This is a genomic window from Alteromonas sp. PRIM-21 (genome assembly GCF_027563165.1).
Classification (GTDB): Bacteria; Pseudomonadota; Gammaproteobacteria; order Enterobacterales; family Alteromonadaceae; genus Alteromonas; species Alteromonas macleodii_A.
The window spans coordinates 115,343-173,013 of the sequence record NZ_JADOEK010000003.1 but is presented as its reverse complement, the minus strand read 5'-3'; the positions used below and the strand labels follow the sequence as shown (position 1 = coordinate 173,013).

The following is a 57,671-nucleotide window of genomic DNA, read 5'->3' as shown; positions in this document are numbered from 1 at the left end:
TATGAGCTTCAACACCAATATTGGTACTACGGCTCTTGCGGGTGAATTTGCTTATCGTGTGGATGAGCCACTTCAAATAGACGATGTAGAGTTGCTTTACATGGGTATGCCTGAACAGTTAGCTAACGCAGGCTTACGTCCAGACCTTGAAGGAATCTCACAGCTAAATAACATTGGTAGAGCGGTTGGCCCAGGTGAAACCGCAGAAGGTTTCCTTTTCTCTGATACATGGCAAATGCAATTTACCGCGTCACATGTATTCGGCCCTAAATTTGGCTCTGACAACTTCGTACTTCTAGGCGAAGTAGGTTATGTAAACGTTGTTGACATGCCAGACCCAGACGTAATTCGCTTAAATGCACCGGGTACTGCTCGTACACCGTCGCTTGAACCAATTAACGGTAACGCTCGTGAAGGTCTACACCAAGGCCTTTCAGACGGTCCTGAGACTAACCCGTTTGCAACTGACGATGCGTGGGGCTATCGCTTATTGGCGGTTGCTGACTACAACTCAATATTCGCTGGTATGAACCTTCGAGTTCGCGGTACTTTCTCTCATGACGTTGAGGGTACTACGCCAGATCCATTATTCCTTTTCACAGAAGATGTTAAGTCTGCTGCACTTTCTTTCACGTTCGATTATTTAAGTAAATGGTCTGCAACGGCGTCTTACAGTGCATTCTGGGGCGGCATTGGTACAACTAATGCGCTATCTGACAGAGACTTCATTTCATTTAACATCAAATACGCAATCTAAGAGTGGTTTTTATGATTAGAAAAGTAGGAATTATTGCAGCCGCCTTGTCACTGGCTTTATCTGGTGCAAGCGTTATGGCTAAAGTGTCTGATGCAGATGCAAACAAGTTGGGTAATGAACTAACGCCGCTCGGCGCTGAAAAAGCGGGTAATGCTGATGGCAGTATTCCTGCCTGGACTGGCGGTATCACGTCTGCGCCTGCAGGGTACAGTGTGGGTGACCACCACCCAGACCCTTACCCAGAAGACAAGGTGTTGTTCGAGATAACAGCACAGAACTATAAAGAGTATGCGGAATTTTTATCTGAAGGCCAGAAAAAGCTTTTCGAGGCTTACCCAGAAACGTTCCGTATGCCGGTTTACCCAACACGCCGCTCTGCGTCAAACCCTCAGGCTATTTATGATGCGACTAAGGTAAACGCAACTCGCGCTGAGCTTCTTGACGATGGCAATGGAATTAAAGGTGCAGTTTTGGGTATCCCATTTCCAATACCACAAAACGGTCTTGAAGCAATTTGGAACCATATTCTTCGTTATCGCGGAGCAGCGGTTCAGCGTAACGGTGGACAAGCAGCGGTTACTACCGGTGGTGATTACAACGTAATCGGTTTTGATGAGCAGTTGCTAATTAAATATGCTGAAGAAGGTGCTACTCCTGAAAAGCTAACAGATGAAAATATACTGTTTATGTTTAAGCAAAAAGTAACTAAGCCAGCCCGTCTAGCAGGTACGGCGTTACTTGTTCACGAGACCGTAGATCAGGTTAAAGAGCCGCGTAAAGCTTGGACGTATAATACTGGTCAGCGTCGTGTTCGCTTAGCCCCTAACATCGCTTACGATACGCCGGGAACAGCGGCAGACGGCCTGCGCACTACTGATGATTTCGACATGTTCAACGGTTCTCCTAATCGTTACAACTGGAAGCTTGTTGGTAAGCAGGAAATGTTTGTCGCATACAACAACTATGCACTACATTCAGACAGTGCTTCATACGATGACATCTTGAAGCCAAATCACGTTAATCCAGACCTAACCCGTTGGGAAAAGCACCGTGTTTGGGTAGTTGAAGCAACGTTGAAAGAAGGTTTCCGTCACATTTATCAAAAGCGCGTATTCTTCATTGATGAAGATAGCTGGCAAATTCAAGTAGCTGATATGTATGATAATCGTGGCGAACTCTACCGCGTTGGTGTAGCTTATGGTGTTAACTACTATGAAGTTCCTACGCAGTGGTCGACGCTTGATGCGTACTACGACTTAAACTCTCGTCGTTATTTGGCCATCGGCCTAGACAACGAAGAGCAAATGTACGACTTCACCGTACGCCCTCGAGATGTGGAATTCACGCCTCAGGCGTTACGACGAGAAGGTAAGCGCTAATCACCTTACACAACAAACGGTTGGCAATTGCCAGCCGTTTTTGTATACAGACAATTATAAATAGGGGGAATGGTTAATTATGAAAAAAACCATTGCAGCGTGCATTGCCGCCACATTCGCAGCTAATTATTCTACAGCTGCACTTGCCGAAGAAGCATTCATGGCACCTTTGGTTGAGCAATCTGTTCTTTTGGACATAGACGCTGATTCATTTGTCGTTATTGTCGGTGAACGCGGTCACGTATTAGTGTCGGAAGATGGCAAAACTTTCAATCAAAAAGCGGTGCCAACTCAATCAACGCTTACCGCTACCACGGTTGTGGGCGAAAAAATATGGGCAGTAGGTCACGATGCTGTCATTCTTCACTCTTCAGATAGGGGCGAAACATGGGAGATACAAAATTATCAACCCGAACTTCAACGCCCATTTTTAGATGTATTGTTCTTCAATGACCAACAAGGCATTGCTACAGGCGCTTACGGTCTGTTTTATCGTACGACAGACGGTGGGAATACGTGGACTGCCGAGCGTCACGCGAGCTTGTTAGACCCTCTTGATCAAGAGTACCTTGAAGAAGTCCGCAAGGAAGATGAAGCATTCTATCAACAAGAACTAGAATCTATTCTGCCTCACTTAAATCGTGTAACCCTTGATGGTGATACGCTTTACCTAGCGGGTGAAGCGGGACTTTTAGCCAAGAGTGTTGATAAAGGTGAGTCTTGGGAACGTTATTACGTCGACTACACAGGCTCTTTCTTCGATATCAAGCCGCTGGATGAAAACACGGTACTTGCAGTAGGTCTTCGTGGGAATATTTTCGTAAACAGAGATCAAGGGGAATGGGAATATGTACAAACCTGTTCAACGAGCACACTTAATTCAATCTTAATTGAATCAGAATCACAGGTTTATGCTTTGGGTAACAACGGCATGATGGTAAGTGCACAACGTCCGCTTCCTACCAGTACGCGAGACCCTTATGCTAATCCATCTAATTGCCAAAGTGATGACGGCATTTCCGTGTCACAAATAAAAGATAAAGCGGCGATTTTAAACGCCACCGAGTTTAACGGTACCAGCATTGCTGTTACTGCAAATGGCATTAAAACGTTGAATTTAAAATAGGGCAGTATAAAAACAATGACCCATTTTCTTGAAAAATTAGTGTTTGGTAACCGCAAAGTTGTGGTGGCACTGTTTGCCATTGCAACGGTTTTTCTAGGTTACCAAGCCTCACAGATGCGTCTAGACGCAGGTTTCGAAAAGAATATTCCGCTTAATCACGAGTACATGAAAACGTATATTGAGCACCGCCAAGATTTTGGTGGGGCCAACAACATCCTAGTTTCAGTATGTGATAAAAACGATAATATTTATAATAAAAATTTTTTCGATACGTTAAAGAACGTTCACGACCAGCTTTTCTTCATTAATGGCGTAAACCGTTCGTTAGTAATTTCACTTTTCTCTCCCTCTACACGCTTCACTGAAATCGTAGAAGGTGGTTTCGCGGGCGGCCCTGTCATACCAGCAGACTTCGACTCATCAAGGCCAGAGGCTCTGGAGCTTGTGGCTGCGAACGTGGAAAAAGCGAACATCGTTGGTAGACAAGTTTCGAGTGACTACAGTTGCGCAATGGTAACTGCACAGTTGCTGGACATTGACCCTCAAACTGGCGAGCCCCTTGATACCCTTGCGTTAGCTGCAGAGCTTGAAGAACAACTGCGCGGTCAGTACGAAAACGAAAATACCTCAATCCATATTATTGGATTTGCGAAAATGATTGGCGACGTAGCCGATGGCGCTAAAGATGTACTACTGTTTTTCGCTATTGCTATCGCGATTACAGCCGTTATGGTGTACTTCTTTTCACGAAGCCTCATGCTTACCGTGTTGCCATTGGTATGTTCAATTATCGCCGTTATCTGGCAGCTTGGGCTTTTGACTTCCATTGGTTTCGGCATGGACCCTATGTCAATTTTAGTGCCGTTCCTTGTATTCGCTATCGGTGTAAGCCACGGCGTTCAAATGATTAACGCGGTAGAAAAGCAAGCGGTGACGGGTATTGGCGCGAAACGAGCTTCAATGGCGGCATTTAGAAACCTTCTAGTACCTGGCGGAATCGCCTTGCTATCTGATACTGTAGGCTTCATGACGCTACTGGTTATTGATATTGGTATCATTCGCGAGCTAGCCATAACAGCAAGTATGGGTGTTGCGGTAATTATCCTTACCAATCTTTTATTACTTCCTGTCCTTATGAGTTTCTTGAAGCTAGACCAGAAGTATGTAGAGAAATTTGCTGGTAAAGAAAACGCAAATTCTAAATTCTGGGAAGTAATCGCAGCGTGTTCACGTAAAAAGCCAGCTGCGTTTATTTTAATTGTCACCGCTATTTTATTCGTGCTCGGTCATTTCCAAGCGCAGAATATGAAAATAGGGGACTTACACGCCGGTGCGCCAGCGCTACATGAAACTTCTCGCTACAATGAAGACACTTTTTTGATCACTGACAAATACGAAGTAACGGTGGATTATATCTCTATACTTGTAGAGACGACCCCGGAAGCTTGTACCTCGCACAGTGTGATGAAAGCCATGGATGACTTCCAGTGGAAAATGGAAAACGTTCAGGGCGTGCAGTCTGCGGTGTCACTTGCGTCAGTCGCCAAAATTGTAAATGCCGGTTACAACGAAGGGAACGTAAAATGGCAGGTACTACCTCGTAATCAGCAGACGTTAGTACAGGCTATTTCTCGCGTGCCAACATCATCGGGTTTACTTAACGGTGATTGCTCTGTTATGCCAATTATCCTCTTTATGGAAGACCATAAAGCGGAAACCATCTCTCGCGTTGTTGATGCAGTTAAGTCGTACCGTGATGCGTACCAAACTGACGATATGAAGTTTAGCCTTGCTTCTGGCCCTGTCGGCGTAATGGCTGCAACTAATGAAGCAGTGAGCGCGGCGCAAGATCCAATGATGCTTTATGTATTTGGAGCTGTTATCGCGCTCTGCTTAATTAGCTTCCGGTCAATACGTGCCACGTTAGTCGTCGTAATACCGCTATATGTAGTGTCTGTGTTGGCTCAAGCGCTAATGACATACCTTCAAATTGGCCTCACCGTTTCTACATTACCAGTTATCGCACTTGGCGTGGGAATCGGAGTGGACTATGGTATTTATATTCTTTCTACCAAAAGCTTAATGCTGAAGAAAGGTGCTACCGTCCAAGAAGCTTATTTCGCAGCTTTGAAAGAGCGCGGAAGTGCAGTGTTGTTTACCGGCATAACGCTAGCTATAGGCGTAAGTACCTGGGTATTCTCTTCACTTAAGTTCCAAATGGATATGGGTATTTTGCTAACATTTATGTTCGTTGTGAACATGCTTGGGGCAATAATTGTACTGCCCGCCTTGGCTAGGTTCCTGTGGTGGAATAAGAACGACCCTGATGCATAAATTATTTTTGCATAGCTACGCATAAAAAAGGGCCTTTAGGCCCTTTTTTTTGGGTGTTTTCTGCATAGTTATCTATGCTGTTAATATAAGGTTAAAAATGGGCTTTCATTAGCGTCATTTATTAGAGAAAATAGTTAGGTACTCGGCACTTATACCAAGTTCAATTGGTATTACGACATTCAAAAAAGGTTAACAAATGACAGTCACCTCACAGCGACACTCAGTACTGCTAGACAATGTATTTGCACTTATTGATAAAAAAGTAGATACCAAGCAGAAGTCTCTTGTGCAGCAATTCGGACGTCTGTTGTATAAAAACATATCAAGCGACGACCTAGAAAATCGCAACGACAGCGACCTGTATGGCGCAACACTTAGTTTATGGAATGGTTTAGCAAAATTTGAATACGCTTCTCCTTATGTTCGTGTTTTTAACCCAGAAATAGCTAAACACGGTTGGCACTCAAGTCACACAATAGTAGAGATTATTGTGTCAGACATGCCGTTCTTAGTTGACTCTGTGCGTATGCTACTGAACCGGTTGAACATTACCGCGCATTTATTTCTTCATAGCCCTATTGGCGTTAAACGCGACAAATCGAACAAAGTCGAAACCTTTGCAGAACCAGGTCAAACCATAGAAGGTGCTAAAAAAGAGACTGTCATTTTCATTGAAATCGATAGACAGACGTCGAAAAAAGATATTGATGCTTTAACTAAAGAGCTTTACTCGGTAGTTGATGAAGTTTCTTTAGCTGTTGAAGACTGGCAGGGCATGACCAGCACTTTACAGGACGTTATCAAGAATAACGCGAAATACAATTGGCCTGTTTCCGCAGATGCAAAAAAACAGACTAAGGCATACCTTGAGTGGTTGGGTGACCATAACTTTACCATGATGGGATATCGCTATTATGAAGTTAAAGCAATTGAAGGCGATCATAGATGGATACCGAAAAACGACACCAGCTTAGGTCTTCTTAAAAACTCGATAAATGACCGCGAACGTCTGTTATCAAGACTGCCTGCATCAGCAAGAGCTGAAGCGTTAAGCAAAAACCCGTTGATACTAACCAAAACAAATTCTCGTGCTCGCGTGCACCGGCCAGCCTATATGGACTATGTGGGCGTGAAGGTATTTAACAAAGACGGGCAGGTCGTAGGTGAGCATCGCTTTCTAGGACTTTATTCAGCATCGTTTTATAACAACAGCGTAACCCAGCTACCCATTTTACGGGAGAAGATTAAGCGAATTTGTGAATTATCCGGCTTTGAGCCAGGCACACACGCATACAAAGCTTTTGCGAACATTATAGAAACCTATCCACGTGATGAGTTACTGCAAACACCAGCAGAAGAACTTGCACAAATTGTGATGGGCATTTTTCAAATGCAAGAGCGTGGTATATCTCGCTTGTTTATTCGCAAAGATACATTTGGCCGCTTCTTCTCTTGCATGGTATTCGTACCAAGAGAGCGCTATAACACTCAGTTGCGTAAAGAGACTCAAGAGCTACTTAAAGCGTCATTAGGCGCCACTGAAGAAGTCGAATTTACCACCTTCTTTTCAGAGTCTGTATATGCCCGTACGCATTACATTGCTAGAGTCAACGACAACAACGCGGAATTCGATGTGAAGGAAATAGAGCAAAACATTATTGAGTTGACCAAAACCTGGAACGACAGACTAGCGTCAGCAATTTCAGCGGCTCACGGCGAAGCATCTGGCAAGGCGCTTGAGCGCAAATACAACAATGCGTTTTCTCGTAGCTATATGGAGCATAACCTTCCATCAGCAGCGCTGGTAGATATCGGCAAGCTAGAGATGCTTGACGATAATCACACTTTAGATATGTTGTTCTACCGCCCACAAGAAGAAGACGCTGAAAGCCAAGTGGTTAAGCTTAAGCTTTTCCACCGTGCAGAGCCCATTCACTTGTCTGACGTACTCCCCATGCTGGAGAACTTTGGGTTACGCGTAATCGACGAAAGCCCATATAAAATTACGTGTTCCGAAGGTGAACGAAATTGGGTAATGGACTTCACCATGCTGCACAAAAGCGGCCAGCACTTTGATATGGAAACGGCGCAAACCCTTTTCCAGGACGCTTTTGCGAAGGTGTGGTATAAAACGCTTGAAGATGACGCATTTAATCGCCTTATTCTAGGTGCGAATATGACGGGGCGAAAGGTGACGGTTCTGCGTGCCTACGCTAAATATATGCGTCAAACTGGCAGCTCATTTAGCCGTGACTATATTGCAAATACCCTTTCTAACTATCCAGATATTGCCCGTTTACTGGTAGACTTCTTTGACCAACGCTTTGACCCCAAGAAAAAGCGTAATCAGAAAAAAGAAGACGCAATACTAGAAACTATCAAGGAACAGCTAGACAATGTAAGTAACCTTGATGACGACCGTATTATCCGTCGTTATTTGGATATGATGTCGGCAACTCTACGAACCAACTTCTATCAGCCAGACGATGCAGGCATCGAAAAGTCTTACGTGTCATTTAAGATGATGCCAGAGCTTATTCCAGAAATGCCGCTTCCGTTGCCTAAGTTTGAAATCTTTGTATACAGCCCACGGGTGGAAGGGGTACACCTTCGCGGCGGTAAAGTGGCCCGCGGTGGTCTGCGCTGGTCTGACCGTCAAGAAGATTTCAGAACCGAAGTACTAGGTCTTGTAAAAGCGCAGCAGGTTAAAAATACGGTTATTGTTCCTGTGGGTGCGAAAGGCGGGTTTGTTTGTAAGAACCTACCTGTAGGCGAAGGTCGCGCAGCTATTCAGGCTGAAGGCCAAGCCTGCTACCGGACTTTCATCACCAGCTTGTTAGATATTACTGACAACATTGTAAATGGTGAAATAGTACCGCCGAAAGATGTAGTTCGCCTTGATGATGACGACCCGTATTTGGTTGTTGCTGCAGATAAAGGCACTGCCACATTCTCTGATATCGCAAACGGTATTGCGGAAGAGTTTGGTTTCTGGCTGGGCGATGCATTTGCCTCTGGCGGAAGCATTGGCTACGACCATAAAAAAATGGGCATCACTGCACGGGGCGGCTGGGAGTCTGTGAAACGTCATTTCAGAGAAATTGGCATTGACTGTCAGACTACCGATTTCACCGCTGTGGGCGTGGGCGATATGGCAGGTGATGTATTTGGTAACGGCATGTTGCTGTCAAAGCACACGCGCTTAATTGCGGCATTTAACCATTTACATATTTTCTTCGACCCAAGCCCAGATGCGGCAGCAAGTTACAAAGAGCGCCAACGTTTATTTGAAAACCCAAGCCTTAGCTGGGAAGACTACGATAGCAAACTGATTTCTAAAGGTGGTGGCGTATTCAGCCGTGCCTCTAAGTCAATCAAGCTGACACCTGAGATGAAAAAGTGGTTAGGAACGCGCCAATTAACAATGACGCCTAACGAGCTTATTCACAACATTCTTAAAATGCCGGTTGATTTACTATGGAATGGCGGCATCGGTACTTATATCAAGAGTAAGAAAGAATCTCACTCTGAAGTAGGCGACCGTGCCAACGATGACTTGCGCGTTAATGGCCAAGACGTTCAAGCAAAAATTGTGGGCGAGGGCGGCAACTTAGGCTTAACTCAGCTCGGACGTATTGAATACGCTTCAAACGGAGGGCGCGTTAACACTGACTTTATCGATAACGTTGGTGGTGTAGATTGTTCTGATAACGAAGTTAACATTAAGATTTTGCTTAACAGCTTGGTCAACGATGGCGAGCTAACGCTTAAGCAACGTAATAAGTTGCTGTACGATATGACTGACGACGTTAGCACAATTGTATTGAAAGACTGTTACCGTCAAACCCAGTCAATCTCTATTACTGAGTTAGCGGGTGTGAAGCAACTTAAAGAGCAGCTCCGCTTTATTCACGGCCTAGAACGAGAAGGGCAATTAAATCGTGAGTTAGAGTTCATACCGAGCGATGACGAGATCTCCGATCGCGTAGCAACCGACCAAGGCCTAACTCGCCCTGAACTTAGCGTGTTAATTGCCTACGGTAAAATGGTGCTTAAAGATGCGCTTAATATTCCAGAAATTACTGACAATCCTTACCACGGTAAGCTATTAGTTGAAGCTTTCCCGAAGGTACTTCGCGAAAAGTTTGCATCGCACATGCAGCAGCACCCGCTTAGAAGCGAAATTATCGCCACTAAATTAACCAATAATATGGTTAACGATATGGGGCTTAACTTCGTATTCAGAATGCAGGAAGAAACTGGTGCAAGCGTTAACGAAATTGCAGATGCCTACGCGATTGTGCACGGCATCTTCAACATGGATACGCTGTGGGAGCGCATTGAAGAATTAGACAACGTTATTCCTGCAACACTTCAGCTTAAAATGCTTGATGAAGCGCGCAGAATTATGCGTCGTGCCGCCCGTTGGTACATTCGCCATGGCAATAAAGCGCAGTCTATTGAAGAGGCCATTGCGAGCTATCGCGGCACGTTTGATATATTGTCGAAAAACTTACAGCATTATTTGGTTGAAAGTGAATATGCCCAATTAGAAGCAGCAACGCAGAAATATATTGATGAGGGCGTGCCTCAGGATATTGCTTATCAAGTAGCGAGTTTCTCAAACATGTTCTCAAGCTTTGACTTGGCACAAATTGTAGAAGCCGATAAGCATGATACTGATGTTGTCGCCAAGCTTTACTACCAATTGGGGTCACGTCTAGAACTTCACTGGTTCTTAGACCAGATCAACAATCAGGCGGTAAGCAACCACTGGCAGGCATTGGCTCGCGCTTCATATCGTGAGGAACTTGATTGGCAGCAGCGCTCAATCACAGCAAACCTGTTAGCCTCTCGCGAAGATGTGAGCAACGCTGACCAAATTCTAGATGAGTGGATTGAAAGTAATCAGGCGCTTCTTAAACGTTGGTATCACATGATGTCAGAGTTTAAGACCAGCACAACGCACGAATTTGCGAAATTTTCTGTCGCTTTACGCGAATTGATGCTTTTAAGCGTGAAGTCTAACCATTAGAATACACGCACCTTAATGATTTAAGCCCTGTTTATCAGGGCTTTTTATTGGCCGATTGGTTATTATTAACTAGCCTTACAGCGTTTTTAGTCAGCAGATGATCTGTAAACGCGAGGCGTAGTAACGACCAACAGACCCTTAATAAGCGAGCGTTAAACACAACCATGCAATCTCTAGTGCAAAAATTCTTACTTCAGTGTGAACCTGAAAAAAGTCACGATTTCACCATTAACTGGTTAAACAAGACACAACATACACCGCTGAAATGGATGTACAGCACACCAACGCTTAAAAAGCCCATCACTGTTGCCGGCATGACGTTTGATAATCCGGTAGGGTTAGCCGCAGGTCTCGATAAGAATGGTGACTGTATTGATGCGTTTTCAAGCATGGGCTTTGGCTTTGTAGAAATTGGTACGGTAACGCCGCGTCCGCAACCGGGGAACCCTAAACCTCGCTTATTTAGAATTCCTGAAAAACACGCCATTATTAATCGCATGGGATTCAACAATAAAGGTGTTGATCACCTTGTTGAGCAAGTAAAAAAAGCCCAGTTTAAAGGGCCAATAGGCATTAACATTGGCAAAAACAAAGACACCGAAGAAGCAAACGCACTCGATGATTATCTGATTTGCTTAAATAAGGTTTACCCTTACGCCAGCTATGTCACTATCAATATTTCATCGCCTAACACGCCAGGGCTTAGAAACCTGCAGTACGGTGAAGCACTTGATAAGCTGTTAGTAGGTTTGAAAGCTGCGCAAGAAACGCTCACGCAAACCCACGGAAAGTACGTGCCGTTATTTATTAAGATAGCGCCAGATTTAAGTGATGTTGAAATCGAAAGTATTGCAGCATCGCTAATCAATAGCAAAATGGATGGCGTCATTGCAACAAATACAACGCTGTCACGGGACTCAGTTGCTGGACTAGCGCACGCTGATGAAATGGGTGGCCTAAGCGGCTCTGTTATGACCAATATGAGTTTAGAAGTAACCCGTAAACTAAATAAGGCACTTGACCGCGCTATACCTATTATCGGCGTAGGGGGCATCGACTCTCCTGAAGCGGCGCAAGCGCGCTTAGATGCTGGCGCATCATTAGTGCAAGTCTACTCGGCCTTTATTTATCAAGGCCCATCTCTCGTTAAACGCATCGTAAACGCGTTATAATACAGTCGATATAAAGTACACCCGAAACCAATCTCTCGTGTACGTGCTTTACGGTAAGCGCGTACATCAAAAACAGGTACATGAATGAATACTATTCTGGTTACGACCAGTCGCGGTCTTGACGAACTATTGAAACAAGAGGTGCTAAGCCTTTGCCCTGATGCACAAATTAAACAGGGGCCTGGTACTATTCAGTTTGAAGGGTCAAAAGAAGACGCTTATAAACTTTGCCTATGGTCACGCTTAGCTAATCGCGTAATTTGGGTGCTAGCCTCCGGTAAAGCAGGCGACGCAGATGCGCTTTATAACACGGCGATGGGCATTGACTGGCAAATGCAGATGGATTCGCGTCATACATTATCTGTACAGTTTATCGGAACTAACTTTGCTATCAAAAACACCCAGTTTGGCGCTGTTCGTGTTAAGGACGCCATCGTAGATTCATTCGTAGAACAAGGTTTACCTCGCCCGTCAGTAGAGCGCAAAAGCCCTGATATCTCTGTGTATGCCAGACTGCACCGCGACAATGTAATTTTAGGCATCGACTTAGCTGGCGCCAGCTTACACCAGCGTGCATACCGACAAGAAACGGGTGACGCGCCACTTAAAGAGCATATCGCAAGCGCAATGTTAATGCGCAGCGGCTGGACCGAGAATACCGAGGCGCCTTTGGTAGATTTAATGTGTGGCTCAGGCACTATTGCAATAGAAGCTGCCTACATTGCCCGAAATATCGCACCGGGTATAAAGCGTTCATACTGGGGCTTTACTAAATGGCTTGGCCATGAAGCTAAGGTTTGGGATGATTTAGTTGAGCATGCCATTTCTGTTCAAAAGCCAAGTTGCGGCGGTATTTATGCGGGCGACTTCAGTCGTAAAATGGTGGCAATTGCAAAATCTAACGCTGACTTTGCTGGCGTGTTTAACGATATTTCGTTTTCTCAGCAAGATGCTACCAAGTCATCGCCGCCAGTTAGTACTCCTGGCTACGTGGTCTCTAACCCGCCATATGGAGAGCGTTTAGGTGAACTTACTTCTCTAATCCCGCTATTTAGCGATTGGGGTAAGCGCTTTAAAGAAGCATGGAAAGGCTGGCACGTGTCGCTTTTAAGTAGTAACCGTGACTTACTACGTGTATTAAAGCTTCGCGCCACTAAAGACTACGCCATGAACAATGGTAAATTAGAGTGCCGTTTAGCTAACTATGTGCTTGATGAACAAAACACGGTTCAGTTTAGTGAAGACGCCGGCAATCATGAGTTTGCCAATCGTTTGAAGAAAAACCTCAAGCGCATGAAAGGCTGGCTCAAAAGTGCAAACACGAACTGCTACCGTATTTACGACGCTGATTTACCCGATTACAACGTAGCGGTCGATAGGTATGGCGATTGGCTGGTCGTTCAAGAGTACGCGCCACCAAAGACTGTATCAGAAGATAAAGCCCGTAAACGCCTGCAAGAGGTGTTATTGCATTTACCTGCTGTTACCGGGGTCTCACCTAAGCACATTGCACTCAAAGTGCGTAGCCAGCAAAAAGGCACTAAGCAATACGAAAAAATTAATCAGTCTGGCGAAATGATGGAAGTGTTCGAAAATGACGCTCGCTTTTTGGTAAACCTGACTGATTACTTGGACACGGGTCTTTTCTTAGACCACCGTAATACCCGTCAAAAAGTAAAAACTTTGTCTAAAGACAAAGACGTGTTGAATTTGTTTTCTTACACGGGCAGCGTATCTGTATTTGCAGCTATGGGCGGCGCCAAATCTGTAACCACAGTAGATATGTCGAATACCTACTTGGAATGGGCGAAGAAAAATATAGCGCTTAATAAACTAAGTGGTCCCCATGCCTTTATTCAAGCCGATTGCACCACATGGCTAGGTACGCACAAAGGTAAATATGACCTAATATTTATCGACCCGCCGTCATTTTCAAATTCAAAGCGAATGCAGAACACGTGGGACGTTCAGCGCGACCATGTAAAAATGCTCACCGACGCTAAAGCCTGCTTAAAAGAGCAGGGAACCATCATTTTTTCTAACAACAAACGTGGTTTTAAGTTAGACAAGTCAGCCATCAGCGACCTTGGCTTGGACATTGAAAATATCACCCACGAAACCATACCCGAAGATTTTGCCCGTAAAGGGAAAATACATCAGTGCTGGATTCTACGTTCATGAAAATAATCTTCTACACGGGCCCTCAATGTGGTCTTTGTGATTTAGCCGATGTTGAACTGCAGCAAACGTCTATGTTTTCATCGCTTGTTATTGAGAAAGTCAATATTCGTACAAGTACCGAGCTTTATCACTTGTATGGCGCTCGTATTCCAGTTTTGAAGCGGGCCGATAATGAAAAAGAAATTGGATGGCCTTTTAGTGCCGCCGATTTAGAGGAGTTTCTTCAGTGAGCATTTTGCAGTTAAAAAACATCACTGTTATTTATGGAAATCCGCCGCTTTTAGACGGCGTTGAGCTGGTTGTTCAACCTAAAGAACGCGTATGTTTAGTTGGGCGCAACGGAAGCGGTAAATCCACCCTTATGAAAGTTATCGCAGGCGATATTATTGCCGACGATGGCCAGCGTATCATTGAAAATAATACCGTAATTGCACGTTTAGAGCAGGATCCGCCACAAACGACAGACGTAACATTGTTCGATTACGTTGCCGAAGGCTTATCTGATGTGGGCGAAACGCTGAAAGCGTATTTTCATCAAACCCGCATTGTGGGTGAAGACCCAAGTGAAGCTAACTTAAATAAGCTGCAGCGCTTACAAGAGCAATTAGAGGCCAGAGACGCCTGGCAGTTCGAGCAGCAGATTGAGCAAACGCTTACCATGCTTAAGCTTGACCCTGAAATTTCGTTATCAACATTATCTGGAGGCTGGCGAAGAAAAGCCGCTTTAGCCCGTGCGTTAGTGCGCCAACCAGATTTATTACTGTTAGACGAACCCACTAACCACCTTGATATTGAGATGATCCGCTGGCTTGAATCGAGCTTGAGCAATTATCAGGGTGCTATTGTGTTCGTAAGCCACGACCGTGCCTTTATTCGCGCCATGGCAACACGTATTATAGACCTAGACCGCGGTTCTGTTACCAGTTACCCAGGTAACTACGAAACCTATCTTGAGAAAAAACAGCACGATTTAGACGTTGAGGCGTCGCAAAACGCTGAATTCGATAAAAAGCTAGCGCAAGAAGAAGTGTGGATTCGACAAGGCATTAAAGCTCGCCGTACCCGAAACGAGGGTCGAGTAAGAGCACTTAAAAAGCTCCGTGAAGAGCGCAAAGCGCGCCGAGCGGTGCAGGGCAATGCCGTGGTTAACCAACACCAGGGCGCACGCTCTGGTAAAATGGTGTTTGAGGTAAAAGACTTAAGCTATAGCATTGAAGGAAAGCCAATCATTAAAGGCTTAAACCTAAATGTACTGCGCGGAGATAAACTAGCATTAATTGGGGCTAATGGGTGCGGTAAAAGTACACTTATTAAGTTGCTGTTAGGTCAAATACAGCCGGATACCGGTTATTGTAGGCAGGGTACGAATTTAGAAGTCGCGTATTTCGACCAGCATCGCCACGGTTTAGATTTAGAGCAAACTGTAATTGATGCCGTAGGCGATGGTAAGCGCGACCTTATGGTAAACGGCCACCCGCGCCACGTGATAAGTTATTTGCAAGACTACTTATTTACGCCAGAGCGTGTAAATGCGCCGGTGAAGTCACTATCAGGTGGTGAGAAAAACCGCCTAATGCTTGCCAAACTCATGCTAAAACCAAGCAACGTTTTGGTTCTCGATGAGCCAACCAACGACTTAGACGTTGAAACCTTAGAAATGCTTGAAACCTTACTTAACGAGTATACCGGTACCGTACTTTTAGTAAGCCACGACAGGGAATTTGTGGATAACGTTGCCAACAGCAGCGTAGTTTTCGAAGGTAATGGCCTGCTTCGCGAATTTATTGGGGGTTTCACTGACGTAGAAAACTGGTATAAAGAGCAACAGGAAAAACGTCAGCAAATCGAAAAGGAAGAGAAAGCCAAGGTAAAGAATGAAACTAATTCAGCTTCAGACAGTCCTAGTGCTAAGTCTTCTCCCCGTAAGACGAAAAAGCTATCATACAAAGACCAGCGTGAACTTGAGTCCTTACCGAAAGAACTAGAAACACTTGAGGAAGAACTTGAGGCTATGCAAGAAAAAGTCAACGATCCAGACTTTTTCAAACAAGACAGTGACGTTACTGCCAAGGCGTTAGCCGAATTGGCAGATAAAGAAGAATTACTTTCCCAGAAATATGCGCGCTGGGATGAACTAGAAAGTATGCTGGAAGATAATCAGCAGTAAATAGGATTTTAAATGAAACGAACTCAGCTTGCCGCCGCCGTTCTGTTGGCAACAGGAAGTGTTTCGGCATTTGCCGCGACCTATTCAGTGACGCCTCTTCCTTTACAGGATACCGCTAGAAACAATTTTGCTCGTTCAATCGACAACTCAGGCAAAATGCTGTCTGTTGTGCAGCTTGAATATAACCCACCAGTAGATGTGGAGCAGTTAGAAGAAGATACCACTTTCTTCGATGTTAACGGCGAAGATTTAGAAAACGAGGATGATGCGCGCCAAGGTGTGTTTACTGATTCAGATTACACGACAATTGTTAACTATCTACTCTCGTCTAGTACTGCGACCACAGGTCAGAAACTTGCGCCTTTCAGAACCTTCTTAACTGACACCCAAGATACTTCTTTGGTACCAGGCTTGGACGAAGTGACTGAAAAATTTGATGATTACACCCGCTCGGTAGAAGCGATAGGTAGAGACAGCTTAAACGGTAACTTTGTAGTAGGTGATTCTTCTGGTTTAGTTGTTTTAGACCCATACGAAGATGAAGATGGCGATACCATTAATTACACTTATGCAGAATCGGCGCAGCAAGGTTTTATTCAAGCATCTGGTGTGTCTAAAGCACTACCAGCTGTAGACACAACAGCAGGCGGCTTTTCTTCGGCCCGTGCAATAAATGCAAACTTACAAGTAGCAGGCTTCAGTACGGTCAGTTTTCAAGACCAGGTAGATGAAGCTATTGAAACTTGTGCTGACGATGAGTTACGTGGCGATCAGTCCGAAGGGCGTTGTCTTTTCACCATTTACAATGGTGACTTTGCAGTACCACGCATTTCTAGTTATTTCTTGAATACTTCTACGAACTACCTGCCTGGCTTCGTTTTGTTGTCAGAAGTTAACGCCACCATATGGCAAGTTGACGTTAATGGAGACGTGATTAGCACTGATACTTATCCATTACTGTTCGAGCCGGATGAAGACGATACAGCACACTACTTTACTTACGCTTATGATATTAATGATCAAGGTATTGCGGTGGGTGAAGGGCTAACTGGCGATCGCGTTACGATCACCCGACCTAACCAATCTGGCTTAACTGAAAGTGAGCGCGTTGCAACTGTATTCAGAGACGGCGAGACTATTGAACTTCTTCCTCGCGAAGAAAACCTTATCAGCCAAGCAATTGCTATAAACGATGAAAACTGGGTAACTGGTGCTGTGCTTCGCTCACAAAGCGATATCGCTCGTTCTCGCCTTTTTGTTTACAACTTAGATACTCAAGAACAAAAATACCCTGATGGCTTTTTCGTTAGTGCCGGTGTTACTGCGAACGCAATTAACAATAACAATATCGTGGTGGGTAAGGCAGATGTCGATGCGACAAGCGACACGCTGCGTGAAACCGCTGCATTTATGTATAACATTGATACTGAAGAGTTTTTGGATCTTAATGATTTAGTCTCGTGTGACAACACTTACGAATTAATCGAAGCGGTTGATATCAACGACGACAACGAAATTATTGCTAATGCGCGTATTAAGATAAACAGTAAATACGTAACCGGCGTCGACATCATAAACTCAAGCGGTGAAACGGAACTGGTTGACTCTGTCGTTGCAGTTAAGCTATCTCCGATAGCTAATGGCTCTATCGAAGACTGTGAAGTACCTGAGGACGAACAACCGTTTGAGCGCAGTGGCGCATCTACTGGCTGGCTCGCGTTCTTTGGTTTGTTTGCAGCTGCTTTTGTGCGCAGACGTTTTAAAAATAAATAACCTCCTCATGTAAATTTATGATGAGTTTAATAAAGCCACATTCGTGTGGCTTTTTTTATGCCAAAAAAATGTAAAAACAGACATATTTATGCATAAAAAATGTAATATAAATTTCATCGAAACTTCATTTATTTAACGCTTGTCAAGCGTTTTAATTTTATATTTTTCTTGAACCATTTTGTTAATTGCACTATCAAAGTAGTGTACGCAATCACTTTTCCGGCACTATCAACCGATATGATGTAGAGCGCTCGAGAAAATGATTTGTTGTACGTCCAACAAACAAAAGAGGCTAATCAATGAAAAGACAAAAAAGAGATAAAATGACTCGCGCTCATTCTAAAGGCTATCAAGCTGGTATTAGCGGTCGTTCAAAGGAAAATTGTCCATTTCAGCAAAACGATGCACGTTCACAGTGGTTAGGTGGATGGCGTGAGGCAGTAGAGGATAGGCACTTAGGTTTAAGCGTTAAATAACACTTCTCTTTTATGAACTGATTATGCAAAAAGGAAAGCCCCTGAAAAGGGGCTTTTTTGTGCGGCAGCGCTTTTGAATGCAATTTCGCCTAAAAACAGCGATTAAAAATTTGATGTATCTTGAAACAGACCTACTTTCAAATCTTTCGCGACATAAATTTCACGCCCGTCGACCTCAACCGAACCATCAGCCATCCCCATGAAAAGTTTACGTTTAATTACGCGTTTCATCGTTATTTTATACGTAACTTTTTTTGCTGTTGGTAAAATTTGACCGGTAAACTTCACTTCACCAACACCTAGCGCACGCCCTTTGCCAGGCCCGCCGCTCCAACCAAGGAAAAAGCCAACTAGTTGCCACATTGCGTCTAGACCAAGACAGCCTGGCATGACAGGGTCGCCTGGAAAGTGGCAATCAAAAAACCATAAATCTGGATTAATATCTAACTCAGCGATAATCTCGCCTTTGCCATGTTCACCGCCGTCTTCAGTAATTGACACAACACGGTCCATCATAAGCATATTTGGTGCAGGTAGCTGGCTGTTACCCGGACCAAACATTTCACCACGGCTACACGCCAATAAATCTTCTTTATTAAAACTACTTTTCTTCTCGGACATTCCCAACTCATTGTTGTTATTTAAGTGACGGTGTTAATTTAGCGAACACTTGTACGCCAAACAACTCTGAACAGTCATTTTTCTGAAGAAAAACGCGTGCTACTATACTAACTATAAATTTAATCCGTACAAATATCGCCCTATGCGTGCAATTTATAAACAGCGATTAAACTACGCTCCACAATATAGTATTTGTGTGTGAAAACTATGACAGAACAAACAACAAAAAAAACCAGCAAAAAAAGCCCAGCAGATAGAGCAAAAGCGAACGCTGATAAACAGCGTCGTTTTAGAGAAAGACAAAAAGACGCCGGCAAAAAGCTAGTGAGAGGCTATGTCAGCCCTGAAGCGAAGGCATGCTATGACGAAATACGCGAAAAAACAGGTTGGACCGACAGTGAAGCTATGTCGAACGCTATGCGGCTAATGTATGCGGCCTACAAGTGTGGTCAAATTAAGCTATTAAATGAGTGGTTAAGAAAGAATAACCGTTAGGCTGTTTTTTCAATTTGTGATTTGAGCCACATTCGGCTTGGACTATTTTGCATGGTATGACGCCTGACAATACGCTGCGCTTCTTTTACCACATCATCGCGTTCACGATAGTCCCATAAACGTTTCGCTGTTATACGGTTATTCTCTGCAATATCAATAATGGGCAGCACATAATCTTCTTTAACGTCAAAACCAAGCATTTGCGCTTCTAATGGCGGTAGGTCGTAGGGCGCATGAACGGCTTCATTAGGTAGTTTAGCTAGCTCTGGCACCCACTTCTTAATAAATACGCCATCAGGGTCTAATTTTTGTGACTGTGTTGCCGGGTTGTACAGCCTTACGGTATGGATACCAGTGACACTTGCCTGCATTTGTATTTGGGGGTAGTGGATCCCCGGTTCAAAGTCTAAAAACTGTGTTGCAAGGTAATGTGCGGCTTTCAGCCAGTGCACGTTTAAATGGTGGCATAAAAAACTCGTTACCATTGCCCGCATCCGAAAGTTTATATATCCGGTCTGTCGTAGCGCTCGCATGCAGGCGTCTACCAAAGGGTAGCCTGTACGTCCAAGGGTCCAGAGATAGAAACGTCGCTCAGCTTCCGGCCCGTCTATAAAAGGGAAGTGCACATAAGCACGGTTCATTGGGCGCCACTCTATACTGGCCTCACTCTCAAATTTTTGAATAAAGTGGCAGTGCCAGTGCAGCCTAGATGTTAAAGCGGATAGGGCGCGACGCCACTGTTTGCGCTGTGATGTTGGCAAAGCTTTCTTAGCTTGTTTTTCCAACTGAACGCTTTGATACACCTGCTTGATAGAAATGTTGCCCCATGCGAGATAAGGGCTTAATCGTGAACATGCGCGTCGTGCATACTCAGGTTTTGAAATATGTTGGTGATAATACTGTCCACGAGAACTGAAAAAATCCTTCAAAACCTGCCAAGCACGCTTTTCGCCACCAGGCTGCATCAACGCGATATTAGGTGTAACTTCAATTTCAGTCATTTCGCTCTTGAGTGCGCTACCGTCTATATTACCGCTACAGTAGTTGGGTAAGTTAAGCGATGACCGTTTAAGTTCAGCTATCTCGTTAATAGATTTCGACGCGTTTAAAATGTCTGAATATTCACGCAAGTTAGCCCAATTAGCCGTTTCTATATCAAAATCAAAGGTGGGGATTGCGAAATGGTGCTCCCAGTTTTGCTGCCATTGTGCTCTATGAGGCAGACCACGTATTACCGCACCACACTGATATTCAGCGAGTATAATTGATTTATTTATCAGGTATTTAGAAACGTCAATGTCGCGGTTATGCGTAACCGAAAGGCCGGTTTCTTGGTAACTCCTAACCGCACCAATGTTGTAATTTTGAGCAATAAGTTCAAGTGCATCTATTACTTCACAGTGCAAGGTCAAAACACGTGCATGAGCGGGTAATTGACTGTTAATGTCATCTATACTTTGTTGCATAAATCGCCAATGGCGAATGTCCATATGCGGGTCTGCGATAAGCGAGGGCTCCCAACAAAATAGTGGGAGTATCTTTTCTCCTGCCTCAACAGCGCGATAAAAAGGCTCGTGATCACGTAAGCGAAGGTCTCGCTTTAACCATATAATCGTGACTGTCTCTTTTGAGTTATTTGAGTTTGCCTTTTTAAAGTTATCTGACGCCATACAATTAAAAAACTACAGCCATTTATTACGAAATGCGCCTGCCGGGTCGTAAATTTCAGTCTGTTTTTGAAGGTTGAATTGCCTATGTCCGCGAGGGTCGCTTCCCACGCCGGCAAGGTAGAGCCAATTTCCCCAATTACTTCCCACATCATGATCAACTAACTGATGCTCAAACCATGCCGCACCGTATCGCCAGTCTTGCCGAAGTTCGTGTACAAAGCAGCTAGCAACAAGCTGCCTACCGCGGTTCGACATATAGCCTGTCTCTGCTAATTGTCGCATACACGCGTCTACAATAGGGTAACCAGTATTGCCTTCACACCACTGCGCAAAGGTCTCAGGGCAATGTGAAGTGGAAGGAGTTTTACCTTGAATGCCGCTAAAGCGAAACCATTTAGCGCCATACTTACACTGCAGCCAGTGAAAAAATTCTCGCCACAACAACTCGAAATAAATCCAATAAGTGGAATCATTTTTTTCAACGGTCTCTTCAAAGTTATGTACTTGCCTCATCACTTCGCGCGCAGAAAGTGAACCATTTGCTAACCAGGCAGACAACTTTGTGCTGTCTTTCCATGTATCAAGTGCATTGCGTGTTTCCTTGTAGGATGAGGCAGCATGCCAGTGAAATAGATACGTGTTTAGGTGAGAAAGCGCTGCGGTTTCACCACCAACGAACGAAGATTCAGACGGTTTCGGTAAATCGAGGTCAAGACTGAACAGAAAAGACGCGTCTAATGTTGGTGTGAAGGGGGCAGGTAGGGACTCTGGTGTAGGATGAACCGCTAACGGTTTGCAATGTTTCTCTACTTTGCGTCGGAACGGACTGAAAACATCGGGCATCTCTTCAATACTAAACGGAAATGTTTGTGCGTCAAAAAGACCAAACGTTGAGCGCTCGACAATAGTTAGTGAGTCAAAGAAACGTTTTACTGTGTTTAATTCTGCGGTTTCATCATAACCACAATATTGACTGACTCCAAGGTGAGTGTACTGCCCTGACTTCAACAGCTCAACTAGACACTGAGCGGCACTACCTTTCGCTACAAGTAAATCGTGTCCAAACTTTGCTAATTGGCGTTTTAAATCTAACAATGTTTCAAGCAAAAATGTGCGTCTATGCTCGCCCATTGGATTAAGCCCGAACGCGTTAGGCGTAAAGTTTTTGTCATCTAAAATATAGACGAATGTGACTTGGCTGACCTGTTCACACAACGCTGTAATAGCCGCATTATCATGCAGTCTCAGATCATGCCGGAACCAAAATAGGCCTCGTTTATCAGTAAATTTAGTTTTATCGTTAGAACGTTGATTTATCATACTAATTTTAAGCGTTATTTTTAATATTTAGACGGATCTTGAATCCGCTTTACTACGTAAGACATTAGATACGAATAATATTTAAATTTGGCGCAACGCCTGAGGAAAAAAAGTGACCGTTCCTGTTAGTATCATGTGGTTCAGACAAGACCTACGCGTAAAAGACAATCCGGCATTAAATGCAGCTTGTGATATGGGGAAAATAGTCCCCATCTATATTTATGATGATACAACCCCTGACGGAAGAGTACCTGGAGGAGCCAGTAAATGGTGGCTTCATCATTCTTTAGCTTCTCTGAATCAGCGTCTTAATGGACATCTACAAATTTTCAAAGGCAACCCAAAGGATATCATTTCAACATTAATGACATCCTTTGACGCAAAAGCTATCTTTTGGAACCGGTGCTATGAACCATGGCAGATAAACCGCGACAAAGAGATTAAGCAATTTCTCATTGACAGTGATTACGAAGCGCACAGCTGTAATGGAAGTCTTTTATGGGAGCCAATGAAAGTGCTCAAAAAGGACGGCACGCCTTATCGCGTATTTACTCCTTATTACAAGAAAGGTTGTTTGCAAGTAGAAGAGCCGCGTTATCCTAAAGCGCCACCAGCACGCATAACGTATGCAGATGTAGAAAATGAAGGTATTGAATTAGCATCGCTAAACTTACTGCCCACTATCAATTGGGATGAGACGATTTCGAAAGAATGGTCGCCAGGCGAAGATGGAGCTGCGGACAATTTAGCAGATTTTATCGAAAACTCTGCACGCAAATATAAAGACGGACGAGATATCCCTTCAGCTCGCGGCACATCGCGCTTATCACCCCATTTGCACTTTGGTGAGGTGTCGCCAAACCAAGTGTGGTACGCAATAAAAGACAAATTTGGCAATAGTGAAGACAAAAGCATTGAAACCTATTTGAGCGAATTGGGTTGGCGAGAGTTTAGCTACTATTTACTGTTTCATTTTCCAACTTTGCCAAATAAAAACTTCAACGAAAAATTTAATAAGTTCCCTTGGCGTTCAGATGCTAAGGCGCTTAAAGCTTGGCAAACAGGAAAAACCGGAATACCAATTGTCGATGCGGGTATGAGAGAACTATGGCAAACCGGATACATGCACAACCGTGTACGCATGATTGCGGGGTCATTTCTGGTGAAAAACTTACTGCTTAGCTGGCATGAAGGTGAGCGGTGGTTTTGGGATACACTGTTAGATGCAGACCTTGCCAGTAACAGTGCCGGTTGGCAGTGGGTAGCAGGTTCTGGTGCCGACGCTTCGCCATACTTTCGCATTTTTAACCCTATATTACAGGGCGAAAAGTTCGATAAAAAAGGCAGCTATGTTCGCAAGTATTGTCCAGAATTGAATAAGCTATCTGATAAGTACATACACAAGCCTTGGGAAGCACCTAGTGCAATACTAAAAGATGCAGGGATTGAACTTGGTAAAGAATATCCCAAGCCACTCGTTGATTTAAAAGCATCACGGCAGCGTGCTTTAGACGCATTTCAGCAAATAAAAGAGTAGGGTATGGCAGCACTTATTTTAGTTTTAGGCGACCAGCTTACCGAAACCTTACCGGCTATTACCAATGCTGTAAAAAGCAAAGATACCATTCTAATGGCGGAGGTTCGTGAAGAAGCGACGTACGTAAAGCACCATAAAAAGAAAATAGCGTTTTTATTTAGCGCTATGCGCCACTTTGCTAAACGTTTGCGTAATGAAAACTATAACGTTAACTATGTTCACTACACCGATAGCGCTAACAAAGGCGACTTACTCGCTCAAGTTAAGCACACATTAAGCGAAAAGGATTTTGCTGAAGTAAAAGTGACCATGCCTGGTGAGTACCGCTTGTTGAAAAGTATAGAGCAGTGGGAAAATGTGCTTGGCATACCCGTTACTATTTGCGAAGACAATCGTTTCTTATCCACACCCCAAGAGTTTACCGACTGGGCGGAAGGTAAAAAGCAGCTTCGAATGGAGTTTTTTTACCGTGAAATGCGCCGGAAGCACAACGTACTTATGGAGGGGAAAAACCCCATTGGTGGTAAGTGGAATTACGATGCCCAAAATCGTGAATCTATGCCTGAAACTCACAAAGTGCCTAAGCACACCACATTCGACATTGACGACATTACTTCGAATGTAATTGAACTAGTAAAAAACGAATTCAGCGATCATTTTGGAGATATTGATAACTTTCACTTTGCGGTCACGCGGGAAGACGCCCTTACCGTTTTAAACACCTTCATAGAACAAAGGCTACCGAATTTCGGTCAGTATCAAGACGCCATGGTCGAGGGGAAGCCTTGGCTTTATCATTCCCATATCGCGTTCTACCTAAACTGCGGGTTATTAACCCCCAAAGAAGCCATTCACGCCGCCGAGCAAGCGTACCATGCTGGCCAAGTACCTCTTAATTCAGCCGAAGGGTTCATTCGACAGATACTGGGCTGGCGTGAATATGTGAGAGGTTTTTACTGGCACTTTATGCCGAATTTGAAAACCGACAATTATTTCAATAACAATCGTTCGTTGCCTTCGTTCTTTTGGGATGCGCAAACCAATATGAACTGTATGCGCCAATGTATAAAAGAGACCCAACAAAACGCGTATGCGCACCACATACAGCGGCTGATGGTGATTGGTAACTTCAGCCTGTTAACCGAACTGAGCCCTGAAGAGGTACAAGCGTGGTATTTGCTTGTTTATGCCGATGCTTATGAATGGGTTGAGCTGCCCAATGTCGCGGGAATGATCTTGTACAGCGATGGTGGAAACTTAGCGAGCAAACCCTACGTCGCTAGCGGTAGCTATATCAACAAAATGAGTAACTACTGCAAAAACTGTGGCTATCAGGTTTCAAAGAAAACGGGACCAAAAGCTTGCCCCTTTAACTACCTCTACTGGCATTTCATTGATAAGCACAAAGAGAAGTTAAGTAACAATCACCGTATGGCTATGATTTATAAGACCTATGGGCGGATGAAAGAAGAAAATATAGAAACCATGAAACAGGACGCCACGATATTTTTATCAAAGCTAACCAAAAATGAAGAAGTCTGATTTACCTACTAAAATGTGCCCGGTCTGTGAAAGGCCGTTTGCATGGCGCAAAAAGTGGGAGAAAAACTGGGAAAACGTGCGCTACTGCTCAAAGCGCTGTTCTTCAACAAAAAAGAAAGTTAGATAAACTTTAGCTAGTGAAGGCAACTAAACTGGCAAATTATGGCTAATGCAGATAATAGCGCTTCTTAATTTGCCGTTGTTATATCAAAGCACGAGTTCTCCGCTACCACCCACGGTATAAGATCAGCCTAATTGCTTTCTCGGCAATTAGGCCTTTTAACAGCTCTCGTTGTTCTCTACTTGCGTATGCCCGCAACAATGTCCCTGCAACATACTATTAACATATGTGTCAAATGTAACCTTCATTGAATGGACCGCTGAACGAACTTAGGATGACGTCAAACCAAGTTCGAGAAGTAGTAATGGCACTGTCTACAAAAGCTGCAATTTTAAACAACCCTTTATTAAGCACTTTTTTCAAACAATCGTTTTTATCACTTATTGGCCTTACTGCATTAACAACCGCTAGTTTAGTTGATGGTATCTTTGTAGGCCAATACGTCGGCCCTCAAGGATTAGCAGCAGTAGCGTTACTTTTACCCTACATTACGTTTCTCGTAGCGCTCTCCTTAATGCTCGCAATAGGCGGAAGCGTTACTATCGGCACTTTTATGGGGAAGGGTGACACCCATTCCGGCAGCGCTTTGTTTACGCAAATATTAATAGTTACCGTAACACTTAATGTAATATTGGCAGTATTAAGCTACGTCGCCGAACCAGCTTTGTTTTGGCTACTTCATGTTCCGTCTGACATCGCGCCACTGACAAAACAATATTTTTCCGTGCTTAGATGGGTATTCATTCTTCAGTTCTCAGGTATGGTGCTCTACTACCTTGTCCGGGCAGATGGGTACACGAAACTTGCTACCACTGCATTACTTGTAGGTGCATTGACTAATATAGCGTTAGATGCACTATTTGTAGGGCATTGGGGTTATGGGATTGAGGGCGCAGCTTATGCGACAGGCGTAGCACAAACGCTTCAGCTCTTTGTACTAGCCACTTTTTTTGCAGATAAAAACCGAGGCGTAACACTTTCAACGTTTAATAAACCCTGGCGCAGGCTATTCAGCGTTTTAAAAAACGGTATTTCAGAATTTACTAACGAAATTTCAGTGGGTGTACTTTTCTTAGCCATCAATGCACTACTGGTTATTAAAACTGGCAGCGATGGGGTAGCGGCCTACAGTGCGGTTAATTACTTTATATTCCTGAGCATCATGCTTAGTTATGGTATCGCAGACGCACTTCATCTACTTGTTAGCTACAACCGGGGGGCCTCACAACCCAAAAGAGTCAATGCTTTCCTGTTAATAGCACTAGCGACAGTATTTACTGTTGGGCTAATGATGACGGCATGTTTGCTTTGGTTTAAACCTTTCTTCATTGGCCTCTTTCTTGCCCCAACACAACATCAAGTTTCCACCTACGCGTATAGCATCATTCTATATATTTGGCCGCTTTTCCTTGTTAACGGCTGTAACGTACTGCTTAGTGTCTTTTTAACTGCCATTGAAAGGCCATTTCAATCTGCTGTTATTGCATTAAGCAGAAGTATACTGTTTCCAGTTGGCCTTCTATTTTTATTGTCCTACTTCACGTCTTCAACATCAGAAAACAAGAACCCTGACTTTTCGTTTCTTATAGCACTCCCCGTTGCAGAGTGGATGACACTCTGCTGCGCCGTCTTTTTTGTTTGCAAGCCCTATTTTCTAAAAAGAGAAACCAAAAAAGAGAAGCCTAAAAAGAGAAACCTAAGAAAAAACCTTAAAAAAAGCTCTTAAAAATAAATGCCTAAGAAATAACACTCAAAAAATAACCACATGTAACAAATGTAAAAGTCTTTGCTAATGAGAACTATTCTCACTAAATTGTCGCGGTAATTTGCTCATCTTAAAAGGGTCTAACCATGACTTCAGTAGCTAAGAAACAAGCTAATAACGCGTCATTTCAAGCATTTATGAATGCTTATATCAAAGAAATTGATACGGGGGTTTGGCACACTAAAGCAGATTGGGCCATTCGAACAGGCATTCAGCTACATCAAAATGATAAATATGCTGTTGAGATTTATCTAACCGCAAACAATACTCGGCTTTCAGTATCCTCGTCTTATCGCTCTACGGTAGGGCGACATGTATTCAATTCCGTTTACAAACAACTTCCCAATAGTCTTCAGTGGGAAGAAATTTCCTTCATGAGCGCTATTCTATTGCTTATCGACGAAATCTACAGTGAGGGCGAATCTGGTAAGCAATCAACAGACACAATAGCAGAGCAAAGCTTAGAACTTTATGCCAGGACGATAGAAAGTCACCAAATTATGGCGATGTATTTAGAAAATCGCGCTGGTGATCCCGCCCTCGAAAGTAATCAATTTATAGATTCGGAACAAGCCATCCTTTTTGGCCATTGGTTACATCCAACGCCAAAATCAAGGCAAGGTATGCACCGTTGGCAACATGAGCTTTTCACGCCAGAGCTAAAAGGGAATTTCAAACTGCATTATTTTGCAGCCAAGCAATCCATCACCTTTTCCAATAGTGCAGAGACAGCGTCTGCTTTTGAAATACTAGAAAATATAGCGTTATGCGATGGTGATCCTTCGACCAAAGCGCTTATTGAGGAACTACATAGTAAGAATTTAAAATTGTTGGCGGTACATCCGCTCCAAGCTGACTGGCTGTGTGCTCAAGCTCATATACAAACATTGCTTGAAGAGGGTGAATTGCTTCACTTAGGAGAGTTAGGGCCTTTATTTACGCCCACGTCTTCAGTGAGAACTCTGTATAACGCAGAGTTAGATTATATGGTGAAGGTATCTATACCTGTGAAGGTAACCAATTCTTTAAGAAAGAATATGCACCATGAATTAGAGGCTGGGGTAACCCTTTGCCGCTTATTAAAACGGTGTGGTTTTTCTAAACTCTACCCTGAATTTAAATTTATCGATGACCCAGCATACGTTTCCCTTAACGCGGGGAATGCGAAAGAAAGCGGGTTTGAATTGATATTAAGAAAGAACCCTTTTAATAAAGCAAATCAAATCGATGGCCTTGGCGGAACACAGTCTATAGCTGCCCTTGTTCAAGACCCTCTTGTTCCCGGTGGGCAATCTCGACTTGCTAATATCATTCATTCACTAGCACAAAAAGAGGGTATTGATAGTAGTGTGGTGGCCACAAAGTGGTTTGATCGTTATTTGAATTGTGCAATCGAGCCGGCAATAAGGCTTTTTGACCAATGTGGTATTGCCTTAGAAGCGCATCAACAAAACTCACTATTAGAAATAGCAGACGGTTACCCGATAGCTTATTATTATCGTGATAATCAAGGTTTTTATTTGTCTAAAGAAAGACAACAAATACTTGAAACCATGGAGCCTCAACTCGTTCACTGCAAAGACCTGTTTTACAGTGAACAGATGATAATTAATCGATTCACATACTATCTTTTTTTCAATCAATTATTTGCTGTTATTAATCGCCTCGGTAGCGACCAACTTGCGCTTGAGCCTACATTACTACACAAAATCCACTGTAGATTAAAAACCATGCTTCCTAGCTTAGGCTCATTGGGCTCGGCATTCGTCTCCTCTGTGTTAGAGCGAGAAAAGCTTCCTTTTAAAGCCAACCTTCTTACTCGGGTAGAGGATGTTGATGAGCTAGAAGCACAAGATGAACTTGCGGTGTATGTATGGGTTAATAACCCATTTAAAGGTATTGAGAAGCTCAGTGAAACTTCGTTGCAAGTTAACGAACCTCAAGAAAAAAGTGCAGATAAGGTAGTGGCCAATGCTTGCTAACCTCATTTTAGAAAAAACCGAAGCACCAGAGGTTGCATTGCAAGAAGCAAGCGCTCTAGCGATGTGTGAAAACGAAAAGCGCGTTGTTCGCCAGTTGTTTGAAGCTTTGCTTTACGAAAACATAATCGAATACTGTTTTGAAGGCGGAAAGTTTACGTTAAATATTGGCAAGACACTGATAACAGCCCAGGGCCAAACAACACATTTCAGTAGAGTTCGTTTAGATCCTAACTCAATTAAACGAGATGGTGTGCCCTTAACACTGTCCTGCGCTATCAAGTTGATTAATTCGTTACCTTATGCTGAAGAAAAGCGAAATAAACTCGCCGATGAGTTAAAACACACGCTATTACTTTGTCGCTGGAATCAAAAGAACCTGGTTCAAATGCCGAGCAGGCGCGCGCTTAGTTATAACCGCCTAGAATCTGCACTTATAGAAGGGCACCCGTACCACCCATGTTTTAAATCAAGAAGCGGTTTTAGTGTTGCAGATCACCAGCAATACGGCCCTGAAACCGGCAGAACGTTTAACCTTCAGTGGCTTGCGATAAAGCGTGAATTTTTAAGTGCAAATTTTAACGGCGAGGCCGAACAAAGCTTTTGGAAAAGAGAACTGGGCCACTCTACCTACAATTATTTGACTGACATCTTGCGCCGGCAGGGTGGAAATCACCAAGATTATGGCCTAGTACCCGTACATCCCTGGCAGTACAAAACAATCAGGCCTCTTCTGGAGCAACCTTTAGCAGACAGTGACGTTTACTCTCTTGGGCTAGCTGGAGATGACTATCAAGCCAGCACGTCTTTAAGAACCCTGCTTAATACAAGCAATGTAAATAAGGCCAGTGTAAAGCTACCACTTAATGTGGTGAACACGTCGTCTTTGCGCACTATCGAGCCTCACTCAGTGTGTACAGCACCCCATATATCTAATTGGTTAGCCAACGTAATTTCTAATGATGAGTGGCTACAAAGCCAAAACGTTCTTTCTATTCAAAAAGAATACGCCGGCATTGCTTTAAAGAATCCCGAAGCTGATAACGAAAACGATAGTTGGATTAACGCATTGTCACCGAGTCTCAGCGCTATTTTTCGTGACGCTAGCGTGTTAAACGAGCCCAACGCTAAAACCGTACCGTTTGCCATCCTTGCAAGTACTGAACAAGACGGCAAACCATTTGTTGCCCATTGGATTGAAAAACACGGCGTAGAAAAATGGTTAGACGCACTTATCAATACTGCAGTGCTTCCCGTATGGCACCTATTGGTTAATCACGGTATTGCAGTAGAAGCACATGCGCAAAACATGTCTTTAATATTGAACGACGGTTTACCGAAGAAAGTCGTGTTACGTGATTTTCACGAGAGTTTAGAGTACGTACCCGAATTTATTGCGAACGCATGCATTGTGCCTGAGTTCGAAAAGATAAACCCTGAGTACGTAAACGCCCCCTCAAACCACTATTACTGGATGGACGATATCGGCGCATTGCGAGAGCTATTCGTAGATACGGTATTTGTCTATAACTTGACGGAGTTGTCCTTTCTTTTCTCTAAACACAGTTATTGTAGCGAGGGTTTCTTTTGGTCGAAAGTAGCTCGTGCTTTACGCGCGTACAACGATAGCGGAGTTACAGACTATTCCCGTATTAATCGTATGAGCCTATCTGAACCTCGCATTATTACTGAATCCCTTTTAAAGAAAAAACTCTATGCAAGCAGTGCACATGAAGAGTTTCATCACACCATTGAAAACCCATTAGCCAAATTTTTCAAAGATACTTGTGGAGAGTCACATGCTTAGTATCGACGATAAAGTCATCTCAGCCCAAGATATAAGCTCAAAATTTAAGGTATTTTCGAATACCCCTTACCTAAAAGCACAGAAAGGCAGTGTTGCTGTATGCATTGAAAGCGTTACTGATTGGCTTTCACTGTGTTTTTACGCAAAAGAAACCGGGCTTACTGTTATGCCTATTCATGCTAGTACTCCAGAAGCATTGGCCAAAAAATACGCCGATAGAGCCGGGTGCTATGCACTTATTTACCAAACACTCGACAATGTGATTTTATTTCCGCATAACGAAATGCCTGACACAGCGCCGGGGTTGATCCAAATGAGTTCAGGGACCACTGGTGAACCCAAAAGTATAAAACGGTCTTGGCGCAGCATTGACCAAGAGGTATCTGCCTACGTTACACATTTTAGTGCGCCAAACACGATGACACCGGTTATTGCTTGCCCAGTTACTCACTCATACGGGCTTATATGCGGGATATTAGTTGGATTAGCGCGAGGGAAACACCCTAGAGTCTTTACGAGTATTAACCCTAAGCATTTGCTTAAAGCACTGCTTAAACTTGAGCAACCGCTATTGTATTCGTCACCATTAATGATAGATACAATATGTATGCTTTGGCCCAACAACAGTAAGCTTCACGCTGTTATGACCTCTGGCACCTTGATGTCAGGCCCCGTGTTTGAGCGAACCAGATCCAAAATTAAACATTTTTATCAGCAATACGGATGTTCTGAAGCTGGATGTGTTGCAATAAGCAAAACCTTTGACCGCGCTAATGTAATAGGTGAAGTACTTCCTCATGTTACCGTTAATGCTGGTGATAACTTGAATGCACCGAGTGAAATTGTAATAAAGGTAAAGCAACCACTCGATGGTCAAGTTCCAGAGATCTATACCAGCGACCTCGGTTATTTCGAAACCATTGATAGCAAGAGCCAGCTATGCTTTGTTGCGCGCCAAGATGACACCATCATTGTTTCGGGTCTTAACGTTTACCCCAAAGATGTTGAAGACATTGTATTAACTCATCCCGACATTAAAGATGCGGTTTTATTTAAAGTAAAAGACCACAGCACAGGCTATCGGGCGTACCTACAATTTTGTGCGCCTCGTCGATATACCAATGAAGATAAAGCCGCGTTAAAACGCTGGTGTCATCAGCATTTAGCAACCTACCAAGTCCCTTTTGATTTCGTTCAAGTTGACGCTATTAACCGTTTGCCCAATGGCAAGGTAAATAGAAAAGCGATAGCAAAAAGCTATCAATTACAAACAGAAACTCAAGCAGCTACAGCCTAGAGCCCTTTATGAATTTAGAGACCTTAATAGCAACAATTGAGCATGTACTAACACACGACATGAAATCGCAACATGCCCGCAATTTTTCACCCACAGCCCGCTTGAATGAAGATCTTTACATAGATTCAGTGCTGCTAATGCAAATGCTAATTCAACTAGAATTGTCTTATGACATTGAAGTGCCAGAAAGTGCAATATCTCAAGATGACGTGAAAACGGTAGAGAGTCTTGCGCGTTTTATTTTATCTCATCAAGGTGCAAATCAAGACGAAGACAATACCCACGTTCAAGAAGTGCCCTTTGAAGATATAAAAGTTCACTGTTTTGTAAGCTGCTTGTGTGAAAGTATCAAAGCTTCGCCAGAAGTCGACCACCGACCTTTTTACTTCGGAGTGTGGGATGCTGATGTTGTCGTAACGAAGGAATATACACTTGCCTATCATGATGAGTCTGTTAGTCACGACTTTTTTATTCAGTGGTATAAACGTATTTATGGTGTAGAGGTTACGCCTTGGTATGACAACACGAAAACTAAGGCACAGAATATAGCCAAATTAGAAAGCTTACTCGACAATGCCACTGCTTCGCAAAACATCATGGTAATGCTAGACATGTACTTGCTACCTGAGCGGGAGAATAAGTTTAACCAGAACCCGTTTCCTCATTATGTGATGTTGAAGAAAACAGACAACCAGCAACGTTGGTTTATGTATGATCCAGACTTTAGGTGGGAAGGAGAGGTTGAACGCACAGATGTTATCAATGCCATCAAATCACCACATGTTGCAGGTGGGTATCTATTTGACAGCAATGATATCGTGCCTTCGTCACTTGAAACTATTACCGAATACTTTGAAGCAACTTTTTTACCCGAGCATAACGTTCTTACAGATGCCATAAGGAAAATAGTCGTTGCCCATCGTGGCAACCCTAACGGCAAGGGGGCTTATCTAGGCGAAGCCTTAAAGCAAATACCCGTTCTTTCCATTAGAAAGTATGCATATGAACACGGGTTCGCTTATTTCTGGCGTGACATTGGGTTTCCAGAAGTTACTTTCGAACTGTGGTGCGATGAAATAGAAAAACTTGTATCGACGTATAAAGCAATACAATACCGTGCTATCAAACTTTCAGAATTGGCGAAAGAAAGCAAAGAGACTGCACCGCTTTTCGAAGAAATTTTAAGGTTACTTGATGAACAAGATAGTACTGAAAAACAAATAAAGTCAAAGCTTAACGATGTGTACTTTGAATGGTTGGCGTTTCACCAACTTCATACTAAAGCAGAGCCCAGTATAACGAGTGCTTGTGAACTGGAGGCTGCCCTATGAACCTTTCAGTATGCACCATATCGTTCAGACACCAGCTTATATCAATAGCTGAAATCGCAAAGTGGTCTGTGGCAAATAGCTTCCAAGGTATTGAGCTGTGGGGAGCGCATGCGACCAATTTAGAAGATCAGCCTTTATACGGTAAAGAGTGGCTTTCAAGTTATTCATTGAGAGCCACGATGCTGAGCGACTACTTGCCTCTTTTTGAGGAGAGGGACACATTATATTTCAAAGTCCATCGTCTCTGCCGCTTAGCTAAGCATTGGGGGGCCACTAAGATTCGTACGTTTGCCAGCAATGAAGCGAGTAGCGTTATAACCGACGACAAGAAGCATTTACTTTTTGAACGCCTGAAGCTCGTTTGTGATTGGCTGAGTGACTATAACCTTAATTTAGTGATAGAAACACATCCGAATACCTATGCCGACTCTGTCGCGTCTACTATCGAGCTTTTTGAGGAAGTGAACAAAGCGAATCTGCAGCTTAACTACGACGTGTTACATGTGTGGGAGTCTGGCGCAGATGTTATCGCATCTTGCGAACTACTGGCTCCATACATTAACCATTTTCATTTTAAAAATATAAGTAGCAGTAAGCATTTGAGCGTATTCGCACCAGACAATGTTTATGCGGCTGCAGGCTCTCGAGAAGGGATGGTACCCATTTTTGATGGTGCGGTAGATTATCAAGGGTTCATCGAATATCTGTATGCTAAGCCACAGCTACGCAACATAGATTCGTCATTGGAGTGGTTTGGTAACAACTGTAAAAATGTTCTTAGCCAAGACAGATATAAACTTCAAAAGATGAGTCAGGCGGCCAATACAGCTGTAGCCATTTAAACAACATGGTGAAATAAGCAAAAGGATTTGAATCTATATGTTTTTAATTACAAATATACTCGCATTACAAACATTATGGGGTGGGTGCGCAGCACTTTACTTTTCTTCTACACATCAAAGAACTGGCGCACCAACGATATCGAGGGTTTTAAGCAGTATTCTGTTCGTCACTGCATTGATAGTGGCAGCTTTTCTCTTAAAAGAGCAGTACAACATTTGGGCGGTAGTGTTTTCCATCATCACTATGATAATGATGAATTTTATCTTAATTACCCTTGTTGGCGCTCACGAAAATCGCGCATTAAGACTTATTGCGTACGGCACCTTGATTAACTTCGCACTGTCTTTAATCGGAGGGGTTTATGTGGGGTAAAACACTGCTTTCATTTTTTATTGGTCTAGTGCTCAGCGTAAGCATTACTTTAAATATTAACCACTTTTTACCCATTGATGTAGACATCAAATTACTCGCGGGTTACATACTCAGCTTTTTGCTTTGGGCTGGATTAATCACCTATTTTTTCTGTTTTGAAACCATAAGAAAGCCGTTACTTCGATGCTTGAGCGCGCTGTTTATTTCACTTGTACTAAATGTGCTGATTAAGATGGGAGTTGTCGCATGAAAGCCAGTACTATTCGTTCTGCGTTAGAAGGCCACGGTTGGATAGGGCTCTTCATTTCAATTCCTCTATTTATCGTGTTTTGGGCTGGCTCCCTTACTTTGTTCTATCCAGAGTTAAAGGCGTGGTCGGTCTTACCCCATACTTTACCACACACAGAATTCCGTTCAGTGTCAGACAATTTACCGTTAAGTGAAGTAGTAGATACGGCACTTTCAGAATATGACGTGGACACGCAAGAAAGAATGTTCGTGGTACTTCCCACTGGCACGCTGCCACTGTATGAACTCTATCTTCCAGTGAAGCATAATGAAGCAGATCACACCGAACTAACTTCTCTATATGTAGACCCGGCAAATGGCAAAGTTGTAGCGCCTATCGACAGTTTCCACTTAGCCGATTTCTTTTATGGCTTGCATATCGATTTAAATTTGCCAATGGGCGACCACATTGTTGGAATAATTACCTTATTCTTCACTGTGGTCATTTTCACCGGATTAATTGTTCAATTTAAAAAGCTGATCACACACTTTTTTTACTATAGAGGTTCAAAAGCTACACAACGCTATCAACTTACAGACATGCACAATGTAGTAGGGGTAATGAGCTTACCCTATACATTTATGTATGCGCTTACCGGCTTAATGTTTAATCTTGGCTTAATATCACAAATCGTCACGCTTTTATTTGTCTATGATGGCGATAGAACTGCGCTACTCAATGACTCAGGGTTCCCAAAAATAACAGAGTCGTACGCTGGTATTGAACGAGAAATGCCTGACTTAGACGCACTGGTCGCATCGTGGGAAGAAGAGCAACACGCAAAGGCTCATTCGTTAAGGCTGACAAATTATGGTGACGATAACGCGTTAATTCGCATCATAGGTCAACATGAAACAAACTTCTCACAGCGTATAGATATGACTTACCGCGTACGTGAAAATGCATTTTCTACAGAACTAAACCCCAGTGAGAGAAACGCTTTTGCCGATGGAACACGCTTTCTTTATGCGCTACATTTTGGCCACTTTGCGGGCCTTGATGTCAGGGTTGTTTTTTTCATTCTGGGCCTTGCCGTATGCGGTCTAATAATTGTTGGCAACATGTTGTGGCTTAACAAATTTCAGAATAATCGCAGTATCTCACAACGGTTTAAACGTAATATCTCCGCGCTTACATTAGGAGGTTGTGCGGGTATTATTCCGGCCACCGCGACAGCATTCCTGCTCGAAAGAACGTTAGCTGCCAGTTTGGATGACAGGGCATTAATGGTCGAAGCTGCTTTCTTCTTAGTTTACGGCCTTTCGGTAGTCGCCGCATTTTTTACAAAAAATAGACTTAAAATGATAAGTGTTATGGTTTTAGTTAGCGGGCTCATTCTTGCACTTTTGACGTTCGTTGACATGCTTTTCCATAGCCAAGCCATAATGCAATATTTCAACGCTGGTTATAAAAACCTCTTTTCTGTGTCTTTCATTTGTTTGAGTTTTTCCTGCCTGCTTCTCTGGTTAGGTGTGAGCTTATTAAAGAAGGGTGAACTGACGCGCAGTACTGTTACTAACCACTAATAATAAAAAGCGAAACTCATGACACTATTCTATTTACCCAAGAACTTGGCCACGCCCAGCGTTAATAGACAACTGACTTTTGACGTAGCAAAAGGTCTAGCAGTGTTGCTAATGATAATGATTCATGTGCTAGATTTTTATGGTTTGGACGAGGTTAGGTTCAGCACATTTGGTAATACCATCAAGTTTGCTTTGGGTTGGCCTGCAGCATCAATGTTTGTTTTTATTATGGGAATTTTTGTAGGCTTCTCGACGTCGTCAACACCCCGCGAGGAAATCAAACGCGCATTGTCGCTATTTGCACTTGGCTACATACTCAACCTTTTGCGCGGAACAATACCCATGTGGCTGTCGATTGAGTTAGGCCTAGTGACATATAAGGACGTTGCCCCTCACACGCCTTTAAGTGAACTGCTAATAGGAGATGTATTCCAGTTCGCTGGCATTTCTCTATTAATATGTTCCGCCTTGAAACATGCGACCAATAAAATCTATATTTGGATATGCGCGGCTACCGCCATCGCTTTTTTATCGCACAAGGTTTGGGATAAATATACGTCACTATCTATTTTCAATGAGTTACTGAAGTTATTTGTTGGAAACGAAGAAGTAGGCGCGATATTTCCTATTTTCCCCTGGGCTGCTTATCCCATTGCGGGAATGGCGTTTGGACGCTTTTTGAAACGCAAAAATGATTGCGACGCTATTAACTTCACTTGGTGTCTTAAGCTAGGCGCTGTTTGCTCAATATTGGGCGCTGCGCTTACCTTAAGCAACCCTGACTATCACATCGTTACAAACCTTCGAAGTGGCCCAGGTGTAGTACTACTCATGACTGGCATTGTTATGCTATTTATCTTTGCAATTCATTTATTTGTAGTGAGGTTCAAAGCAACCTATGTGGTTTCGCTATTTGCCTTTTGGGGTAAAAATGTTACCGCACTATATGTCTTACAATGGGTATGTATAGGTTGGGGACTTATGCTAGTTGGACTACAGCAGCTATCGATGTTGAGCACCTTAGCAGCCATGCTTATCGTTTTATTCACCTGTCACTACTTGGTATTGCCTTGGGATAACTATAAAAGCAGTACAAAAAGCGCCCCGCCTAAACCTCGCGCTTCAATTAAGGTCAAGGCGCCAGTTTAGCGCCTGAACCGGAGATGGTTTTTTACATGCTTTATCTAATGTACAGGTCTATATCGTTAGAAATAAACGCGCAATAGGCCTTTGTTTTTATAGTTTTGCGTATAGATTTACGTATAGCTTTTACGTACTGCTCTCATCTTATAAAAGTAAGATAAATCAGAAATCTAATAACTTTCGTACATATTAGTGAAAAGTTAACTAAAAAGAGAGCAACGTGGAAGCCCCAATAACTGTAGATAGACTCAGATTCCTTGTTTATAGCCTAAAAGAAAAGCTTTGGGTGAAACCTCTCGGGTTTTGCCTTCTTTCTATTTTTGCCGTATTTCTAGCCAAAGTGGCCGATGGCACTTCACTAGCTGAGCATATCCCTGAAATTAAACCGGAATCTGTAGAAACACTGCTTTCAATAATGGCATCTAGCATGATGGTTATTGCCACATTCTCAGCAGGGACTATGGTTAACGCTTATGCATCAGCAAGTCAATCATCTACGCCTCGTTCATTAAGCCTTATTATTTCTGACGATGTCTCGCAAAATGCATTATCCGTCTTTATTGGTGCATTTATTTATAGTGCCGTAGCGCTTACTGCAATGACCCAGGCTTTTTTTAATGAAGCCGGTCTTTTCATTTTATTTTGCTTAACCTGCTTAGCCTTTGTGATAGTTATTCTAACTTTTATTCGATGGGTAGATAGCGTTGCCCGTTTAGGCCGTGTGGGACCTACGCTTTTAAAAGTGGAAGCTGCCACTACACGGGCGGTAAAAAACAGAATAGACAGCCCATGTTTAGGCGCAGTACCCCAAGAGCAAATAAAAGAGCAGGGGAGTTACGCTATCTTCACTGAGAAAGTAGGGTACATACAGCTAATTGATATCGCAAAGCTTCAAGCCTTAGCAAAAAGCGAAGACTGCTTTATCAATGTCACCTTACTACCTGGTGAATTTGTTACTCCAGAGCGCCCGTTGGCGTATACAAACAAGGGTATCAATAAAGATGAGATTGTCGGCGCTTTTACTATAGGCGAAGCGCGATCGTTTGAAGCTGACCCAAGGTTTGGGTTTATTGTTCTAGCTGAGATTGCATCGCGAGCATTGTCACCATCTGTTAACGACCATGGTACAGCGATAAATGCCATCAGTAGTATCACCAGACTAATGTTACTGTGGCACACCCCCGTGCAAAGTGAGCATAGTGGTAAGAATAACAATGACGAGCCTAGCGCTAGCCATAATTCTCAGCAAGTTGGTAAAAACGAAAACAAGCAGAATCAGACTAAAAGCAACATCAAGTATGATCGGGTTTCTTTACCTAAGATAAGTGTGGATGATTTATTCGATGACGCTTATGCAAGCATTGCTAGAGATGGTGCAGCTAATATAGAAGTGGCGATACGAATTCAAAAATCTCTTAACACTATAAAAGCCTGTTTCGATAACAGCGACATAGAGCTAGATAAAGACTTTAAAAATGCAGCGCACAAATTAGCTAAACAGAGTTATGAGCGCGCAAAACTAGCACTAAACTATGCTGAAGATATAAAGCGAATTGAACAAACTTATAAAGACTGAGCTTAAACGAGTATTTAAGCTTATAACTCAAAGCTAACGCGGGATTCTTTGAATTTATTGTTTAGTATTAGCTATATGAAAACAACAAACTAGGTACTTGGAAAAGCACGGTAAAACGATAAATCTTTAGTGAGATTGGTTTGACGCTTTTTAATTACGTCTTCTTTTTATGTATTCAGCACTTCTAGACATGCAAACTCTGAGTAGAAAACAATTTAGCTTTTAAAGTAATCCTAATTGTTTAATTAATAGTGGATCTCAGGCTAATTCACTAAAAATCTTAACGTAACGCTACGTGAATTAAATTATATTTTGTAAGGTGTAGTGCACCAGATTTCACGTAGCGCACGATTTATTTTCACGACTCAATTCATCGTTCCAAATCAAAACATCTCAGTAGTTTAAAATTAAAAGTACTCGCGTAAGTGAGATGTTCACGCACAAGCCTAAAGCCAAGTACTGGACCAACACAGCAACCACGCAAATAAGTCTGTAAGTAATCACAGCCAACAAAGCAGCCGAATAGAGCGACATTATCGCCCGAAATGTCCATACACCTAATTACGCATAATGTATATTATGTTAAATAGAGTATGGAATTAGAAGTAATATGAACGAACGAAACTTAACGCTGTCCCAATGAACTAACCTTCTACGTGTAATTCATTTGTGCCGCATTTAAAGAGAATTATTACTAGGAATTTGAGCATTAATAACCATAGCGATATTCACATGTGTCGGCTCTATAACTGCGAGCCATTTATAAGCTTTAAGAGACTGTGTATTTAATTTGCGCACTTTTTTATTTATTATTTAGGGCTGTTTAAATCTATTCGTTCAACAGAACTCTTTTAAAGGATTAATATGCTTTATGCGTATTTAAGCTCTCTACGTGAAAACTAATGCTGGTAATAGATGTCTGTGGTTTTTAATCTACTAATAAGTGCTGGGCAGCTAGAATGCTTTTCCATATTTTCGCGTATTCATCGATATAGTTATTCGGTGATTAAGAAACTTATGCAGGTCGTTTCGAATAATATAATTAAACTAAGCAAAGCGTATCTATATAAGATTAGAGCTAGTGTTAGGTGCTCGAAAGTTTTCAATTAGTGATTGCTGATGTTCGCGACTAAAAATAACGTTCGTAGAAGTTAGGCCCAATTAGCACTACAAATATAAGTATTTAGTTTAGCTGCCACGTTAATTTTAAGCACAAAGGTAGCAAAAACTATCGCCTATTCCTTTTCGAAAGAGTGAAAAATCAGGCACCCTTGATCAAAGCAGTTGCTACGATCGTCTTCTAGTACGAACACTTCATCAGGCATAATTTCCCCAGGTGAAATATAGACTGGGAATACAGATTTCCAAGCTATATATTGACGCATTTTAGCGCTCAATATTTAGGCGTCGCTACGTAAAATCTGAAACAACATTAGGGGTATTGCCTTACAGATTTCACGTAGCGCACGATTTATGATTGTGGGTAAATTGAACAATTTTGGCTTATAAACGCCGTTGAAGCACTATAGCGACAGAGTTTTTGCGTTGTCGCTTACACATACTGCAGTTAAGACTGTCTGTATATACAGTAGTGTGATAGAGTGTCACACATTGATTGACAAAGGTAGGGTTAAGCAAGTTATGCGTTTCAGTGAAACAGGCCCTTATGTTCACGCATGATAATTACAGTTATCATGCGTGAATTATCATAAATATCAGTACTTTACAGTATTTCTAACAATCTAGCATAATACACACATATCGTGGCTATCGGGTTATTTAATGTCTTCAAAACCAAAAAATTTGCACTTATCTGGGCGCAGAATGACTAAAGGCGTTACTAATAATTCTTCGATGAAAGTTACAGAGAACACCGATAAAGCAAGTTATCCCTCAAACTCAACTGTAGTTGCTAATACTGCCGATAGTTATGTTACCAAGTCCGAACCTAAGGTACAGTTTTCAAGTAGTGCTAGTGAGACTCAAGAAACATCATCCCTCCAGGTAACGTCTAATGACAAGAGTTTCGAAAATTACTACCAGCAATACTATCAGGACATTTTTACCAAACTTCCTTATAACACACAGCGTGCCTATATAAGTGACTATAACGAATTTGCAATTTTTTGCAGGCAGCATGGCTTTGATGGTTTCAAAAACGATTTTGAACACAATGAAATCTGCATAAAAAATTATGTAGAAGAGTTGTGTCGTTCTCCCCTAGCCTATAGAACTATAAAGCGTCGCCTATCCGCACTTAGTAAATTTCTTGGCGTCGCCAAGTTACCTAATCCCATTATTAGGTCAGCGTACTTAAGAGACTTTATTCGACTGTCACTAATTGAAAATAGAAAGTATAGGCTCTCACATAAACAAGCGGTTCCTCTTACTATCGATATGGTCGAACAGATTAACAATGCGATAATTCCAGATTCATTGCTGGAACTACGCGACCTCGCTATTATTAATTTGATGTTCGATGCCTTGCTACGCGCCGATGAGCTAGTGCGAGTTTGTGTTGAGGATATTTCTGCTCGAAATAACACGCTTCTCGTTGTTTCATCTAAAAGCGATCAAACTGGCCAGGGCCAATATCGTTACGTTTCGTCTAGTACCATTTCTATGGTTCAAGAATATATCAACGAAGCAAATATAGACCCAAAGACCAAAACTCAAAGACTACCTTCTGATTTGCGCGGCTTGCACAAAGGCATTTTGTTTCGGCGACTTACGAATCATAAAACTGCACTTTTACCTTTTGACGAAAACATACCAAGCCATAAGGCTAACGTACTTAACTATTCGAGCGTATACAGAATTTGGCAACGCATTGCTTATCGTGCTGGTATTAGTGAAAACATTACACCACATAGTGGTCGTGTCGGAGGTGCGGTTTCTCTTGCAGAAGATGGGGCGTCTCTGCCTGAGCTTCAACTAGCTGGGGGCTGGCAATCACCAGAAATGCCCGGCCATTATACAAAACAAGCCAACGTAAAACGTGGTGGAATGGCAAAATTATCGGCGAAACGAAAAAGATAAATATCATTAAAACAACAAGATACAACAACAAAATGTTACGCGTAACCAATTTTAGTATTTATATTCTCACTCAACTACTCTCTTTATCAACATACCAATCTGAATTGCCATAACGCGCGTACTTATAGTGCATGGTTAAATTGTTTTCTACAGTTTGTGGCACTAACTCAACAACTAGTTAGTTAAAAAATAGTAGAACGCACAAAATAAAGGAGTTATATATGAGTAGTGGTATTGATACTAAGCATGGAAAATTACTCGCGGAGTTGGTTGTCCCTTCTTCCTCATGGAAAGTCCAGCCAGAGAAACAAGACCCCTTTAAATCGCAAGAGGCTGCAATTGATTATTTAAAATCTAACAACGAGCCGTTATATCTTCATGTTCCCCTTGCGCAGTCTGACGATTTTGTTCGTATTTGTGTTACATCTCGCGGTGATGATGCCGTATTCACAATCAAAGACATCAATAAAGGGGGTGAGACGTCTGTGCATTATTCACATATAAAAAATCTAGAAAGTACCATTAGAAGTCTAGTCTTAGAATGTTGCGATAAAAAAATCAAAGCCCTTTAAACAGGGCTTTTTTATCTATTAATCGTAGTATCAAGTTATACTTTCACAGCTAGTACGTCGGTTTTCACGCCATGTAAAACCGCATTAGCTGTGGAGCCTAGCAGTAACCTTAACCCGCTTTGGCCATGGGTTCCTACAACAATCAGGTCTGCATTAATTTTCTCAGCCATGTGATGAATTTCATCCGCCGGCGAACCTATCTCGACGTTTATATGGCTGTAAGGAATATCGTGTTTTGCGGCGACATCCTTTAACTGCCTTTGTGCCTGCTCCCTTACCTCTTCGGAAAAGTCTCTTTCTAAGAATAATCCATAAGGCTCAACATTAGTTTGTGGATAAGCAACATACAACAAATGAATCTTATGGCTGTTACCGGCTATAGCAATTGCTTTTTCCACTACAAGTTCATAATCAGAATATATATCAATGGGTACTAGTATGGTTTCATAGCTTTGCACTTTTACTCTCCTCAGCCTTGTATTGTTAAGATTTTCGAGGCAACTGTTGTTTAGTACTTCACATAATAGAGCCTTACAAATAAATGTTCTTTGCGCTAGGTCAATGTTTAGATTGCAAACTCGTTCATACTTAATTCTATGCACATCGCTTTTTACAAACGTTAAACGTGTGAGGGGAACGATATGAAAACAACAATAATAGTTTTAGCAACACTTTTACTTTTTGCTTGCGACCAGGGACCTAAGTCGCCTCGCGGTTTTAGCTTACCGGAAGGTAACATGGAGCAAGGTTATCAGGTATTTAAGAAATATCAGTGCCAAGACTGCCATAGAATAGCTGGGGATAAAGAGCCGGAGGACGCTCAGTATTTGGTGGCAAAGCCTATTCCACTAGGTGGAAGTAGCGGTCGAATTAAGACATATGCAGAGTTAGTAACGAGTATTATTAACCCTTCACACAAGCTTACGCCTCGTCAGCCTGCCAGCTTTACCAGTGAAGATGGAGTTTCATTAATGCGGGTAGTCAATGACGAATTGACGGTTTCTGAACTTATTGATTTAGTTGCATATCTTCAGCCTAAATATAAAGTAACGCCTTATAGAACCAGTGACTATCGCTTGTATCAATTGCGTATTCCCGAAAAGTCCTATGAGTAGCGGCAGCATATCTAGTTGCTAATAACCACTAAGCCAAGCCTGCGAATTTCTATTTAATTGAAAACCTGGCTTAGTGGTGTTTTGTCTTGCCCGTTATAGGTTGCGCTGTCTTTTTGGTTAACTAACAAGGTTACCGGCTTAGCGAAATAATTCTGAGCACAGTACTTTTATCCTGCAAACCGGTCATGTGCTTAATTATAAGCAAATACTATGATACGTCCTTCGTTTCTTTTTCTATTTCAGCTAACAAACTACAGGGCATAAAGCTTTGGGCGTTCGCTTCTTTTAAATGAAGTTTAAACCTGTCGGGTACATCGTCAGTTAGAAAGCTGCCCGTTTTAACCAGTGGGAAAATTTCGTCATAACGAGCAACATTGCATTGATCAACCCGTCTAAAAATATGGGTACGATTCAGTTCACTGGTTTTAACATGGCCGGTTGACGACAAGATATCCATCAATGCATGAATAGTCTTTTTATGAAAGCGGTACACACGTTCATACTTATCTTCAACGTTTAAACCTTTTGCTAGCTTAGGGTCTTGAGTAGCAACGCCGGTCGGGCATTTATTGGTATTGCAGGATAACGACTGTACACAACCAAGTGCCAGCATCATCCCCCTGGCGCTGTTACAGATATCCGCTCCTAAGCTCAGATTTTTGGCTAACTGAAAGGCGGTAATGATCTTGCCCGATGCAATTATTTTTATTTTGTCACGCAGCCCAAAACCTGTAAGGCAGTCATCCACAAAAGCGAGTGCTTCACGTAGCGGAAAGCCAATAGAATTAGTATATTCAAGTGGCGCAGCTCCTGTACCGCCTTCGCCGCCATCAACCGTAATAAAGTCCGGTGTAACACCTTTTTCTACCATCGCTTTGCACATAGCAATAAATTCGCTTTTTCTGCCAAGGGCGAGTTTGATTCCCACCGGTTTATAACCACTTAACTCTCTAAGCTGGCTAATGAAATCAACCATTTCTAACGGCGTCGAAAAAGCTTTGTGTCTAGGTGGAGAATCGACTTGGGTACCAGGCTCAACGCCTCTTATCTCAGCTATTTCTGGGGTGTTTTTATAAGCAGGAAGAATACCGCCGTGCCCGGGCTTAGCCCCTTGGCTCAGCTTTATTTCTATCATTTTCACATTATCGAGATTGGATTTTTCTTCGAACAAATCAGGGTCGAAACCGCCATCCTTGGTTCGACATCCAAAGTAGCCCGTACCGATTTGCCACACAATATCGCCGCCGTTTTCAAGGTGATACGGCGTCAACCCGCCCTCGCCTGTGTTGTGGTAAAACTTACCCTTCGCTGCACCTTTATTGAGCGCTAAAATAGCATTTCTCGATAAACTACCAAAACTCATGGCACTGATATTAAGCACACTAGCGCGATACGGTTTTTTACAATGGGGACCTCCTACCAAAACGCGAGGGTCCTCATCCATATCCTCTACTTCTCTGGCGGATAGAGAGTGACCAATCCATTCATAACCATCTTTATAAGTATCTAGTTGGGTGCCGAAAGGTACCGTTTCTCTACTATTTTTTGCTCGTTGATAGACAATAGAACGAAACATGCGGGAAATAGGCGTACCGCCGGTGTCTGTTTCTATAATGTATTGCTGGATGTAGGGTCTTAAACCTTCTACCGTCCAGCGCACTCTGCCTATTAGTGGGAAGTTTTTCAAGATGGCATGTTTAGTTTGGAAGGCGTCGTAAAGACCAAAAATCAATAGCGTGACAGATAAAAGCAAAAACCACCAGACTGGCGCCCAGAGTAAGCCAATTACTACATTAAATGCGACCAGCAAGATGAGTATGGTTAAAATAGTTAAACGCATTAAGAATCCTTCTTTAATTCGGCCATATTTAAACTAGATAATATGCCTATAACCCTGTTCAATACACCTCAAACCAAAAACTAGATTCACTTTAAAGCTAAATGATTGATTTAAAGTTTTAATTTATACAACCAGCTCTAAAAAAGCACAGGTTACGCGTTACCTTTTTATTGCTATACGATAGTTTTTTAGCTGCGAAAACAAGTCATTACATGCTAGTCTACAAGCATTAAATTAGTGTGTTTACCTACTATCTGTAAATAGTGGGTTATAGATAACATGACCTGTTAAGGGTAACGGATTTTACGTTCAACATTTTGAAAGGTAATTCATGGAGTATGCATTTCTTCTTTTCGCATTTATATGTGGCTTATCAGTAAAACTAATTGGCATTCCTCCTCTTGTCGGCTATTTGGTTGCAGGTTTTTTATTAAACTTTGCAGGTTACACACTCACTGATGGTTTAACCCAAATAGCCAATTTGGGTATTACCATTATGCTCTTCACCATCGGCTTGAAACTCAACATCCGTGATCTAAGTCGTCGGGAAGTTTGGGCGGGAAGTGTTTCACATACCTTAATATGGGTGGGCGTTATTACCTGTTGTGTTTATGCAATAGGTGCGGTTGCCGCCAATTTCGTTGACGGACTTACTTGGAAAAGCGCTGCGCTTATCGCTTTTGCACTTAGTTTCAGCAGTACGGTCTGTGTAGTTAAAGTGTTAGAAGAAAGTGGCGAAAGTAAAACCCGCCACGGCCGCCTTGCCATAGGCATTTTAGTTATGCAGGATGTTTTTGCTGTCATCTTTCTTGTTGCAGCAACCGGAAAGCTTCCTTCAGTGTGGGCGCTCGCCTTGTTAGCCTTATTCCCAGCAATGCCAATCATCAATAAAATGATTAATAAATCTGGGCACGGTGAATTGCTTCCACTTACTGGCTTTATTCTCGCGCTCGGTGGCTATCACTTGTTTGAGTTAGTTAACATCAAAGGCGATTTAGGCGCACTTATCTTCGGTATCATGCTGGCGCAACACGAAAAAGCGTCAGAACTTGCTAAGTCACTTCTTAGTTTCAAAGACCTATTCCTCATTGGTTTTTTCCTTACCATAGGCCTTACTGCCCTACCCGATCTGAGCATGGTTCTTCTCGCTATTGTGTTCTGCTTGTTTATACCGTTAAAAGCTGCACTGTTTTTTGGCTTATTTACTTCTCTGCGCCTTCGGGGGCGAACTGCGTATTTAAGCAGTTTAGTGCTTTCAAACTACAGCGAGTTTGGGCTTATTGTCGGTGCACTGGCAGTTTCCCTAGGGCTGTTAGAAAACACCTGGCTAGTGGTTATTGCTTTGGCCGTTTCCATCTCATTTGTAATTACCAGCGTGCTTTATCGTAATTCACATTCTCGATATCACAAGCATAAGCACACCATTAAGCGTTTCGAGAAAGAAGAGCGTTTAAAAGAAGATATTTATCCGACACTTCATAATGCAGAATTCTTAGTGTTAGGCATGGGACGTGTTGGACGCGGTGCTTTTAATGCACTATCCAAATTAACCGGTGTTAACGTGTGGGGAATGGATGCCGATCGCGTAAAAGTAAAAGAAATGGCAGATGAAGGCTTTAATGTAATTTGCGGCGACGGTGAAGACGTAGATTTATGGGATAATCTAGATATCAAGCAAGTAGAGCTTGTCCTTCTTGCTTTACCTTCTATTCAAGATTCAATCAACATTACGCGACAACTCAAAAACGCAGGTTACACTGGCAAAGTTGCTGCAATTGCGCGCTATGAAGATGAAGTATCTCATCTTTTAGAAAACGGCGTTGATAAAGTGTTTAACTTCTTTACTGAAGCAGGGCTTGGTTTCGCAGAAGAAAGTCTTGCTTACGCCCACGCGCAACGGTAATGCTGTTCTAAATGCGAACAATGGATGAATTGAGAAACGTTATCGTTTGTAAACAACTGTTTTAAAAAGACTTTTTTGACAATCTCACTCATCTAGACTAAACTTCACGCAAATACGTTAATAGGGTTTACACAATGCAAGGTGATAAACAAGTTGTTGCGAAATTGAACGAAGTACTGACAAGTGAACTTACTTCGATAAATCAATACTTTCTGCACGCTCGTATGTTCAAAAACTGGGGTTTTTCTGAACTTAACGAAAAGAATTATAAGAAGTCTATCAAAGACATGAAACAGGCGGACGATCTCATTGAGCGCATTTTATTTCTTGAAGGCCTTCCTAATCTTCAAGCGTTAGGCAAGCTATATATCGGTGAAGATACCGTTGAAATGCTGTCATGTGATGCGCGTTTTCAAAAAGAGCAGCTTCCACTACTTCGCGAAGCCATCGCGTTGTGCGAAGAGAAACAAGATTACGTTTCTCGTGATCTTCTTGAAGACCTTCTTGAATACGAAGAAGAGCACCTGGACTGGATTGAAACGCAAGAATACCAAATTGATGCAATGGGTATTGAAAATTACCTACAAGCGCAAGTAATGGGAGATGACTAATGAAAGGTAACCAAGCAATTATCAATGGCTTAAATGAACTACTCTCTTACGAGCTAGCCGCCATGGATCAGTATTTCATTCACTCTCAGATGTATCTTGATTGGGGTTTGAATAAACTTTATGAACGCATTGATCATGAATTTGACGATGAACGCGGTCACGCCACTAAGCTAATTGAACGCATGCTGTTTTTAGAAGGTACGCCTGATATGACAAAGCGTACAGGCTTTAAAGTAGGTAAAGACGTACCTGAAATGCTTGAGAGCGATTTGCGTGTGGAATATGAAGTTGACGCAAAGCTGCGCGAAGTTATCGCACTTTGCGAAACTGAGAAAGACTATGTGACCCGGGACATGCTTATTGTTTTATTAGACGATACAGAGATGGACCATGCACACTGGCTAGAACAGCAGCTGGGTCTTATCAAGCGTTTAGGGCTTCAAAACTATTTGCAGTCGCAAATGTAAAGTATATGCCTAACGCTTCGGCGATCAGTTGACATTTAATAAATAGGCCGCCTAATCTTCGAATTAGGCGGCCTTTTTTATATTAGTCTTATAACACGCTATTAGCTTCACAGCTTTGGTTGCGGACTTTCGGTTTATATAAGTGACAATTTTTTAATTACTGTTGGGTGACAAAATACAGGTAGCTGGGACTGTCCATACCTTCTACATTCAGTCGCAACTGCCATTTCATCACGGGTTCACTACAGCTACCCAACATAAACCAGCCAGACCACTTTCCTTTACCGTCACTATCTAACAGCACTGGAATTTTGCCCATATACATATTTACGCCTTCAATCCACGCGCTTTCAATATTCTTCCCTTCGGGAATTATAAGTTTGACTGTTACTGATTCTTCGGGTTCTGGCATGGTTGAAAAGGATGCTATCGCAAGCTTTTCATCAATTAAGAATTCGCAAGTTTCATTGACAAAGTTACAGCTATTTCCTATTCCATTAACAACGCCCGTGTCTTTTAATGCCGATGACTGGAATTTATGTGCAAGGTATACACACACAGCTACAATAATAATAGCCACTAGCGGCAGCTGCGAATGTAAAATTTTTGATCGTTTATTGTTATCGTTATTTAGCATTTCTTAAATTTTGTGTATTTCTTCATTGATGGAGATCAAGCTTAGGTAGTTTATGGTATCTTTTTGTAATTAAAAACCTTATCATCCGCGTACCAACTGGCTTGGAGACAATAATTATTACTCTTTCCGAGCTCGGTGTGAAGCGTTATTCCTTAGCTGATACACGTCTCGACCGTACTATTCCGGCAGTTGGAGACCATAGTTCATTTGAAGTGGAAGATTCATTAAAATGAGTGAAATAAGCCAAGCACAACCTGACTACAATTATAAAGTAGTTAGGCAATTTACCATCATGACCATAGTCTGGGGTATCATTGGTATGGGCCTAGGGGTATTCATTGCCGCGCAATTATTTGCACCTATGCTTAACTTTGACACACCATGGCTAACATTCTCACGTTTGCGTCCGTTGCACACTAATGCCGTTATTTTTGCCTTCGGCGGCTGTGCGCTATTTGCAACGTCGTACTACATCGTTCAGCGTACCTGCCAGGTAAGACTGTTCAGTGACAAACTTGCCGCATTTACCTTTTGGGGTTGGCAAGCCGTAATCGTTTTAGCAGTTATCACCCTGCCTATGGGTTTAACTAGCTCGAAAGAATACGCTGAACTAGAATGGCCAATTGATATCCTTTTGGCACTGGTTTGGGTCGCTTATATCATCAACTTCTTCGGAACCCTAGTAATCCGTAAAGTTTCGCACATTTATGTTGCAAACTGGTTCTTAGGCGCGTTCATGTTAACTGTTGCAATTCTTCATATTGGTAACAGCATGGCTATTCCGGTATCTTTCACTAAATCGTATTCACTGTATGCGGGCGCAGTAGACGCCATGATGCAGTGGTGGTACGGCCATAACGCGGTAGGCTTTTTCCTAACTGCGGGCTTCCTTGGTATGATGTACTACTTCGTACCTAAGCAAGCTGGTCGCCCGGTTTATTCATACAGACTTTCAATTGTTCACTTCTGGGCACTTATCTCTCTGTATATCTGGGCTGGTCCTCACCACCTTCACTACACTGCCCTACCAGACTGGACTCAGTCACTAGGTATGGTGATGTCTATTATCCTATTCGTTCCATCTTGGGGTGGTATGATTAACGGTATTATGACGCTATCTGGCGCGTGGCATAAACTTCGCACCGACCCAGTATTGCGTTTCCTAATTGTTTCGTTGTCTTTCTACGGTATGTCTACCTTCGAAGGTCCAATGATGGCAATTAAGACCGTTAATGCACTGTCTCACTACACTGACTGGACAATTGGTCACGTACACTCTGGTGCTCTAGGTTGGGTTGCAATGGTTTCAATTGGTTCAATTTACCACTTAATTCCAGTGCTATTCGGTCAGCGCGCTATGTATAGCACCAAACTAGTTAACGTGCACTTCTGGTTCGCAACTATCGGTGTTGTTCTATACATCGTAGCAATGTGGATGTCTGGTGTACTACAAGGTCTAATGTGGCGCGCAGTAAACGCTGACGGTACTTTGACCTACAGCTTTGTTGAGTCATTGGAAGCGTCTAAGCCTTTCTATGTGGTTCGTTTCATTGGTGGTTGTTTCGTGGTAGCGGGTATGCTGGTTATGGCATACAACACATGGAAAACCGTTCGTGCACCTAAAGGCAGTATCGCTGCAGACCCAGCGACTCAGCCAGCGTAGTAAAGGAGACGGATAATGAAAAACGCACATGAGTTAATTGAAAAGAACGTCGGTCTGTTAACGGTATTAATCCTTATCGCTATCAGCTTCGGTGCCATGGTTCAAATTACGCCGTTGATGTTTCAACAGCAAGTAATGGAACCAGTAACAGGCCTACGTCCATATACAGCGCTTGAGCTTGAAGGTCGTGATATCTACATCCGTGAAGGTTGTGTAGGTTGTCACAGCCAGATGATTCGCCCATTCCGCGCAGAAACAGAGCGTTATGGTCACTACAGCGTAGCAGGTGAGTCAGTATGGGAGCACCCTTTCCTATGGGGCTCTAAGCGTACTGGTCCTGACCTAGCACGTGTTGGTGGTCGTTATAGCGATGAATGGCACCGAGTTCACCTGCTTAATCCTCGTAACGTAGTACCAGAGTCGAATATGCCAGGTTTCCCTTGGCTAGCGGAAAACACGCTTGATGGCGAGTTAACAGCTGAAAAAATGGAAGTATTCCGTGGATTTGGTGTTCCGTATACCGACGAAGATATTGCGGGTGCGAAAGCGGCAGTACAGGGTAAAACGGAAATGCAAGCCCTTATTGCTTATCTACAGTCTCTTGGCACACATTTGAAATAATATGGACCAGGGAATTGTAGGCAGCATTTTTACTGTCATCGTCTTTGTAAGCTTCATCGGCGTCGTGTGGTGGGCGTTTAGCGGCCGCAACAAGAAGAAATTCGACGAAGCAGCAAACTTACCGTTTGCAGACGAAGAAAAAGAAAAATCAAAAGAAGATTAGCAGGAGTCTCGAACTCATGAGTATGTTTTGGACAATTTGGATTTCAGTGATAACCCTAGGGTTGATCATTGGTTGCTACTTCCTTCTTCGCTGGTGCCTGTCTAACAAGACTGGCGTCGCTGAAGGTGAGTCAATGGGCCACGAATTTGATGGTATTGAGGAGTTGAATAACCAACTACCTCGCTGGTGGACAATTATGTTCTACATGACCATCGTTTGGGGCTTTATATACCTAGCGCTTTATCCTGGCCTAGGTGCGTACGAAGGTATTTGGGGTTGGAAGAGTTCTAACCAAAATATCCAGTCGCTAGAAGAGTCTGCTCAAGCGCGTATTGACGCAAAAGAGCAAGGCTACCTAGTAGAATATGACCGTGAACTAGATTTCGCTGCCGAGAAGTTCGATCCGATCTTCGAAGCGTATGCACAAGTTCCTGTTGAAGAACTGGCTAAAGACCCAGAAGCAAATAAAGTAGGTCAGCGTTTATTCCTACAGAACTGCTCTCAGTGTCACGGTTCTGATGCACGTGGTCAAAATGGCGGCTTCCCTAACCTAACGGACAACGACTGGTTGTACGGTGGTTCAGGTGCGAAAATCGTTGAAACTCTTACGCTTGGTCGTAAAGCAGCTATGCCAGCATGGCTAGATGCTATGGGTGAAGACGGTATCGAAGAAGTGGTTAACTACGTACTTAGTTTAAGCGGTCGCGATGTGGACCCACAGCTAGCGAAAGCAGGTCAAGCTCGCTTTGCAGCATGTGCGGCTTGTCATGGTATGGATGGTAAAGGAAACCAAGCACTTGGTGCGCCAAACCTTACCGACAATATCTGGCTTTACGGCGGCAGCCACAGAGCAGTGACAGAAACGCTAACTTACGGTCGTAACGGTGTAATGCCCTCATTCAAGAAAACTTTGGGTGATGACAAAATTCACGTTGTTGCAGCGTATGTTTACAGCCTTTCAAATGATTAATGATTTAAATCATTAAATATCTTAAAAAGCCTCGTTACTACGGGGCTTTTTTTATGAGAAAATACAGCCATATAGACAGTGCCATTACGTACAAATTAAGTGGGCTGTAGGTGAGAATTACCAACACCATATTTATCGTTATTATGCAGTTCAAATTCGGCTGTCCACTAGTAATAATAGATATGTTGTTAGCGACCTTGCTAGTGAAGTAAAGACGAGTAAATAATTAAATGAATAGACCCTGGTATAAAGAATTCTGGCCCTGGTTTTTAATTGCCGTACCTATCATTACCCTGATCATGGGCGGCGTGTTGTTAAACCTTGCTATTTCTACTGAAGATAGCCTTGTTGTAGACGATTACTACAAAGAAGGTAAAGCAATTAATGCACGCTTGGACAAAGAGGCAATCGCCCGCCGTTTAAATATTACTACCGATTTAACCATCGAAGACGGTAGCATCGCGCTGCAGTTCCATTCAGGCATTCCTCAAGAAGGTAATGCGGTTAAGCTAAGCTTTTATCACGTCACGCTTGAAGAGCGTGATGTCAGCGTTTTACTAAGTCGCGACGCTAACGGTATTTATCGCGGTTTTATTGAAGAAAACCTAGACGGTAAATGGCGCATATCGCTCACACCTATTGATGATAGCTGGAAAATTCAAAACACGGTCTATCTACCCCATACTGGTAAAATGAAGTTCAATCCATAATGGCCAATCACGATTGTTACCATTGTGGGCTGCCTGTGGCAGCCGTAGACGATGGGAAATTCACTACTGTCATATTGGGGCAACAACGAGATATGTGTTGCCCAGGTTGTTTAGCGGTAGCTGAAGCTATTGTTAACAATGGTTTAGAAGACTATTACCAGTTTAGGACCGAACCTGCGCAAAAGTCTGACGATGGGATTTTGGAAACCTTAGACAAACTCAAAGTCTATGACGACCCTTCCCTTCAGGAAGAGTTTGTGTTTGAAGAAGGGCAAGATAAGCAAATTCAGCTAACCCTTGAAGGCATTACATGCGCTGCCTGTGGCTGGCTTATTGAAAAGCAATTATCGAAAGTTGAAGGCATCAAGCAAGTAGCTGTAAATGTTCAAGAGCGTCGGGCTTTAGTTACTTGGTCACCGTTTCAAATTAAGCTTAGCCAAATTCTCTCTACGCTGAAACGCATCGGCTATATTGGCTCTCCATTTCACCCTGATGAGCACGAAGCCAGTTATAAACGCGAGCAAAAAACCTTCCTTAAGAAGTTAGGGCTAGCAGGTATTATGACCATGCAGGTTATGATGCTGATGACAGGTCTTTATTTTGATTGGTTTGGCGCCATCGAATTAGAAACACGCCAGTATTTTTACTGGGTTGCCCTTACACTCACCACCCCGGTTGTACTGTATTCTGGAAGCACCTTCTATGTCGGTGCAGCTAAAGCGCTAAGCGCACGAACAGTTAATATGGATGTACCTGTTACGCTTGCCATATTTGGTACCTATATTGCCGGTATTCGCTCTACCATGCTAGAACAAGGCGAAGTGTATTTCGAATCCATTTGTATGTTCATTTTTCTGCTGTTGCTTAGCCGATTCTTAGAACATCGCAGTCGACACAGAGCGGCGCAGATTTCTGCCAATATGATGCAGTATGTTCCTGTGTCAGCGACTAAAATAATGCCAGATGGCAGCGTTACTGAATGCTTAGCAAAGCAACTAAAGGTGAACGATGTAGTGCTAGTTAAGCCCGGTGAGACAATTCCCATTGATGGGCTGGTAACAGAAGGTAACGCTGCGGTTGATGAGTCTATGCTAACGGGTGAATTTAACCCTGTGCGCAAGACAAACAACAGCGTTGTATATGGTGGTACCGTATGTCAGGATGGCAGCCTTACCATTACTGTTACGCAAACACTTAAAAATGCGCTGGTAAATCAAATTGTGAGGCTTCAAGCAAGTGCGATGGCCAGCAAACCCAAGGCCGCGCAAATAGCCGATAATTTTTCTCGATATTTTGTAACTGCGGTACTGCTGATTTCAGCGTTAACCTACACCTTTTGGGCCTATAACGGCAGTGTTGATGCATTTTGGATCACCATTTCGGTGCTAGTAGCAACCTGCCCTTGCGCCTTAGGGTTAGCCACACCATCAGCGCTCACTTGCGCTATGGCGAAATTAAACAGACAAGGCATTTTGCTAAAGCGAGCCGATGCTCTTGAGCAAATAACTGGCATTGACACTATCGCGCTCGACAAAACCGGTACGCTTACACAAGGTAAGTTCACTATATCAAACGCCTGGTATGCTGACGGCGTAGACAGCGACAGCGCGTTTTCCATTGCACGCGCACTTGAATCTCGCTCTGAGCACCCTATTGCTAAAGCCTTTAGCGGGGATAAAGCCTTTAGCGATAATAAGACCGTTAGCGGTGATAAAACGTCAAACGGCAACACCGTACACAAAGTGTCCAATTTTACGGTCACGCCAGGTGGTGGAATTAGCGGTGAAATTAATGACACACTATTTTGCATGGGCTCAGCAGCATTCAGTGTTCACGAATCACAGCAATCATTTATCGAGGGTTACCCCTCGGCTAATGTGTTTCTTACCGTCAAAGGCCGTATTATGGCGGCTTTTGAAGTTCGTGACTCACTGCGTGACGATACCCAAGAAACCCTCGATATATTGGCAAAAAGTCATACCCTAGCTGTATTAAGCGGCGATACACAGCAAAACGTCGACTCCCTAACGAAACCTTTACCAATTTCCACCGCTAAAGGGGGTCTTACCCCAGAACAGAAATACGAAGCGGTTCAAGCTATGCAGCAATCGGGCTCCAAGGTAATGATGATGGGCGATGGTATTAATGACGCGCCAGTGCTTGCTAGTGCCGATGTAGCGATAGCAGTAGGTAATGCGACAGATGTTGCGAAGACTGCTGCCGACGTGATATTGCTAGGCGACCAGCTACTTTCTGTACCGGAGTTAATTAAAACCTCGCACCAAGTGAAACAAAAAATAAGACAAAATATTGGTTGGTCGTTAGGTTACAATGTGCTGATCTTACCCTTCGCCGTATCAGGCCTGCTTTCACCGTGGATGGCGGTTGTTGGAATGTCATTAAGCAGTATCATAGTAGTGACAAACTCTACGCGACTTCTGGGCAAATAGTATGAGCATAATTTACGTTTTAATACCAATCGCGATCATCATAGTAGCTGTGGCAATTGTGATATTCTTCTGGGCGGTTAAAACCAATCAGTTTGAAGATTTAGACCGTCAGGGTTACAGTATTTTGTTTGATGATGACCTTCCGCCTGAGGAAAAAAAGCTCGCTGAGCAACGCAAGCAATTTCAGGATAGTAAAGTAGATAAAAGCCAAGAGTCGCATGGAGGGGATTAATTATTTCTCAGCCTTTCTTATCGGCTTAGCTGGCGGTGTTCACTGCGTGGGCATGTGCGGTGGTATAGTGGCAGCGCTAAGAATGGTGTCACCAAAAGGTGCTTCAGCATTACCCTATACCCTAGCCTACAATATAGGACGTATAGCAAGCTACACCATCGCTGGCGCGCTAACTGGGGCGCTTGGAAAAATAGCCGCCGACTACGTGCCCCTTGCCAACTATGCCCTATCTTTGCTTAGCGGCCTTATGCTGTTGTTGCTAGCCTGTTATTTAGGTAAATGGTGGACGGGTTTAACGGTATTGGAAAGCGCTGGAAAAGGATTGTTTTCTAAACTGCAGCCACTATCTAAGCGTTTTTTACCGTTCAAAACCCCTTTTAGCGCTATCCCTTATGGGTTTATCTGGGGCTGGTTACCTTGTGGATTAGTGTATTCAACACTTACTTGGTCTTTGGCTGCTGGCAATGCAGTACAAGGCGCCGCCGTGATGTTTTTCTTCGGTTTAGGTACTTTGCCAACGCTACTCGCAGCAAGTGCAGGCAGTCAGTATATTGTTAGTAGTTTTCAAAACAGTCACGTTAGACAACTCATCGCAGTAATAATGGCCATATATGCAGCCTATCTTATTCATGGCGCAATCGTTTAAAAATAGGTGTATTATTGTCGTGGGGTCTTTAAAAGAGCATGCATTATGAGCAAAGGAAGCCAATTTTCTATTCACTGTCAAAACTGTAGCTTTAGTCACCTGTGTTTACCCGTTGCACTAAACAAAACAGAAATTGAATCTCTTGACGATATAATCGAGCGCAAAAAACCGCTTCATAAAGGCGATACGCTCATTCAAACTGGCGATAAATTTCGTTCCCTTTTTGCGGTAAGAACAGGTTCTTTTAAATCATTTGTAACTAATCAAGAAGGTGAAGAGCAAATCACCGGCTTCCACTTCCCGGGTGATATTATTGGTTTTGATGCCCTGCGTGAAAGTAAGCATCAAAGTTACACTTCTGCGCTAGAAACCGCCATGGTGTGTGAACTGCCTTATGA

Annotated in this window: 46 protein-coding genes (2 of these 46 running past the window's edge); 40 read left to right on the top strand and 6 right to left on the bottom strand. The window is 42.9% G+C overall.

The window, feature by feature from the left end; translation table 11 throughout:
* The 11 genes from IW644_RS07405 to rmf form a co-directional block, all read left to right on the top strand.
* A protein-coding gene (locus IW644_RS07405; protein WP_269917074.1) for a DUF1302 domain-containing protein crosses the window boundary here: on the top strand, positions 1–757 show its 3' portion. 1,304 nt of this gene lie to the left of the window's left edge; 757 of the gene's 2,061 nt are visible here — the last part of the coding sequence; its start codon lies off the left edge, out of view; the stop codon is at positions 755–757.
* Positions 758–768: 11 nt separating this feature from the next.
* Positions 769–2,136 (top strand): DUF1329 domain-containing protein, encoded by a 1,368-nt coding sequence (locus tag IW644_RS07400; RefSeq protein WP_269917073.1) that lies wholly within the window; start codon positions 769–771, stop codon positions 2,134–2,136.
* Positions 2,137–2,215: 79 nt separating this feature from the next.
* A complete protein-coding gene (locus IW644_RS07395) occupies positions 2,216–3,262 on the top strand; it encodes a WD40/YVTN/BNR-like repeat-containing protein (RefSeq protein ID WP_269917072.1) in 1,047 nt (348 codons plus the stop codon).
* A 15-nt stretch (positions 3,263–3,277) separates the two neighbouring features.
* Positions 3,278–5,596 (top strand): efflux RND transporter permease subunit, encoded by a 2,319-nt coding sequence (locus IW644_RS07390; protein ID WP_269917071.1) that lies wholly within the window; start codon positions 3,278–3,280, stop codon positions 5,594–5,596.
* Positions 5,597–5,792: 196 nt separating this feature from the next.
* Entirely contained in the window at positions 5,793–10,631 is a 4,839-nt protein-coding gene (locus tag IW644_RS07385; RefSeq protein WP_269917070.1) for an NAD-glutamate dehydrogenase, read from the top strand.
* Between the two features lie 164 nt (positions 10,632–10,795).
* Positions 10,796–11,803: a quinone-dependent dihydroorotate dehydrogenase gene (pyrD, locus tag IW644_RS07380; protein WP_269917069.1), complete on the top strand. Its 1,008-nt coding sequence runs from the start codon at positions 10,796–10,798 to the stop codon at positions 11,801–11,803.
* 84 nt (positions 11,804–11,887) lie between these two features.
* Positions 11,888–13,984, top strand: coding sequence for a bifunctional 23S rRNA (guanine(2069)-N(7))-methyltransferase RlmK/23S rRNA (guanine(2445)-N(2))-methyltransferase RlmL (gene rlmKL / locus IW644_RS07375; RefSeq protein ID WP_269917068.1), 2,097 nt, complete (start codon positions 11,888–11,890; stop codon positions 13,982–13,984).
* Positions 13,981–14,214, top strand: a complete 234-nt coding sequence (locus IW644_RS07370; protein WP_179983474.1) for a glutaredoxin family protein — start codon at positions 13,981–13,983, stop codon at positions 14,212–14,214. Before rlmKL ends, IW644_RS07370 begins: the two co-directional genes overlap by 4 nt.
* Positions 14,211–16,151 carry an ATP-binding cassette ATPase Uup gene (gene uup, locus IW644_RS07365; protein WP_269917067.1) on the top strand — a complete coding sequence of 647 codons (1,941 nt, stop codon included), beginning with the start codon at positions 14,211–14,213 and terminating at the stop codon, positions 16,149–16,151. Before IW644_RS07370 ends, uup begins: the two co-directional genes overlap by 4 nt.
* Before the next feature lie 12 nt (positions 16,152–16,163).
* Entirely contained in the window at positions 16,164–17,924 is a 1,761-nt protein-coding gene (locus IW644_RS07360; protein ID WP_269917066.1) for a DUF3466 family protein, read from the top strand.
* A 299-nt stretch (positions 17,925–18,223) separates the two neighbouring features.
* Complete coding sequence (gene rmf / locus IW644_RS07355) at positions 18,224–18,400, top strand: ribosome modulation factor (RefSeq protein WP_039220169.1); 177 nt, start codon at positions 18,224–18,226, stop codon at positions 18,398–18,400.
* A 102-nt stretch (positions 18,401–18,502) separates the two neighbouring features.
* On the opposite strand, the gene fabA is transcribed toward rmf, so the two are convergent.
* Positions 18,503–19,021, bottom strand: a complete 519-nt coding sequence (fabA, locus tag IW644_RS07350) for a bifunctional 3-hydroxydecanoyl-ACP dehydratase/trans-2-decenoyl-ACP isomerase (protein WP_025255307.1) — start codon at positions 19,019–19,021, stop codon at positions 18,503–18,505.
* Between the two features lie 207 nt (positions 19,022–19,228).
* On the opposite strand from fabA, the gene IW644_RS07345 reads away from it, so the two are divergent.
* Positions 19,229–19,516: a hypothetical protein gene (locus IW644_RS07345; RefSeq protein WP_269917065.1), complete on the top strand. Its 288-nt coding sequence runs from the start codon at positions 19,229–19,231 to the stop codon at positions 19,514–19,516.
* Here the strand turns inward: IW644_RS07345 and IW644_RS07340 are convergent.
* Both IW644_RS07340 and IW644_RS07335 read right to left on the bottom strand, forming a co-directional pair.
* Positions 19,513–21,186, bottom strand: coding sequence for a cryptochrome/deoxyribodipyrimidine photo-lyase family protein (locus IW644_RS07340; RefSeq protein ID WP_269917064.1), 1,674 nt, complete (start codon positions 21,184–21,186; stop codon positions 19,513–19,515). The two genes, IW644_RS07345 and IW644_RS07340, sit on opposite strands and share 4 nt — an antisense overlap.
* Positions 21,187–21,198: 12 nt before the next feature.
* Positions 21,199–22,506 (bottom strand): DASH family cryptochrome, encoded by a 1,308-nt coding sequence (locus IW644_RS07335; protein ID WP_269917063.1) that lies wholly within the window; start codon positions 22,504–22,506, stop codon positions 21,199–21,201.
* Positions 22,507–22,618: 112 nt separating this feature from the next.
* Between IW644_RS07335 and IW644_RS07330 the strand changes: the two genes are divergently transcribed.
* From IW644_RS07330 to IW644_RS07260, 15 genes are all read left to right on the top strand, one after another.
* Complete coding sequence (locus IW644_RS07330; RefSeq protein WP_269917062.1) at positions 22,619–24,043, top strand: cryptochrome/photolyase family protein; 1,425 nt, start codon at positions 22,619–22,621, stop codon at positions 24,041–24,043.
* A 3-nt stretch (positions 24,044–24,046) separates the two neighbouring features.
* The gene (locus IW644_RS07325) at positions 24,047–25,585 is read left to right on the top strand and encodes a cryptochrome/photolyase family protein (RefSeq protein ID WP_269917061.1); all 1,539 of its coding nucleotides are present in this window, start codon (positions 24,047–24,049) and stop codon (positions 25,583–25,585) included.
* A complete protein-coding gene (locus IW644_RS07320; protein WP_269917060.1) occupies positions 25,572–25,712 on the top strand; it encodes a DUF2256 domain-containing protein in 141 nt (46 codons plus the stop codon). The genes IW644_RS07325 and IW644_RS07320 overlap by 14 nt, the downstream gene beginning before the upstream one ends.
* Positions 25,713–25,980: 268 nt before the next feature.
* Positions 25,981–27,432, top strand: coding sequence for an MATE family efflux transporter (locus IW644_RS07315; RefSeq protein WP_269917059.1), 1,452 nt, complete (start codon positions 25,981–25,983; stop codon positions 27,430–27,432).
* 125 nt (positions 27,433–27,557) lie between these two features.
* Positions 27,558–29,453 (top strand): IucA/IucC family protein, encoded by a 1,896-nt coding sequence (locus IW644_RS07310; RefSeq protein ID WP_269917058.1) that lies wholly within the window; start codon positions 27,558–27,560, stop codon positions 29,451–29,453.
* A complete protein-coding gene (locus IW644_RS07305) occupies positions 29,443–31,257 on the top strand; it encodes an IucA/IucC family protein (protein ID WP_269917057.1) in 1,815 nt (604 codons plus the stop codon). The genes IW644_RS07310 and IW644_RS07305 overlap by 11 nt, the downstream gene beginning before the upstream one ends.
* Positions 31,250–32,554, top strand: coding sequence for an AMP-binding protein (locus IW644_RS07300; RefSeq protein WP_269917056.1), 1,305 nt, complete (start codon positions 31,250–31,252; stop codon positions 32,552–32,554). Before IW644_RS07305 ends, IW644_RS07300 begins: the two co-directional genes overlap by 8 nt.
* A gap of 8 nt (positions 32,555–32,562) precedes the next feature.
* Positions 32,563–33,885: a DUF6005 family protein gene (locus IW644_RS07295; protein WP_269917055.1), complete on the top strand. Its 1,323-nt coding sequence runs from the start codon at positions 32,563–32,565 to the stop codon at positions 33,883–33,885.
* Positions 33,882–34,727 carry a sugar phosphate isomerase/epimerase family protein gene (locus tag IW644_RS07290; RefSeq protein ID WP_269917054.1) on the top strand — a complete coding sequence of 282 codons (846 nt, stop codon included), beginning with the start codon at positions 33,882–33,884 and terminating at the stop codon, positions 34,725–34,727. Before IW644_RS07295 ends, IW644_RS07290 begins: the two co-directional genes overlap by 4 nt.
* Before the next feature lie 37 nt (positions 34,728–34,764).
* Positions 34,765–35,100, top strand: a complete 336-nt coding sequence (locus IW644_RS07285) for a hypothetical protein (RefSeq protein WP_269917053.1) — start codon at positions 34,765–34,767, stop codon at positions 35,098–35,100.
* 246 nt (positions 35,101–35,346) lie between these two features.
* Entirely contained in the window at positions 35,347–36,915 is a 1,569-nt protein-coding gene (locus tag IW644_RS07280; protein ID WP_269917052.1) for a PepSY-associated TM helix domain-containing protein, read from the top strand.
* An 18-nt stretch (positions 36,916–36,933) separates the two neighbouring features.
* Positions 36,934–38,064, top strand: a complete 1,131-nt coding sequence (locus tag IW644_RS07275) for a heparan-alpha-glucosaminide N-acetyltransferase domain-containing protein (RefSeq protein ID WP_269917051.1) — start codon at positions 36,934–36,936, stop codon at positions 38,062–38,064.
* A 214-nt stretch (positions 38,065–38,278) separates the two neighbouring features.
* A complete protein-coding gene (locus tag IW644_RS07270; protein WP_269917050.1) occupies positions 38,279–39,634 on the top strand; it encodes a DUF2254 domain-containing protein in 1,356 nt (451 codons plus the stop codon).
* Positions 39,635–41,416: 1,782 nt separating this feature from the next.
* Positions 41,417–42,673, top strand: a complete 1,257-nt coding sequence (locus tag IW644_RS07265; protein ID WP_333473846.1) for a tyrosine-type recombinase/integrase — start codon at positions 41,417–41,419, stop codon at positions 42,671–42,673.
* A 221-nt stretch (positions 42,674–42,894) separates the two neighbouring features.
* Positions 42,895–43,245, top strand: a complete 351-nt coding sequence (locus tag IW644_RS07260) for a hypothetical protein (protein ID WP_269917049.1) — start codon at positions 42,895–42,897, stop codon at positions 43,243–43,245.
* A 35-nt stretch (positions 43,246–43,280) separates the two neighbouring features.
* Here the strand turns inward: IW644_RS07260 and IW644_RS07255 are convergent, their stop codons facing one another.
* Positions 43,281–43,703, bottom strand: a complete 423-nt coding sequence (locus tag IW644_RS07255; RefSeq protein ID WP_269917048.1) for a universal stress protein — start codon at positions 43,701–43,703, stop codon at positions 43,281–43,283.
* 183 nt (positions 43,704–43,886) lie between these two features.
* Between IW644_RS07255 and IW644_RS07250 the strand changes: the two genes are divergently transcribed.
* Positions 43,887–44,360, top strand: coding sequence for a c-type cytochrome (locus IW644_RS07250; RefSeq protein WP_269917047.1), 474 nt, complete (start codon positions 43,887–43,889; stop codon positions 44,358–44,360).
* Between the two features lie 208 nt (positions 44,361–44,568).
* On the opposite strand, the gene IW644_RS07245 is transcribed toward IW644_RS07250, so the two are convergent.
* On the bottom strand, positions 44,569–46,200 hold the full coding sequence (locus IW644_RS07245; protein ID WP_269917046.1) for an FMN-binding glutamate synthase family protein: 1,632 nt from the start codon (positions 46,198–46,200) through the stop codon (positions 44,569–44,571).
* A 331-nt stretch (positions 46,201–46,531) separates the two neighbouring features.
* Here IW644_RS07245 and IW644_RS07240 point away from each other — a divergent pair, with 331 nt between their 5' ends.
* The 3 genes from IW644_RS07240 to bfr (IW644_RS07230) all read left to right on the top strand — a co-directional run bounded on the left by IW644_RS07240 (position 46,532) and on the right by bfr (IW644_RS07230) (position 49,181).
* Positions 46,532–48,103 (top strand): cation:proton antiporter family protein, encoded by a 1,572-nt coding sequence (locus IW644_RS07240; RefSeq protein WP_269917045.1) that lies wholly within the window; start codon positions 46,532–46,534, stop codon positions 48,101–48,103.
* Between the two features lie 134 nt (positions 48,104–48,237).
* Positions 48,238–48,714, top strand: a complete 477-nt coding sequence (gene bfr / locus IW644_RS07235; RefSeq protein ID WP_014949586.1) for a bacterioferritin — start codon at positions 48,238–48,240, stop codon at positions 48,712–48,714.
* Positions 48,714–49,181: a bacterioferritin gene (gene bfr / locus IW644_RS07230; RefSeq protein WP_014979359.1), complete on the top strand. Its 468-nt coding sequence runs from the start codon at positions 48,714–48,716 to the stop codon at positions 49,179–49,181. Before bfr (IW644_RS07235) ends, bfr (IW644_RS07230) begins: the two co-directional genes overlap by 1 nt.
* A 157-nt stretch (positions 49,182–49,338) precedes the next feature.
* On the opposite strand, the gene IW644_RS07225 is transcribed toward bfr (IW644_RS07230), so the two are convergent.
* The gene (locus IW644_RS07225; protein WP_333473845.1) at positions 49,339–49,818 is read right to left on the bottom strand and encodes a hypothetical protein; all 480 of its coding nucleotides are present in this window, start codon (positions 49,816–49,818) and stop codon (positions 49,339–49,341) included.
* A gap of 229 nt (positions 49,819–50,047) precedes the next feature.
* Here IW644_RS07225 and ccoN point away from each other — a divergent pair, with 229 nt between their 5' ends.
* From ccoN to fnr, 9 genes are all read left to right on the top strand, one after another.
* The gene (gene ccoN, locus IW644_RS07220) at positions 50,048–51,481 is read left to right on the top strand and encodes a cytochrome-c oxidase, cbb3-type subunit I (RefSeq protein WP_014949589.1); all 1,434 of its coding nucleotides are present in this window, start codon (positions 50,048–50,050) and stop codon (positions 51,479–51,481) included.
* A gap of 15 nt (positions 51,482–51,496) precedes the next feature.
* On the top strand, positions 51,497–52,102 hold the full coding sequence (ccoO, locus tag IW644_RS07215; RefSeq protein WP_118494702.1) for a cytochrome-c oxidase, cbb3-type subunit II: 606 nt from the start codon (positions 51,497–51,499) through the stop codon (positions 52,100–52,102).
* A 1-nt stretch (position 52,103) separates the two neighbouring features.
* Positions 52,104–52,265, top strand: a complete 162-nt coding sequence (locus IW644_RS07210) for a cbb3-type cytochrome oxidase subunit 3 (protein WP_012518547.1) — start codon at positions 52,104–52,106, stop codon at positions 52,263–52,265.
* Positions 52,266–52,281: 16 nt separating this feature from the next.
* The gene (gene ccoP, locus IW644_RS07205) at positions 52,282–53,235 is read left to right on the top strand and encodes a cytochrome-c oxidase, cbb3-type subunit III (RefSeq protein ID WP_269917043.1); all 954 of its coding nucleotides are present in this window, start codon (positions 52,282–52,284) and stop codon (positions 53,233–53,235) included.
* A gap of 230 nt (positions 53,236–53,465) precedes the next feature.
* The gene (locus IW644_RS07200) at positions 53,466–53,945 is read left to right on the top strand and encodes a FixH family protein (RefSeq protein ID WP_269917042.1); all 480 of its coding nucleotides are present in this window, start codon (positions 53,466–53,468) and stop codon (positions 53,943–53,945) included.
* A complete protein-coding gene (locus tag IW644_RS07195) occupies positions 53,945–56,395 on the top strand; it encodes a heavy metal translocating P-type ATPase (protein ID WP_269917041.1) in 2,451 nt (816 codons plus the stop codon). Before IW644_RS07200 ends, IW644_RS07195 begins: the two co-directional genes overlap by 1 nt.
* Position 56,396: 1 nt before the next feature.
* Positions 56,397–56,627 carry a cbb3-type cytochrome oxidase assembly protein CcoS gene (gene ccoS / locus IW644_RS07190; protein ID WP_179983502.1) on the top strand — a complete coding sequence of 77 codons (231 nt, stop codon included), beginning with the start codon at positions 56,397–56,399 and terminating at the stop codon, positions 56,625–56,627.
* A complete protein-coding gene (locus tag IW644_RS07185; protein WP_269917040.1) occupies positions 56,614–57,273 on the top strand; it encodes a sulfite exporter TauE/SafE family protein in 660 nt (219 codons plus the stop codon). The genes ccoS and IW644_RS07185 overlap by 14 nt, the downstream gene beginning before the upstream one ends.
* A gap of 45 nt (positions 57,274–57,318) precedes the next feature.
* A protein-coding gene (fnr, locus tag IW644_RS07180) for a fumarate/nitrate reduction transcriptional regulator Fnr (RefSeq protein WP_179983504.1) crosses the window boundary here: on the top strand, positions 57,319–57,671 show its start. The gene runs 388 nt beyond the window's last position; the window shows 353 of its 741 coding nt (coding positions 1–353); it begins with the start codon at positions 57,319–57,321; the stop codon falls past the right edge of the window.

Coding starts and splice junctions, on each gene's coding strand:
- IW644_RS07385 (WP_269917070.1), top strand. CDS start 5,793: ATGACAGTCACCTCACAGCGACACTCAGTACTGCTAGACAATGTATTT.
- IW644_RS07325 (WP_269917061.1), top strand. CDS start 24,047: ATGGCAGCACTTATTTTAGTTTTAGGCGACCAGCTTACCGAAACCTTA.
- rmf (WP_039220169.1), top strand. CDS start 18,224: ATGAAAAGACAAAAAAGAGATAAAATGACTCGCGCTCATTCTAAAGGC.
- bfr (WP_014949586.1), top strand. CDS start 48,238: ATGCAAGGTGATAAACAAGTTGTTGCGAAATTGAACGAAGTACTGACA.
- IW644_RS07305 (WP_269917057.1), top strand. CDS start 29,443: ATGCTTGCTAACCTCATTTTAGAAAAAACCGAAGCACCAGAGGTTGCA.
- IW644_RS07185 (WP_269917040.1), top strand. CDS start 56,614: ATGGAGGGGATTAATTATTTCTCAGCCTTTCTTATCGGCTTAGCTGGC.
- IW644_RS07300 (WP_269917056.1), top strand. CDS start 31,250: ATGCTTAGTATCGACGATAAAGTCATCTCAGCCCAAGATATAAGCTCA.
- IW644_RS07370 (WP_179983474.1), top strand. CDS start 13,981: ATGAAAATAATCTTCTACACGGGCCCTCAATGTGGTCTTTGTGATTTA.
- IW644_RS07390 (WP_269917071.1), top strand. CDS start 3,278: ATGACCCATTTTCTTGAAAAATTAGTGTTTGGTAACCGCAAAGTTGTG.
- rlmKL (WP_269917068.1), top strand. CDS start 11,888: ATGAATACTATTCTGGTTACGACCAGTCGCGGTCTTGACGAACTATTG.
- IW644_RS07285 (WP_269917053.1), top strand. CDS start 34,765: ATGTTTTTAATTACAAATATACTCGCATTACAAACATTATGGGGTGGG.
- IW644_RS07265 (WP_333473846.1), top strand. CDS start 41,417: ATGTCTTCAAAACCAAAAAATTTGCACTTATCTGGGCGCAGAATGACT.
- IW644_RS07250 (WP_269917047.1), top strand. CDS start 43,887: ATGAAAACAACAATAATAGTTTTAGCAACACTTTTACTTTTTGCTTGC.
- IW644_RS07240 (WP_269917045.1), top strand. CDS start 46,532: ATGGAGTATGCATTTCTTCTTTTCGCATTTATATGTGGCTTATCAGTA.
- ccoP (WP_269917043.1), top strand. CDS start 52,282: ATGAGTATGTTTTGGACAATTTGGATTTCAGTGATAACCCTAGGGTTG.
- bfr (WP_014979359.1), top strand. CDS start 48,714: ATGAAAGGTAACCAAGCAATTATCAATGGCTTAAATGAACTACTCTCT.
- IW644_RS07400 (WP_269917073.1), top strand. CDS start 769: ATGATTAGAAAAGTAGGAATTATTGCAGCCGCCTTGTCACTGGCTTTA.
- IW644_RS07315 (WP_269917059.1), top strand. CDS start 25,981: ATGACGTCAAACCAAGTTCGAGAAGTAGTAATGGCACTGTCTACAAAA.
- IW644_RS07200 (WP_269917042.1), top strand. CDS start 53,466: ATGAATAGACCCTGGTATAAAGAATTCTGGCCCTGGTTTTTAATTGCC.
- IW644_RS07345 (WP_269917065.1), top strand. CDS start 19,229: ATGACAGAACAAACAACAAAAAAAACCAGCAAAAAAAGCCCAGCAGAT.
- IW644_RS07340 (WP_269917064.1), bottom strand. CDS start 21,186: ATGGCGTCAGATAACTTTAAAAAGGCAAACTCAAATAACTCAAAAGAG.
- IW644_RS07225 (WP_333473845.1), bottom strand. CDS start 49,818: ATGCTAAATAACGATAACAATAAACGATCAAAAATTTTACATTCGCAG.
- ccoN (WP_014949589.1), top strand. CDS start 50,048: ATGAGTGAAATAAGCCAAGCACAACCTGACTACAATTATAAAGTAGTT.
- pyrD (WP_269917069.1), top strand. CDS start 10,796: ATGCAATCTCTAGTGCAAAAATTCTTACTTCAGTGTGAACCTGAAAAA.
- ccoO (WP_118494702.1), top strand. CDS start 51,497: ATGAAAAACGCACATGAGTTAATTGAAAAGAACGTCGGTCTGTTAACG.
- IW644_RS07395 (WP_269917072.1), top strand. CDS start 2,216: ATGAAAAAAACCATTGCAGCGTGCATTGCCGCCACATTCGCAGCTAAT.
- IW644_RS07310 (WP_269917058.1), top strand. CDS start 27,558: ATGACTTCAGTAGCTAAGAAACAAGCTAATAACGCGTCATTTCAAGCA.
- IW644_RS07195 (WP_269917041.1), top strand. CDS start 53,945: ATGGCCAATCACGATTGTTACCATTGTGGGCTGCCTGTGGCAGCCGTA.
- IW644_RS07290 (WP_269917054.1), top strand. CDS start 33,882: ATGAACCTTTCAGTATGCACCATATCGTTCAGACACCAGCTTATATCA.
- IW644_RS07335 (WP_269917063.1), bottom strand. CDS start 22,506: ATGATAAATCAACGTTCTAACGATAAAACTAAATTTACTGATAAACGA.
- IW644_RS07245 (WP_269917046.1), bottom strand. CDS start 46,200: ATGCGTTTAACTATTTTAACCATACTCATCTTGCTGGTCGCATTTAAT.
- IW644_RS07210 (WP_012518547.1), top strand. CDS start 52,104: ATGGACCAGGGAATTGTAGGCAGCATTTTTACTGTCATCGTCTTTGTA.
- IW644_RS07280 (WP_269917052.1), top strand. CDS start 35,347: ATGAAAGCCAGTACTATTCGTTCTGCGTTAGAAGGCCACGGTTGGATA.
- IW644_RS07295 (WP_269917055.1), top strand. CDS start 32,563: ATGAATTTAGAGACCTTAATAGCAACAATTGAGCATGTACTAACACAC.
- IW644_RS07320 (WP_269917060.1), top strand. CDS start 25,572: ATGAAGAAGTCTGATTTACCTACTAAAATGTGCCCGGTCTGTGAAAGG.
- IW644_RS07260 (WP_269917049.1), top strand. CDS start 42,895: ATGAGTAGTGGTATTGATACTAAGCATGGAAAATTACTCGCGGAGTTG.
- fabA (WP_025255307.1), bottom strand. CDS start 19,021: ATGTCCGAGAAGAAAAGTAGTTTTAATAAAGAAGATTTATTGGCGTGT.
- IW644_RS07275 (WP_269917051.1), top strand. CDS start 36,934: ATGACACTATTCTATTTACCCAAGAACTTGGCCACGCCCAGCGTTAAT.
- IW644_RS07360 (WP_269917066.1), top strand. CDS start 16,164: ATGAAACGAACTCAGCTTGCCGCCGCCGTTCTGTTGGCAACAGGAAGT.
- ccoS (WP_179983502.1), top strand. CDS start 56,397: ATGAGCATAATTTACGTTTTAATACCAATCGCGATCATCATAGTAGCT.